Raw genomic sequence first — 55,933 nt, forward strand, 5'->3', positions numbered from 1 at the left:
CGGCAGGCGCACCTGTTCGACCTCTACGACTGCGCGCGGGCGGCCGAGAACCAGGTGTACCTCGTGTCGTCCAACCAGACGGGCGTGCTCGGCGGGCTGCGCTTCCTCGGGCAGGCGAAGGTCGTCGACCCGGCGGGCGAGATCATCGCGAAGACCTGGGCGAAGGGCGGGCTGGCGCTGGCCACGGCCGACGTGTCCGCCTCCGTCTCCCGTGCCCGGTGCACGATGAACCACCTCCGCGACCGCGCGGAGCACGCGTACCGGGTCTGATGCGCGTCGCCCTGCTGACCTACTCGACCCGCCCGCGCGGCGGGGTGGTGCACACCCTCGCGCTGGCGGAGGCGCTCGCGCGCGCGGGCCACGAGGTGACGGTGTGGACGCTGGCGCGCGGCGGCGACGCCTCCTTCTTCCGCGCGGTCGACCCGGCGGTGGAGGTGCGGGTGGTGCCGTTCGCGTCGGTCGACGGGGAGCCGGTGGGGGCGCGGATCGTGCGCTCGATCGACGCGATGGCCGCGGAGTTGCGGGGCGAGAAGGGGCTCGTGCACGCGCAGGACTGCATCTCGGCGAACGCGGCGCTCGCCGCGGGCCTCGCGCCGGTGCGGACGGTGCACCACCTCGACGACTTCACGACCCCGGAGCTGCGGGCCTGCCACGACCGCGCGGTGCGCCTGCCGCGCGCGCTGCTGTGCGTGTCGGCGGCGGTGGCCGGCGAGGTCCGGGCGGGCTGGGGCCGGGTGGCGACCGTGATCCCGAACGGCGTGGACGCGGCGCGGTTCGCGGCCGCCGCCTCCGACCCGCTGACCGCGGCGTGGCGCGACGAGCTCGGGCCGTACGTGCTGGCGCTCGGCGGGATCGAGCCGCGCAAGGGCAGCATCGAGCTGCTGGAGGCGTGGGCGCTGCTGCGGGCGCGCGGTCGCGACGTCTCGCTGGTGTTCGGCGGCGGCGAGACGCTCTTCGACTACCGCGACTACCGGGCGGAGTTCGACCGGCGGGCCCGTGAGCGGGAGGTCGCGCCGACGATCCTCGGGACGATCGCGGAGGAGCGCCTGGCCCCGCTGGTCGCCGGCGCCTCGGCCCTCGGCTTCGTGTCGGTCAAGGAGGGCTTCGGGCTCGCGGCGATGGAGGCGCTCGCCGCGGGGGTGCCGGTGGTGGCGCGGGAGCTGCCGGTGATCCGGGAGGTGTTCGGCGACGCGGTGCGGTACGGGAGCGATCCGGAGTCGTTCGCGGATGCGCTCGAGGAGGCGCTCGACGGCGGGGGCGGCTCCGCCGCGGGGCGGGAGCTGGCGTTCTCGCACTCGTGGGACGACGTCGCGGCGGCGCACGTGCGGCTCTACGAGGAGCTCCGCGCCGTCGAGAACTCAGGAGGGATCTCCCGGGGCGAGCCGGGACGCGCATGAAACGGCCGTTCTCCGAGAGGTCCTCCTTCGTTGTCGACGCGCGGGCTCCCGCGGCATGACACGCCGCTCGATCTCGCGCATCCTCTCCGGGCTCGCCGATGCCGACCCGGACCGCGTCGTCGTGATCGCCGACGAGGGCTCGCTGACCGCGGGCGAGCTCGACCGCGCCAGCAACCGCCTGGCCCGCGCCTACCGCGAGCTCGGGGTCGGCACCGACGACCTCGTCACGGTGTCGCTCCCCAACTCGCTCGACGCGATCATCGTCTGCGCCGCGATCTGGAAGGCGGGCGCGACTCCGCAGCCCGTGTCGACCGAGCTGTCGCCCGAGGAGCGCGCCGCGGTGGAGCAGGTGGCCGCGCCCGCGCTGGTGGTCGGCGCCGCCTCCGCGACGGTGCCGTGGCGCGCGGGCGACTGGCGCCCCGACGTCTCGGACGAGCCGCTCGAGGACCTCTGGGCGTCGTCGTGGAAGGCGCCCGCCTCCTCCGGCAGCACCGGGCGCCCGAAGGTCGTGCTCGCGAGCGGGCCCGCGCTGCTCGACCCGGAGGCGCCGGTCGCCGCGTTCCTGCCGCTCTCGGGCGTGCAGCTGGTCGCCGGTCCGCTGATGCACTCGGCCGCCTTCACCTACGCGTTCCGCGGGCTGATGACGGGGCAGACGCTCGTGGTCCTGCCGCGCTTCGACGAGCGGCGCGTGCTGGCGGCGATCGCGGAGCACCGGGTGACGTGGATGCTGCTGGTGCCGACCACGATGCGGCGGCTGCTGCGCGTCGATCGGTCCGGCGCCGACGTGTCCTCGCTCGAGGTCGTGCTGCACCTCGGCGCCCCGTGCCCGCCCGACGACAAGCGCGCGCTGATCGACTGGCTCGGGCCGTCGCGCGTGGTCGAGGTGTACGCGGGCAGCGAGTCGAACGGGCTCACGTTGATCCGCGGCGACGAGTGGCTCGCGCGCCCCGGCAGCGTGGGGCGGCCGATCGGAGGCACGACGCTGCGGATCCTGCGCGAGGACGGGACGGAGGCTCCGGTCGGCGAGACGGGGCGGATCTGGATGCACCGCGGGCCCGCCGCTTACCGGTACCTCGGGGGATCCTCGTCGCGGACCTCCGACGGCTGGGACACCCTCGGCGATGTCGGCCGCGTGGACGACGACGGGTACCTCTGGGTGCTCGACCGCGCCGACGACCTGATCCTGCGGGGCGGTGTGAACGTGTACCCGATCGAGGTCGAGCGGGTGCTGGAGGCGCATCCCCGTGTGCGCGGCGCGGTCGCGTTCGGGGTGCCCGACGACGACCTCGGGCGGGCGATCGAGGCGGTCGTCGATGTCGGGGACGCGGACGTCGATGCGGCTCGGCTGCTCGCGTGGGCGAACGGGCGGCTGGGGCGCGAGCGCCGCCTCCGGGCCCTGCGGCTGGTGCGGGAGCCGCTGCGGAACGACGCGGGCAAGGTGCGGCGGTCGTCGTTCGGCGCGGCGGGCGAGCGGGCGGAGGGGTCGGCGTCGGCAGCGCGGGCGGATGCGGCCGAGGGGGCCGCCGAATCGGAGCGGTGACCGGCGGGTCGGCGCGCCGGTGCGGTAGACACGTGCCCATGACCTCCGACGAGACTCCCGACGAACCGACTCCCGGCGCGCTGACGCCCCCCGAGCAGATCGACGCGCTGATCGCGAAGCACCCCGATTGGCGCGGAGAGCTGCTCGCCCAGGCGCGGCGCGTGATCCTCGCGGCCGATCCCGGCATCGTCGAGGAGTGGAAGTGGATGGGCGCGCCCGTGTGGGAGCTCGACGGGATCCTCGTGGTGGGCAACATCTTCGCGAAGAAGGTGAAGCTCGGATTCATGTACGGGGCGTCCCTCGAGGACCCGTCGGGCCTGTTCAACGGGGAGCTCGGCGGCAACCAGCGCCGCTCGGTCGAGTTCGCCGAGGGCGACGTGCTGCAGGAGGAGCCGCTCACCGCGCTCGTCCGCGCCGCGATCGAGCGCAACCGCGCCGCCCGCGCCGCCCGCCCGGTGCGCCCCGCCCGCCCGAAGAAGTAGACCCGCGCGGGGCGCCCGGCGCCACCTCCGGCTCGCGGAAACCCGTTCGGCTCGCTGAATCCGCGGATTCCGACGAGCCGACCGTGATCCTGCGAGCCGGACTTCACTGCCCCGGCGCCCCAGCGGCCCGCTGGTCGAGTAGCCCCGCCGTTGTCCGCGGGCTGCTCGATCAGCAGGGACCCGGGACGGATCTCCGCGCCGATGTCGATATCCGCCTCCGCCGTTCGACGCCAGAGTAGGAGGGCGCAGAGAGCGCCCACCGACCGGACGGAGAACCCCATGAAGTACATGCTGATCATGCGCGCGACCGACGCTGCCAAGGAGGCCTACGCGGCCATCCCCTTCGACGAGATCATCACGAAGATGGGCCAGTACAACGAGTCGATGATGAAGGCCGGCGTGCTGCTCGCGGGCGACGGCCTGGCCGACGACGTCGCGACCACCGGCTTCGTCGTCGACTTCGCCTCCGAGCCGCCCGCCGTCACCGACGGCCCCTACGGCGAGACGCACGAGCTGTTCAACGGCTTCTGGATCATCCAGGTCTCCTCGAAGGAGGAGGCGAAGGAGTGGGCGCTTCGCTGCCCGCTCGTCCCCGGCAACAAGCTCGAGGTGCGCCGCGTGACCGACGAGAGCGACTTCGCCGACTTCGCCGACAACGAGTTCGTGCAGAAGGAGGCGGGCTGGCGCGAGGAGCAGGCCGCCCGCGGCTGATGGACGACATCGGGGCGAGCGTCGCCGCCGTGTGGCGCATCGAGAGCGCGCGCATCGTGGCGACGCTCGCCAGGGCGACGAGCGACGTAGGTCAGGCCGAGGACCTCGCCCAGGAGGCGCTCCTCGAGGCGCTGCAGCAGTGGCCGGAGTCGGGGGTGCCGCGCAATCCCGGCGCCTGGCTGACGGCGGTCGCGAAGCGCCGCGCGATCGACGCCTGGCGCCGCCGGGCAGCGCTCGACGACCGCTACCGCCTCCTCGCCCGCGATCTCGAGGAGGAGGTCGACGACACCTGGCAGCCGATCGACGACGACGTGCTGCGGCTGGTGTTCACCGCCTGCCACCCGGTCCTGTCGCGGGAGGCGAGCATCGCCCTCACGCTGCGCCTCGTCGGCGGCCTCGGCACCGAGGTCATCGCGCGGATGTTCCTCGTCCCGGTCGCGACGGTGCAGCAGCGCATCGTCCGCGCCAAGAAGTCGCTCGCCGCGGCGGGCGTGCCGTTCGAGGTGCCGGAGCCGTCGGAGTGGAGGGCGAGGCTCGACGCGGTGCTGGGGGTCGTCTACCTGATCTTCACGGAGGGCTACGCCGCCACCTCGGGCGATCGCTGGCTGCGCACCGAGGTCGCGCACGAGGCGCTGCGGCTGGGGCGGGTGCTCGCCGGGCTGCTGCCGCGCGAGCCCGAGGTGCTGGGGCTCCTCGCCCTGATGGAGCTGCAGGCGTCGCGCTTCGCGGCGCGCACCGCGGCCGACGGCTCGCCCGTGCTGCTCGAGGATCAGGACCGCACCCGCTGGGACCGCGCGCAGATCTCTCGTGGCCGCGCGGCGCTCCTCCGTGCCGACCGGGTGGGGAGGGGTCGCGGCGCCTACGGACTGCAGGCCGCCATCGCCGAGTGCCACGCGGTCGCGCCGAGCGTGGCCGATACCGACTGGGAGCGGATCGTGCTGCTCTACGAGGTGCTCGGGCGGGTCGCGCCGAGCCCGGTCGTGGAGCTCAATCGCGCCGTGGCCGTCTCGATGGCGACCGGCCCCGCCTCCGCGCTGCTGATCGTCGACCGCCTCTCGTCGGAGGGGGCGCTGCGCGGCTCGCACCTGCTGCCGGGTGTGCGCGGCGAGCTGCTGCTGCGGCTCGGGCGGCGGGCGGAGGCGCGCGCCGAGTTCGCGACGGCCGCCGCGCTCGCCGGCAACGAGCGCACCCGCGCCCTGCTGGAGTCGCGCGCCTCATCGCTCTGACGCGCCGGCTCCGAGATGCCCCGAGACTCCAGGAGTTGTCGTACTCGGCGCCGAGTGCGACAACTTCTGGACAGTCGTTCCCCAGGCCTCGCCCGAGTCTCCAAGAGTTGTCGTACCGGCATGCCGAGTACGACGACTCCTGAGGAGTCGATGCGGCTACGCCTCCGTGACCACGCCGTCGGCGACGCGCCACTGGCGGGTGAGCTGCACCGTCTCGAGCATGCGCCGATCGTGGGTGACCAGCAGCAGCGTGCCCTCGTACGCCTCGAGCGCCTGCTCGAGCTGCTCGATCGCGGCCAGGTCGAGGTGGTTCGTCGGCTCGTCCAGCACCAGGAGGTTCGTGCCGCGCGCCTGCAGCAGCGCCAGTGCCGCCCGCGTCCGCTCGCCGGGCGACAGCTCGCCGACCCGCCGCGAGACGTGGTCGGCCTTCAGCCCGAACTTCGCCAGCAGGGTCCGCACCTCGGCGGTCGGCCACTCGGGTACCAGCGCCTCGAACGCGTCGGCGAGCGGCACATCGGAGGCGAGCATCGCGCGCGCCTGGTCGATCTCGCCGATCGCGACACTCGCGCCGAGCGACGCGCCACCCTCCTCGGGCGCCGAGCGCCCCAGCAGCAGCGAGAGCAGCGTCGACTTGCCGGCGCCGTTGGGCCCCGTGATGCCGATGCGGTCGCCCGCGTCGACCTGCAGCGACACCGGGCCGAGCGTGAACGACCCGCGCCGGGCGACGGCTCCGTTCAGCGTCGACACCACCGAGCTCGAGCGCGGCGCCGTGCCGATCGTGAAGGCGAGCTGCCACTCCTTGCGCGGCTCCTCCACCTCCTCGAGGCGCGCAATGCGGCTCTCCATCTGGCGCACCTTCTGACCCTGCTTCTCGCTCGACTCCATCGACGCCTTGCGCCGGATCTTGTCGTTGTCGGGCGACTTCTTCATGGCGTTGCGGACGCCCTGGCTCGACCACTCGCGCTGGGTGCGCGCCCGCGAGACGAGGTCGGCCTTCGTGTCGGCGAACTCCTCGTACTTCTCGCGGCGCTGCCGGCGCGCGGTCTCGCGCTCCTCGAGGTACGCCTCGTAGCCGCCTCCGTAGACCGCGTTCGTGCCCTGGGCGAGATCGAGCTCGAGCACCCGGGTCACACTGCGCGCCAGAAATTCGCGGTCGTGGCTGACGAGGACGACTCCGCCGCGCAGCCCCCGCACGAACGCCTCGAGCCGCTCGAGGCCGTCGAGGTCGAGGTCGTTGGTCGGCTCGTCGAGCAGCACGATGTCGAAGCGCGAGAGCAGCAGCGCAGCGAGGCCGACGCGGGCGGCCTGCCCGCCCGAGAGCGAGGTCATGGTCGAGGACGCCGAGACACCCGTCTCGCCGAGGGCGAGGCCCAGATCGGCGAGCACGACGGGCGTCCGCTCGTCGAGGTCGGCCGCACCGCTCGCGAGCCAGCGGTCGAGCGCGAGCGCGTAGCGGTCGGCGACGGCGCCGTCGGGGTCGGGATCCGCGAGGGCGGAGGCAGCGGTGTCGAGCTCCGCGGACGCCTCCGCGCAGCCGGTGCGACGGGCGATGTACCCGGCGACGGTCTCGCCGTCGCGGCGCTCGTGCTCCTGCGGCAGCCAGCCGACGAAGGCGTCGCCGGGCGCGAGCACGACGCTGCCCTCGAGCGGAGGGATCCCGCCAGCGAGGATGCGCAGGAGGGTCGACTTGCCGGCTCCGTTGGCGCCGACCACGCCGATCACGTCGCCCGGGGCGACCGTGAGATCGAGTCCGTCGAACAGGGTGCGGTGCGCATAGCCTCCGGAGAGGCCCTTGGCGACGAGAGTGGCAGACACCGCTCCAGGGTAGGCGGCGCGCCTCGCTAGACCGCCTGATTGCACGCGCGTCTAGGATGAGCGGATGAGCGAGACCACGGTCAGGAGCGGCGCCGGGTACTGGTATCCCGACGAGTCCTCCACGCGACGTGCCGTCGAGGTGCTGAGCGCGATGCGCACCTACCGGGTGTCGGAGGTCTCGATGCGCCGCCGCACGCGCGAGAAGATGGCGATGGGCGAGACCGACCTGATCGCGGTCCAGTTCCTGCTCCGCCAGCAGCGCACCGGGGTCCTCGTCAGCGCGAAGGACCTCGCCGCGCACCTCTCGATCTCGTCCGCGTCGACGACCGTGCTGATCGACAGGCTCGTCCGCAGCGGCCACCTCGTGCGCAGGCCCCACCCCACCGACCGCCGCGGGATCGTCGTCGAGGCGACGCCCGACAGCGATCAGGAGGTGCGCGCGACGCTCAAGCAGATGCACCACCGGATGCTCGAGATCGCCGAGGACCTCGATGCGCACGAGGCCGAGGTCGTCGTGAACTTCCTCCGCCGGATGAGCTCGGCCGTCGACGAGATCGACGCGGACGAGCCGGAGGACGGTCGGCCCGACCCAGAGAATTAGCTAGACAGGCTAGTAAAGAGGCTGACTAGAGATAGGCTCGTGTCATGGGCCAATTCCTCTACGGCACCCCGCCGGCCGTGATCGAGATCGAGGACCGGACCCTCGCCCACCTCCAGATCGTGATCTACGCGAAGTTCCGGCGCGACGAGCGCTTCAGCCTCACGCTCGACTCGATGCCCGAGGGAGCGCGGGGACGCCACTCGTTCTGGATGAACCCCAACATCGCCCTGCAGTTCCACTTCGCCGGCAGCCGTCAGCCGACCATCAACCCCACCTGGGTCGAGGCGCTGATGGACGCGGCGAACGGCGGCGGAGGTCTGCGCCTCCTGCCCGAACCGCACGCCTGAGGCTCAGGCCTGCGACACCCGCACCGTGTTGCCGGAGGGGTCGCGGAACGCGCAGTCGCGCGGGCCCCAGCTCTGCTCGATCGGCTCCTGCAGCACCTCGGCCCCGGAGGCGCGCACCGACTCGAAGGTCGCGTCGAGATCGCTCGCGCGGAAGACGAGCATCGGCAGCACCCCCTTCGTCAGGAGCTCCTGGAGGGCGTCGCCGTCGGCCTGCGAGCGCCCGGCGTGCGGGACCGAGAGGACCAGGCCGAGGCCCGGCTGCGACGCGCTGCCGAGGGTGACCCAGCGGAAGCCTCCGTTCGCGACGTCCATGACGACGTCGAGGCCGAGGGCGTCGCCGTAGAAGGCGATCGACTCGTCGACGTCGTTGACGGTGATGTTCACGTACTGCAGCTCGATGCTCATGGCGGCGACTGTATGCCGGGGGTCCCACGCGCCGCTTCTCCGATCCTGCTCGATGCGGAGCGGGTGCCGCGCCGTCCCGGTCGGGGCAGTCCTGCCCGCCGGTCGAGCAGCCGCCGCAGGCGGCGTATCGAGACCCCGTCCGTCAGCGGTCGAGGTCTGCAGAGCCGGCCTTCTGGCGCTGGTGGATCTCGATACGCCCTCTCCGAGGGCTACTCGATCAGCGGGCGGCGGCGGGCGCCGGCCGCAGCGGCCGGGTGCGGAAGCGCGCGATGCACGCGGGCATCGCCTCGACCGCGTCGTGCGGGCCGTCGCGGTACGCCGAGGGGGAGCGGCCCACGATCTCGGTGAAGCGCGAGCTGAACGAGCCGAGCGAGGTGCAGCCGACCGCCAGGCACGCCTCCGTCACGCTCGCCCCGTCACGCAGCAGGGCCATCGCCCGCTCGATGCGCCGGGTCATCAGGTAGCTGTAGGGAGTCTCGCCGTACGCCGCGCGGAAGCGGCGCGAGAAGTGCGACGGCGACATCAGGGCCCGCGCCGCCATCGTCGGCACGTCGAGCGGGCGGGCGTAGTCGCGGTCGATCAGGTCGCGGGCGCGGCGCAGGTGCGCGAGGTTCTCGAGCTCCTGCGGCATCACGCCTCCGACGATAGACCCGGGGGCCGATCTCCTAGGGTGGACGAGTGCGCCGGGGGTCGGCGCCGCGAGAGGCACGCCATGCGCACCAGAGCACTCGGAGGCGCCGCGGTCGCCCTCGCCGTCGTCGCGACAGTGGCCGGCTGCGCGGCTCCCGCGCCCGCTCCGACCGTGACGGTGACGGTCTTCGCCACCGCGACTCCCACTCCCGACCCGACGGTCACCGCCGCGCTGCCGCAGTCGACCGCGACCGTCTTCGTGCCCGTCCCCGAGGTGACCGTCACGATCACGCCGAACGCCGTGCCCGAGATCCCCGAGACCGCCTACGCGATCGACAACGGGGCGGTGCCCGGAGCGGCCGGCGAGCCGACGCGCGACGGTGCGGGGGACATCGTCGCCTACACCGTGGTCGAGGGCGACACGTTCTTCGATATCGCGCAGCGCTTCGGGATCCCCGTGCAGCAGCTGCTGAGGATGAACCCGACGATCGCCGGAGCCGGCACCGCCGTCTACATCGGCTCGGTCATCGACCTCGACGCGAGCACGCTCGGCTGAGCGGCGGGACTACTGCGACTTCGGCAGCAGGTGGAAGGCGAGACCGAGCGACGCCGAGATCATCAGGATTCCGCCGAAGAAGAGGAAGCCGGCGATGTCGGGCAGCAGGAACGAGTTGCCGAGCACGAGGATCCCGCCGAGGAACAGCACGAACGAGAGGACGACGCCCAGACCAGTCATGCCTTCATCGTACGGGGCTCACGGCAGCAGGAGGGTCTCGAGCTGGTGCGGCTCGGACACCAGCGCGATCGTGCCGACGGCCTCGACCGGCGAGCCGTAACCCCACTCGACCATGATCGTCGGGATCCCGTGCGCCGCGGCCCCGTGGACGTCGTGCTCGCGGTCGCCGACCATCACGGGCGAGGAGAGGTCGACGCCGAGCGCGCGGAGGCGGCGCAGGGCCTCCTCGACCACGTCGGCCTTCGCGCTGCGCACCTCGTCCTCGGAGGCGCCGCAGATCACCGTGAAGTACTGCGCCAGGCCGTAGTGCTCGAGGACGCGGGTGGCCGCCGACTCCGGCTTCGACGTCGCCAGCGAGAGCGGGATGCCCGCCTCGGCGATGCGCGCGAGGATCTCGGGGACCCTGGGGTAGACGCTCGAGTCGAAGAGGCCGCCCGCGTTGTAGCGGCGACGGTAGACGGCGAGCGCGTCCTGCGCCTCGTCGACGCTCATGCCGCCGAGCTCGCGGAAGGCGTCGAGGAGGGGCGGACCGACGTAGGCGAGCAGCTCGACGGGCAGCGGCACCGGGCGGCCGAGCTCGACGAAGGTGTCGACGAGGGTGCCCGTGATGCCGGGCGCCGAGTCGGTGATGGTGCCGTCGAGGTCGAAGAGGATGCACGACCAGGTCTTCGAGCCGATGCCGCCGTGTCCGGCAGGCGCGAGAGTGGTGTCGGACATGGCGGGCTCCTGACCTCGAGTGGCGCGGTGGCTCCGGCGCTGCCCCGCCGGGCCTGACACTCTACGGGCGAACGATGACGGGGAGGAGTCAGGAGTCGAGGGCGTCCTCGATGAAGGACCGGGTGATGACCTGGGCGATCGAGCCCGGATCGAGCTGGACGGCGACGAAGTCGGCGGTGCGGATGAGGGCGAAGGCCTCCCGCCCGGGCAGCACGAGCATCTGCACGCGCGGGTGCTGCTGGCGCGGGACCGCGGCGCGCACCTCGTCGGTCGAGGTGAACAGCGGCAGGACCTGCTCGCCGGTGGTCGTGGCGACGGTGCGCACGTGCGGGACTCCGCCCGGCTGCGATCCCGTGACGTCGACGACGAGCGAGCCGGCCAGGCAGGCCTCGAGCAGGCGCGTCACGCCCTCCCGGGTCGGCTCGGCGACCAGAGCCTCGAGCGCCTCTCGGGCAGGGGCGTTGCGGGCGGGGCCCGGCTTCAGGGGACGTGCGGGCGGCCCGCCTCTCGGAGTCATGACCTCACGCTATCGGGATCGCCTCTCTCGGTACCCGAGTGAGTGAGGTATTCGACGGTTGACGGTGATTTCCGAGAATCGGGCCTCGAGTGCGGCAATGGCGCGGATATCGAGCCCTCTCTTTGCGCCGAATGACGTCAGAGGATGCCGATAAGCGTGCCAGGAGGGAGAAGAAGGGGTAACGTCTTGTTCGGTTCGAAGAACGACAGAGTCGGATCCGCGCACGTCCGACACCATTCGGACCAGCGCACGGTTCCCTTCGCACGGGGTCCGATACGCAGGAGCCGATACCCATGGGTCCGGATGCACATCGCGCCTGAGAAAGACCTGGTCCGATACATACCGGACCGAGCAATACCGGACCGAACAACGCCGGACAGAACAACGCCGGACCTAACGACACTGGAGGAAAAAGTGGCTCAGAAGATCACGCTCGTCGACGATATCGATGGCACCCCGATCGATTCGGGAGAAGGCGGAACCGTCCGATTCAGCATCGACGGCGCCAACTACGAGATCGACCTCGGCCCCGACAACATCGCCGGTCTGCACTCGGCTCTCGAGAAGTTCGTCTCGAGCGCTCGCCGCGTCGGATCGCGCCCCGCCGCCGCCACCTCCGCGGCGACCGCGTCGAAGAGCGACCCCAAGCAGCTCAAGGCCATCCGCGAGTGGGCGAACGCCAACGGCCACCAGGTCTCCGACCGCGGACGCATCCCCGCCGAGGTCCAGGCCGCTTACCAGGCGGCGAACAAGTAAGCCGCACCACTGCTCGCAGAAGGCCCTCGCCGAGATCTCTCGCGGGGGCCTTCCGTGTGTCCGGTGCGGGCATTCTCTCGGGATGATCGACAGCGCAGGAATGGACCGCATCCGGTCCGCTCGTCGAGCAGCCCGACGGGGCCTATCGAGACCGGACACCGTCGGCAGGGGTGACCCTCGGACCTTGATGCGCGCGCTGCGCGGCCCATTCGATCCGCAGACAGGCGGGGTCGGAGCGGCAGTGTCCTCGGCGATTCACCACTCTCGCGGGAGTGGCCCGCTGATCGAGCAGCCGGCGGAGGCGGTGTATCGAGACGGCCTCTCGAGACAGATGCCTTTCCTGCCCGAGAAGTACCGCGCTCGCGTCAGAACAGGCGGGTGTGGGAGTCGTCGACGCCGCGCATCGCCTCGTAGTCGAGGACGACGCAGCGGATACCGCGGTCCTGCGCGAGAGTCCTGGCCTGCGGTTTGATCTCCTGCGCGGCGAAGACTCCGGTGACCGGTGAGAGGTGCGGATCCCGGTTCATGAGCTCGAGATAGCGGGTGAGCTGCTCGACGCCGTCGATCTCTCCGCGGCGCTTGATCTCGACGGCGACAGCGGCTCCCCGGGAGTCGCGGGCGAGGATGTCGACCGGCCCGATCGCGGTCATGTACTCGCGGCGGACGAGAGTGTGCCCCTCGCCCAGGAGGTCGATCTGCTCGGCGAGCAGGCGCTGCAGATGCGCCTCGACTCCGTCCTTCACGAGCCCGGGATCGACTCCCAGCTCGTGCGCCGAATCGTGCAGCACCTCGTGGATCGAGACGATCAGCGCGTCGCCCGTCTTCTTGTGCGCGACCGTCCACTGCTCGATCACGCCCGCCTCCTTCGCCGTCTCGTCGGGCTCGCCGGTGATCAGCGTGCACGGCGGGCTCATCCAGTTGAGCGGCTTGTAGGAGCCGCCGTCGGAGTGCACGAGGACGCTGCCGTCGGCCTTGACCAGCAGCAGGCGGGTGGCGAGGGGGAGGTGGGCGCTGAGGCGGCCGGAGTAGTCGACCGAGCAGCGCGCGATGACGAGACGCACCCGTCGAGGATAGACGCCGCGTCACTCCGGTCCGGGGCACGATCGGCGGCGGCCGATCGGAGGCGCGGGAGGCGCGCCGGCGAGGAAGGCGCGGAGGGCGATCGCGAACTCGGCCGGAGCCTCGACCCAGGGGTAGTGCCCGCACGCCTCGATGGCGGCGAGGCTCCCGCGGGGGAAGAGCGCGGCGAGCTCCGCGAGCGCGTCGAACCCGGCCAGGGCGTCGTCCTCACCGCCGACGACGACGACCGGGCAGGCGACCCGGGCGAGCGACCGGCGCAGCGCCTCCGCATCGATCGCGGCGGAGAAGGCCGCGAACGCGTCCGGGTACCACCGGGCGGCGCTCTCGTGGGCGCGGGCCCGCTCGTCCCAGCTCGACCAGCCGAGCGGCCCGATGCGACGGACGAGCGCGAGACGGCGGTGCGGATCCGGTTCGCACCCGAACGCGCTGGCCGCCTCGATCGCGTCGTCGAACCACTCCTCGTGCCGGTGCCGGTCGGCGAGAGCGAACCGGTCGTCTCCGTCGACTCCGAGCCACGCGGTCCCCGGAGCGATCAGCAGCAGGTGGGCGATGTGCTCGGGAAATCGCGCGGCGTAGACCAGCGCAGTGCGGCATCCGGTGGCGTGGGCCAGGAGATCGAGGGTGTCGACGGCGAGGTGGCGGCGCAGATCCTCGAGGTCGTCGGCGAGGTCGGCGAACGAGCGCGCGGGGACGCCGGCCGACCCTCCGACGCCGCGGGGGTGCAGGACGAGGACGCGTCGGGTCCCCGCGACGGGGGCGAAGCTCCCGAGGTAGTCGGGGTGGCGCCCGGGCCCGCCGGGGACGACGACGAGCGGCGGTCCGTCGGCCGCTCCGTGCTCGTCGATGTGGATCACGGCGCCGTCACGTGCCTCGAGTCTCACCCGGTCCTCCTCCGCTGCGCCTCGGAGCATATTCGCGGCGCGGCGGGGGCGGGCCGGGCGTTCGTGGGCTGGCGCGATCGCGTTCGGCCCGCCACAATCCCGGCCTCCTGCGAGTCGGACCGGACCCGTGGACCGGGCCGTGCCGGGTGATCCGGTGGGTCGGCGTCAGGCCATGCGGATGACGTTGCCGGTGACGCGGCGGCCGGCGGGGGAGACGAGGAAGGAGGCGAGGTCGCCGACCTCGTCGGGCCGGGCGACGTCGAAGAAGCGGTCGTCGGCGTCGACGGCGGAGCGCACGTCGTCGGTCACCCAGCCCGTGTCCGTGACGGGAGGGTGCAGCGCGTTGGCGGTGATCCCGAGCGGGCCGAGCTCGAGCGAGGCCGAGATCGTGTAGTCGACCAGGGCGGCCTTCGCGGCGCCGTACGAGACCTCGCCGGGGAAGCCCCGCTCGCCTCCGGACGTCAGCGAGACGATGCGGCCGCCGTGCGCCCCGCGGCGCTCGAAGCGCTCGGCGAACTCGGCGATCAGCAGCGCGCCGGCGCGGGCGTCGACCGAGAACTGGCGGTCGAAGGTCTCGGCGGTGACCCGGCGTTGGGGGCGTCCCATCCAGTCGGCGTCGCGGGCTCGGAAGGTGTCGATCAGGGAGCCGGTGGCGTTGTTGACGAGCACGTCGACCGGTCCGAGCGACTCCTCGGCGGCGTCGAAGAGCAGAGCGGCGGAGGCGGCGTCGCGCAGATCGGCGGACACCGCCCGTGCGCGACCGCCGGCCGCGCGGATCCGCTCGGCGACCCGCTCGCCGTCGGTCCGGTGGGCGAGGCGCTGGCGCTCGGGCTCGTACTCGGGGATCTCCTCGGCGAGGTGGGCCACGAGCACGGCGAGTCCGTCGGCGGCCAGGCGCTCGGCGATCGCGGCGCCGATGCCGTGGTTGGCGCCGGTGACCAGGGCGACGCGGCAGGCCTCGAGGCCCGGGCCGCTCACGCGGTCTCCCCGGCGCGGCGGCTGCGCGCGGCGGGCGAGGCCAGACCGGCCACGACGACGAGCGCGAGCACCAGGAACAGCGCGTTCAGGATGCCGAAGTGCTCGCCGAGGAAGCCGATCAGCGGCGGGCCGACGAGGAAGGCGACGTAGCCCAGCGTCGCGACGGCGCTGACCCGCGCGGCCGAGTGCGGGCCCTCGGCCGCCGCCGACATGCCGACCGGGAAGCCGAGCGAGCAGCCCAGGCCCCAGGCGACGGCTCCGACGATGACGAGGGCGTCGACCGGCGCGAGGATGAAGAGCAGGATGCCGACGACGGCGAGGACCGCGGAGCCGCGCAGCACGGGCACGCGGCCGAAGCGGTCGAGGACGGGGCCGCCGAGGACGCGGCCGACGGTCATCGCGCCGACGAAGACGCCGAACACGATGGCGGCGGTGGTCATGTCGGCGCCGTGGCCGTCGACCATCGCGAGGGTCATCCAGTCGTTGGCCGACCCCTCCGCGAACGCCATGCCGAGCATGATCAGGCCGATGAAGACGAGGCGGGTGTCGCGCCAGACGCCGATCGAGTCGGCGACCCGCTCGCGCACCGGGGCCTTGACGGTGCCGGCGGCGACGTCGGCGTCGCGGACCGGCACGAAGCGGATGGCGACGACCGCGGTCACCACGACGACGACCGCGATCACGACGAGGTGCACGGCGACCGGCACGGCGAGGGCGGAGGCGGCGGCGCCGAGGAGTGCGCCCGCCACGGTGCCGAGGCTGAAGAAGGCGTGGAACAGGGGCAGCAGGGTCTTGCCGAAGGCCGCCTCGTTCGCGGCGCCCTCGACGTTCATCATCACGTCGACCGCGCCGTTGCCGAAGCCGAGGAGCGCCATGCCGGCGAACGCGACCGGCAGCGCGCCGAGCGAGTCGGCGGCGACGCCGAGGATCGCGAGGCCGGAGGCGCAGATCGTGAGCCCGGCCACCATCCCGCGGCGCGCGCCGATCAGCGACATGATCGCGGTCGACAGGGTGAGGCCGACGATCGCGCCGATCGACATCGCGAGGATGAGCAGCCCGACACCGGCGGTCGACAGTTCGAGCTCGTCGCGGATGGCGGGCGTGCGCGAGACCCAGGTCGCGATGGAGACGCCGCTCAGCACGAAGATCGTGAAGACGGCGTTGCGCCAGGCGACGAGCTGAGGGCGGGTGAGGGCGGAGGTGGTGGTCATCACGGGATTCCTGGAGCGGGCCGGGCCCGGTGCCTCCGAGCCCCGCGAGACGGGACGACCCGGGATCGAATCGATTCGAGCGGGATCGGTCTAAGCTATCCAGAACCCCCGGGCCGGTCAAGGAGACACGGACCGCCCGCTTGCCGAGGAGGACCGTGGAGTCGAGCACTGTGGAGTCGCAGAAGCCCCGCCCCTCGCGGCCGACCCTCGCGCGGGTCGCGGCGCGCGCCGGGGTCTCGGCGTCGACCGCGTCGCTCGTGTTCAGCGGCGCCGGTCCCGTGTCGGCGGCCACCAAGGAGCGGGTGCTCGCCGCGGCGGCCGAGCTCGACTACGGCGGCCCCGACCCGCGCGCGCGCTCGCTCCGCAAGGGCAGCTCGGGCATCGTCGGCGTCGTCGTCGACGAGCGGCTGCTGCACGCGTTCCGCGACCCGATCAAGATCGCGATGCTCGACGGGATCGCCGACGTGCTCGGCGCGGCGGGCGCGGGCATCCTCCTGCTCACCGAGACGGAGGACGGCGCGGGTCTGCTCGCGACCGCGCCGGTGGACGCGATGATCCTGGTCGGCTGCAGCCCCTCGGTCGACGACTCGCTCGCGATCCTGCGGCGCCGCGGGGTCCCGGTCGTCGTCGTCGAGGGCTTCTCGGAGCTCGGCGCGGCCGTGGTCTCGCTCGACAACCGCGAGGCGAGCCGCGCACTCGCCGAGCACGTGCGCGAGCTGGGGCACGAGCGCGTCGCCTCCGTCGCCCTGCCGTTCGCGAAGGACCGGCGCCGCGGCCCGGTCCCGGACGACTGGCGCGCCAGCTCGAGCATCACCGCCGTGGACCGCCTCGCCGGCGTGCTCGACGTCTTCGCGGATGTCGAGGCGGTGGCCGCCGCGGCGAGCACGGTCGACGAGGGCGTCGCGGCGGGCCGGGCGCTGCTCGACGTCGCGGAGCCGCCGACCGCCGTGATCGCGCAGAGCGATCTGCTGGCCGCGGGGGTCATCCTCGCCGCCGAGCAGCTCGGGCTGCGGGTGCCGGAGGACGTGTCGGTGCTCGGATTCGACGGGGTGCAGGTGCCGGGCCTCGCGGCGGGCTACGACCTGACGACGATGGTGCAGCCGGCCGTCGACAAGGGGCGGGCCGCCGCGCGCGCGGTGGTGGCGCTGCTCGCGGGCGAGGCCGCCGACGAGGTCTGCTTCAGCGCGGTGTTCCACCGCGGGAACACGAGCGCGCCGCCGCGCTGACGGCGGACTGCTGCCGGCGCCTGTCGTGCGTGCTCGCTCCGACGTGTGGAGGTGCGGTCTGCAGGCGATGGTGCGGTGTGCAGGAGTCGACGCGGTTCTGACGTGGAGCATGCGACAGGATCGCCGGTTTCGCTGCGAGCTCCTGCAGATCGCACGAACTCCTGCGAACCGCACGTCGGCCTCCGGGAGGTGCGGTCTGCAGGTGATGGTGCGGTGTGCAGGAGTCGACGCGGTTTTGATGCGGAACGTGCGGCAGAATCGCCGGCTTCGCCGCGAGCTCCTGCAGATCGCACGTCCGCCACCGCGGGTCGGCGGACGCCGGAGCGCACGCAGTTGTCCACAGGTCTATCCACAGCCTGTTCGAAACTCTGTTCGAGGGGTCAGCGGAGCCAGACGTCGCTGCGCACGCGCAGGCCGAGGGTCAGTGCGCGGGCACCCAGATAGCCCAGGGCGAAGGCGATCCAGAGGGCCAGGAGGCGCCATTCCGCGGGTGCGGCGGGCGCGAGCAGGGCCAGCGGAGCGAAGATCGCGAGGTTCACGAGGCCGCTCAGGGCGAGGTAGCGCCCGTCGCCCGCCCCGATCAGGACGCCGTCGAGGACGAAGACGTAGCCGCCCAGCGGGGCCGTGAGTCCGACGACCGCGAGGGCCGCGGGCAGCAGGCGGAGCACCTCCGGGTCGCTCGAGAAGACGAACGGCAGGTAACCACACGAAGCGGTCACGACCGCCCCGAGCACGACTCCCGCACCGATTCCCCAGGTCACGCAGCGTTTCGTGACCGCGCGCGCCTCCGCTCGCGCCCCCGCGCCGAGGAGCCGGCCCAGCAGCGCCTGCGCGGCGATCGCCACCGCGTCGAGGGCGAAGGCGACCGTCGAGAAGACCGTCATCGCGACCTGGAACGCGCCGAGCTCCTCCGCCCCCAGTGCCGAGGCGACGGCGACCGCGAGCAGGATCGCCGCCCGCAGGCTCGCCGTGCGCAGCAGCATCCAGCCGCCCGAGCCGGCGGACGAGCGGAGCCCCGCGAGGTGGGGTCGCAGCGGAGCGCCGGCCCTCCGGGCGAGCCGGACGGCGACTCCCGCGTAGGCCGCGAACATCGCCCACTGCGCCACCACAGTCCCGAGCGCCGACCCGGTTATCCCCAGGCAGACGGGGTAGATCAGCACGGCGTTCAGGCCCGCGTTGAGCGCGAATCCGCCGGCCGCGATGACCAGCGGCGTGCGGGTGTCCTGGAAGCCGCGGAGGAGGCCGGTGAGGGCGAAGACGCCGAGCATCGCGGGGATCCCGGCCATGCTCACCGCCAGGTAGCGCACGCCGGCCTCGGCCACCTCCGGCTCGGCGCCGAACAGCCCGATGAGCACCGGGCTGAGGATCGCGCCGGCCACCGCGATCGCGGCGCCGAGGGCGAGGGCGAGCCAGCCGCCGTCGATCCCGGCGGCCACCGCGCGGCGCTCGTCGCCCTCGCCGAGCGCGCGGCCGACCCGGGGCGTCGTGCTGTAGGCGAGGAACACCATGAGCCCGACGATCGTCTGCAGGACCGCGCCGCCGAGTGCGAGGCCCGCGAGCGGCACCGCGCCGAGGTGCCCGACGAGGGCCGAGTCGGTGAGCAGGAACAGCGGCTCGGCGACCAGCGAGCCGAGCGCGGGCACGGCCAGTCGCAGGATGCTGCGGTCGAGGGTGCGGGTGCTCACCGCTCGACGCTAGCGGGCGCGGGCCCGTCGCCCGGCCATCGCGGGGACGCTCGGCTGCCGAGAGAGCCCCCGGCCGTCGAGGGAGCCTCCTGCTCCGGGCCGCCTCACCGGTCCGGGGTTCCCTCGGCGCGCGGAGCGACGGCGGCGAGCCACTGGCGCACGAGGGGAGTCAGCAGGCGCGGGTCCTCGTCGGGGGCGAGGGCGCGCACGGCCCGGTCGGGGGCGCGCCAGTCGAGGAGGGGGTCCTCGAGGGCGGGGGCGACGGAGTCGGCCCGCGCCGCGACTCCGCGGTGCAGGATCACCTCGACGCGGTCGCCGGGCCGCAGGCGCAGCGTCACCAGGTGCGCGCCGATCGCGTAGCTCGGCGCGTTCCACTTCACCGACTCGACGAGCCGGTCGTCGGCGGCGAGCACCGCCTCCCGAGCACGCTCGATCTGCTCGCGCCGCGGGTGCGCCATCGCGTCGACGTGTGCTGTCGCGGAGGCGTCGAGTCGCGTCATGCGGACACCGTCGCACACCGCGGTCGGCGTTAGCCCGCTGTTCGTCTCGGGCGGGGAGGTGCCTGCCTAACCTGGAGGCATGACGAGCGCCTCACTCCGACCCCTCTCGCGGTGGAGGACCGCGCTCGGGGCGGCCGTGCTCGTGCTGGCCTCGGCCGTGCTGCAGGCCCTCGCCGCCGTCGAGCGCTGGGTCGTCGCGGCCGACGGGTGGACGCGCGACGATCGCACCGTCGAGGACCACCTCTTCGACTACGCGTTCCCGGCCGATCCGTGGGAGAACGTCGGAGCCGCGGCCCAGCTCTACGGGATCGGCACGGTCCTGCTGGCGCTCGGAGTCCTCGCCACCGGTCGAGCGTTCACGCCGCCGGGCCGCGTCGGCGGACTTCTGGTGATCCTCGTCGCGGCGTCGTTCGGGCTCCTCGGCCTGCACGCCCTCGTCTCGGGCGTGATCGACGCGCCGTCGCCGCTGCAGAACGTCGGGGTCCAGCTGGTGCTGGGTCTCGCGTCGGCCGTCGCCCTCGTCGCGCTGGCGCTGATCTGGGCGACAGTGTCGTGGGCGGCGGCGGTGGCGGGGGTGCTCCTGCTCGGAGCGACGCTGCCGGGCTACCTGGTCGCGGCGTTCGCGATCGCTCCGATGGTCACGGGCTACCAGTCGTACGACACGACGCCGTGGACGGAGGCGGTGGTAGCCGCCTCGACGGCCGCCGCGGGACTGCTGCTCCTCGTCGCGGCGGGCGCCCGCGCCGTCCGCTGACCGCGAGCCGGCGCTGCGCTCGGCCCAGCGGTCAGGGGACGAGGCGGGGGACCAGGCGCACGAGCAGCACCATCGCGACGAGCTCGACGAGGGTCTGCGTCACCACGACCACAGGAACGAGCGACAGCGCCGGCGGCAGGGCCAGCGCGAGCGGGAGCACCACGAGGGAGTTGCGGGTCACTCCGCTGAAGAGCAGGGCCCGCCGCCCCGGGGTATCGAGGCGCGCGACCCGGCCCGCCGCGCCTCCGATCGCCGACATCACCACGACGAAGGCCGCGTAGACGAGCACCACCACGCCGAGCCGAGGGAGCGCGGCTCCCACCGCGCCCGCCTGCGACGCGACCACCGTGAGGAGCGTCGCCACCATCAGCGGCACCATCGCCGACTGCACCGCGCGCTCGATCCGCCGCCCCGCCGCCGAGCGCGCCGCGAGCGCCTGGAGAGCCGCCGCGGCGGCGAGCGGCAGGACGATGAGCAGCAGGAACGCCTCGGCGAACGGCCCGATGTCGACCGCGGCCACCGCCTCCGCGCCGAGGATCACGCGGAGGAGGACCGGCAGCAGCAGGATCTGCACGAGCATCAGCAGGGGTGCGGCCGCGAGCAGCCGGGCGGAGGCGCCACCCGCCAGACCGCTGAAGACGATCACGTAGTCGACGCACGGGGTCAGCAGCACCAGCAGCACGCCGAAGACCAGGGCCGGATCGCCGGCGACGAACCGCGAGAGGCCGAAGGCGACCGCCGGCACCACGACGAAGTTCACGATCAGCACTGCGCCGAGGAACCGACCGTCGCCGAAGGAGCGCAGCACCGAGAGGAACGGCACGCCGAGGAACGTCGCGAACAGCAGCAGCCCCAGCACCGGAGTGACGGCGACGTCGAGCCGCGAGGCTGCCGGCAGCAGGACCCCGGCGGCGAGACCTCCGGCGATCGCGCCGAGGTACCAGGCGACCTGGTGCCGCTCGAGCGAGGCGATGAGCTGCATCGCCCCATCCTCGCGGCTCCGGTGGTCCTGCCCGGCACCGAGGGAACCCCGGACCGTCGAGGGAGCCCCCGACTACTGGTCCCCTCGACGGTCCGGGGTTCCCCCGGGACGCGCGTCAGGTCGTCTTCACCGCGTTGTCCCCGTGGTTCCCGATCACCTCGTACGCCGTGCTGCCGACCGCGCGCACCGGCTTCGCGTTCATGTGCCCGGTCGCCCACTGGTTGCCCAGCACCGAGACGGCGCGCGCGTTCACGGCCTCGACGCAGTGCGTCCAGCCCGCTCCCGCGTCCTCGCAGGCGAAGATGTTCCCGGTGATGCTGAAGCCCACCGTGCGCGCCGTCGGCGAGACCCCGGTGATCGCGATCGCGGGGTACGTGTTCGCCGCGGCCTTGCCTCCGTTGCTGATCGCGTTGCCGACGATCTGGATCTGCGCCAGATCCTCCGTCAGCCACGGCGGCATCGTGTAGACGAGCGACTGCCGGCGCGCCCCCTCCATGATGTTGTTCGCGATCGTGATGCGGCGATTGCCCCGCAGCTCGATGTTGATCTGCGGCGAGCCGTCGAGGTGGTTGCCCAGGATGCGGATCGGCCCGCCCTCGATCGAGAGGTCGGCGTAGGAGGCGCCGATGTTGTTCTCGACGATCCAGGAGTCGATCATCCGGTAGCCGGTCCAGATGCCGGTGCCGGTGCACTGGTCGATGCTGCAGCGCTGGATGCGGTTGAGCAGCCCCAGGTCGCCGAAGGTGCCGTCGTTCAGGCGCATGCCGTAGTCGGTCCAGCCGTAGAGCTGCAGCGAGTCGAGCACTGTCTTGTCGAGGTGCGCCGAGATGCATGGCGAGCCGAGGTCGTTCGCGTCGAGGATGAGGTTGTCGAAGCGGCAGGCCGAGAAGGCGCCGGTGACCACGGGGGCGTCCGTGAGCGAGCGGATCCGCGTCGACAGCTCCCCGGCCCCGCGGAACGCGATGCTCGCGAGTCCGCTCGCGCGGCCGATCGAGCCGGCGATGCGGTAGATGCCGCGGGGGAAGTAGACGACGCCCCCGTAGGTCGCGAGAGCGGCGTCGATGGCCGCGTCGATGGCGGGCAGGTCGTCGGTGCTGCCGTCGCCGGTCGCGCCGTAGTCCTGCACGTTGTAGACGAGCTCGCCCTTGGCGACGGGGCGCTCGCCGGAGCCGGTGAGCACCGCCTCCGGGAGCTGCGCCAGGGGGACGACTCCGGAGGCGTCGAGACCCGCGACCCCGGAGGGCGCGGCGATCTCGGAGTGCAGGACGGGCGAGTCGGGATCGGTGGTGGCGAGGGTGGCGCCGAGGGGGGCGGCGAAGAGGCCGCGCCGCGAGAGCTCGGCGGCAGCGGCGGAGAGAAGGGGCATGCCTCACCATCGAGTCCCCGCCTGATCGGCACAGACCCTCGGAGAGGGGCGTTCCCGCTGCACAGATCCTCGATACCGGTATGCGGAGCGCCGCCGTCTAGCATGCCCCCATGCAGCGCACCCACGGGCTCCAGGCCCTCGACGTCGTGATCGCCGGGCTGCTCGGGGTCTTCGCACTCGGGCTGATCGCCAACTCGGTGCGCCTGCTGATCCTCACGCCTCCGCTCAGCTGGGCGTTCGTGGTCGCGTTCGGCGTGGCGGTGGCGCTCACGGCCGCCCTGCGGATCCCGCTCGGCCGTCGGTCCGGCATGCCCGTGATGGGGCTGACGGTGACGCTCCTCGTCGTCGTGCAGCCGGGCGCGGATCCGCTGCGACTGCTCGGAGTGTGGACGGCGGCGACGCTGGTCGCCCAGCTCGTGCAGACCCGCAGCGCACCGATCGCGGCGTACATCACGGGGCTCGGGGCGCTCGCCGCCGCCGCCTACCTGCACGTGTTCGATCTGCTGCGCGGCCCGATCGGCGCCCCGCTCGCGCTGCTCGTGTCGACCGTCGTCTTCGTCCTGATCGTCCTGCTCGTCGACGTCGTCCGCCAGCGCGGGCGCTGGGGGATCGACTGGGACCGCGGCGTCAGCGCGCTCCTGCCGCGCCGGGTCGCCCTGCTCGCGGCGCTGCTCTGGGCGCTCGGGACCGCCGTCTGGTTCCTCGACAGCGTCGTCGTCCCGGCGATGGCCGGCGATCCGGCGATCGAGCAGAGCCCGCTGCTGCTGCTCGTCGTGAGCGCCCTCGTGTTCAGCGTGGCGAAGCGGATCGAGGTGCGCCGGGTGCGCAGGCGGCTCGCCGGGGTGCTCGACGCCGCCCTCGAGCTGCCCTGGGGCGGGGTGGCGCAGGCCGAGGGCGCGCTCCTCGCCCACGCGCGCACCTCGATCGAGGCCGACCGCATCGAGGTGCGCGACGAACCGGCCACGGGCAGCGAGATCGGCTCGGTGATGCTCGTGCCCGGCGGGCGCACGCGCTACGTCGTCGCCTCGAAGCGGCTCAGCCCGGCCCCCTTCAGCACCGAGGACGAGCAGATCCTCGACGCCCTGGCGCACATGGGCACCGACACGCTCGGTGCGCGCAACGACGTGGAGTCGCTGCGCCGCTACGTCGACCGCGATCCGCTGACGGGGCTGCCCAACCAGCGCGCGTTCCAGTCGGCGCTCGCGACCTACAACCGCGACCGCCGGCCGTTCGAGGGCATCGCCGTGCTCTTCATGGACCTCGACGACTTCAAGGATCTGAACGACGGACGCGGTCACCACGTCGGCGACAAGATGCTCCGCCTCGTGGGGCAGCGCCTCGCCGCGGTCACGGCCGAGGGCGGATTCGCGGCGCGCGTCGGCGGCGACGAGTTCGTGCTGATCCTCCGCGGCCTGCGCTCGGCCGACGACGCCCGGAGGCGCGCGGAGTCGCTGGTCGAGACGGTCAGCGCCGCCGAGACGGTCGGGGGCGACACCCTGGCGCCGGTCGTCAGCGTCGGAGTCGCGTTCTCGGCGCGCGAGGAGGCGGATCCGTCGAGCATCGTGATCGAGGCCGACCGCAGCATGCTCGCGCTCAAGCGGGGGAGGGGCCGGGCCGGCCGCGAGCGCTCGAGCGCCATCGACGTCACCTCGGTCGTCGCCGATCCGGTGCGGGAGGCGGCGTCGCGTGCGGTCCGCGACCGCACCCTCGACGTCGCGTTCCAGCCGATCGTCGAGCTCGCGACCAACCGGATCTGGGCGTTCGAGGCGCTCGTGCGGCTCGAGGATCCGATCGTCGGGCGGGTCGACCCGGTGGATCTCATCGAGAAGGCCCGCGAGCTCGGCCTGCTCGACGACCTCACCGTGCAGGTCGTCGACACGGCGATGGCCGCGGCCGAGAGCTTCCGCGACACCGGCGTCGGCGTCGACTGCATGACCGTCAACGTCGATCTGGAGCAGCTGGCGCCCGAGCGCCTCGGCGACCATCTGGCCGGGATCGCTGCGCGGTTCCCCGGCGTGCGGCTCTGCATCGAGCTCAACGAGCGCACCCTCGACGCCGCGACGGACGCCCTGCGCCGGCACGCCCAGCGGCTGCGCGACAGGGGCGTGCTGATCGCGCTCGACGACTACGGTGCGCAGGGATCCTCGGCCATCTCGGTGGCGACCTTCCCGCTCGACATCGTGAAGCTCGACCGGGAGCTGATCACCGATCTCGCGACCGAGCACCGCAAGCGCGAGATCGTGCGGGCGCTGCAGTCGTACGCGGTGGCGACGGGGGTGCGCGTGATCGTCGAGGGGGCGGAGGACATGGCGACGATCACGCTGCTCCGCGAGCTCGGAGTCACGGATGTGCAGGGGTACGTCTTCGGCCGTCCTGACACTCGAACGGGGGCGGAGCATCGATTGCTGACGACCGGATCGGTCGCGGTGCACTCCCTAGACTGACGCGAGAACGGGGCGTCGGAGCCGATTCCACGGCTCGCGCCGAGGCCCGGGAAGGACCGTTCGACTCCATCCTCGAGCGCCGGCCGGCCGCGCTCCCGTATGCCGATCGGATCGTCGTTCATGTCCTCTCCTGCCCTGCACCGACGTGCTCTCGCCGCCGTCGCCGCCCCGGCGCTCTGCGCCGTCCTCGTCTTCGGCGCCGCGTCGAGCGCCTCCGCCGCCGACTTCGTCGACCCCGCCACCGGATCCGTCGTGCAGGCCTCGGCCAGCGCCGCGACCCTCACCGTGACCGCGGGCGCCGCGCTCGAGTACCTGACCCTCCCCGTCGCCGACGGCGTCACTCCGACCCGCGTGCTCGCCACGCTGGAGGCGCTGGAGCCGCTGACCGGCACGCTCACGGTCGTCGTCTCGGGCCGCACCGTGCAGACGGTCGACGCGGCCACCGCGACGAGCCTCGACCTCGCACTCCAGCCGGGCGACGTGGTCGACGGCGTCCTCGCGATCGGGTTCCAGCTGACCGGGGCGACCGGCTCGGCCGGCGCGCTCTGCGAGGTGCAGGGGCGCTCGATCACCGTCTCGGGGCTCGGGATCGTCAGCGACGGCGTCGCCGCGGCGCCCACCACCGTCGGCGACTTCTTCGGCGACTCCGTCACGGCCGTCTCGATCGAGGTGCCCGACGGCGCCGACGACGCGCTGCGCGCCGCGGGGCTCTCGGCCGCCGGCTCGCTGGCCGCGCGCTACTCCTCCGGGACCGCGATCACCGTCTCGGAGGAGAGCGACACCGCCGGCCGCCCCGAGCTCGACGGCGCGGCGGGCCGCATCGTGCGCTTCGAAGCGGCGGACGGCGACGTCGTCACGTCGATCAGCGACGAGAGCGGGACGCCCGTCCTGACCGTCAGCGGCGCCTCGGGCGACCTCGCCGCCGCCGGCGCCGCGCTCGGCAGCGAGTACCGCGGGCTCGCCTCCAGCGCGACCACGACCGGCCTCTCGCAGAAGGTGGTGCCGTCGAGCTCGCTCGAGCACACCCTCGCCGACTTCGGCGCCGACCGGATCGCCCTCGGCAGCACGGGCTCCGCGGCCAGCTACACGACCATCACGCAGTCCGCGTTCGGCGGTCCCGTCTCGGGCGTCGACCTCGAGCTGGTCGGCACGCACTCCGCGATCCCCGAGGGCGTCACGGCGACCGCCAACGTCTACTGGAACGACTTCCTGATCGGCTCGAGCGTCCTCGGCACCGACACCGCCGTCGACATGGAGCTGTCGGTCCCGACCGGCCAGCTCGGCTCCTCGAACGGGCTCTCCGTGCGCCTCTCGGCCGTGCGCGACAGCGACGGGCTCTGCATCGGCTCGGCCGACTCCGTGCCGATCGAGTTCTTCGTCGACGGAGCCTCCTCGACCGTCACCGGCGTCCGCGGCGAGTCGGCGGCACCCGGCTTCGGCCGCTTCCCGCAGGCCTTCGGCGGCGAGCTCGCCGTGGCGTTCGGCGAGTCGGCCACCGGCGCCGACGCGCTGCGCAGCGCGGGCGATCTGGTCGCCGCGCTGCAGCGGGTCGACCCCTCGCCCCTCGCGGTCTCGGTCGTCGGGCTCGACGACTTCGTCGACTCCGACCGCTCGGGCCTCGTCGTCGGAGCGGGCGCGGACGAGGCGGAGACGCTCAGGACGCCGCTGCGCCTCGCCGAGTTCACCGCCATCGACTCGTCGCGCCTGAGCTACGGAGTCGGCACCGAGGCGCCCTACGCGGCCCTCGAGGCCTTCACCACCGAGGGTCGCGACATCGTGCTGCTCGGCGGCTGGAGCCCCGACGGCGACGCGACCTCCTCCTCCGCACTGCAGGCCTCGATCGGCGCCTACGCGGCCGAGGAGGGCTGGACCTCCCTCTCGGGCAACCTCGCGGTGACCGGCGCGGAGGCCTCGGAGCCCGTGCAGATCGACAGCAACGAGATCACGCCGCAGGACGAGGTCAAGGACGACTACTCGTCGTACGCGATCTGGTTCGTCGTCGCGGTCGTGGTCATCGGCCTGCTGATCCTGCTCGGCTGGCTCGCCCGCCGGCGCCGGGCTCGCAAGGTCGCCGCCTACGTCGACGCCCAGGAGCGCGCGGCCGGAGAGCCCGACGCCGCGACGCCCGCCTCCGCGCCCCACGGCCAGCACGCGGCCGACCCCGCCCCGCCCGCACGCCCCGCCTCCTCCGACTGAGCACGCCGTGACCGCCACGATCGCCGCACCCACGACCGCGCCGCCCGCGGCCCGGGCGTGGTGGCTGCGCGCCTGGGATCGGCTCGGGGAGCCGGTCACCGGGCGGCAGGTGCCGGGCACGGTCGTCGTCCTGGTCGTCTCGCTGCTGGTCGGCTTCGCCGCGTGCCTGGTGACCACCTCCTCCGGCATCAACCTCGCGTACGCCGACACGCAGAGCCACCTCGCGATCTCGCGGCGCATCTTCGACTCGAAGGCGCCCGGCTTCACGCAGCTGGGCACGGTGTGGCTCCCCGTCCCGAGCCTCATCCTCATCCCGTTCGTGCAGTCGCTCTGGCTCTGGCACACCGGCTGGGCGGCGGGACTGCTGGGCATGATCTGCCTCGCGGGGACCGCGTGCGGTGTCTACCGGATCTCGGCGCGCGTGGGGCACCTCCGGGCCGGCCGCATCACCGCCGTGCTGCTGGTGCTCGCGAACCCCGGGGTGCTCTACGCGTTCTCGACCGCGATGACGGAGCCGGTGCTCATCGTCACGATGGTCGGCTGCTTCGCGGGGCTCGCGCACTGGGTCACCAGCCGCCGCACCCTGATGGCCGGCGAGATGATGGTCTTCTGCGGGCTGCCGGCCGCGGCCGCGACCCTCTCGCGCTACGAGGGCTGGGTGCTCGTGATCGGCGGCACCCTCGTCGTGCTGATCGTCGCCTGGCGCCGCAAGAAGTCGCTCTTCTACGCCATGAAGATGGCCTGCGCGTTCGGCATCCTGCCGCTGATCGCGATCGTCTGGTGGCTGGTCTACAACTTCACCGTCTACTCCAACCCGCTCGAGTTCATGAACGGGCAGTACTCGGCCGCCAACCTGCAGAAGGCGGTCGCCGACGCGGGACTGCTGGCCTACCAGGGCAACGCGGGGCTGTCGCTGTGGTCGTACAACTGGGCGGTGCTCGAGACCTCGGGGCTGCTGACGGTGGCCCTCGGCATCGCGGGCGCGCTCGTGCTCGCCTGGCGCCGCGGGATCTCGGACGACGCCCTCGTGATCTGGCTGATGATCGTCTCGTACGCGTTCTCGCTCCTGAGCCTCTACCTCGGCCAGACGCACATGAACAACGACCAGACCCTGCCGACGAACTGGTGGAACAACCGCTACGCGCTGTCGGTGCTGCCGTTCCTCGCGGTGATGGCGGCCGTCTTCGTCGACGCGCTGCGCAGGGTGCCGAGGGTCGGAGTCGGGGCGCTCGGCCTCGTGCTCGCGCTGCTCGGCGCGCAGACCGTCTGGTGGGCGCAGGACCTCGACCGCAACGCCGTCATCGCCGAGGCCACCGGCTACGTCGGCCTGAAGGAGGCGTCGGGGGCGACCGCCGCCGCGCGCTACCTCGGCGAGCACTACGACGGCGGGGGCGTCCTCATCGACGAGAGCGCCGCCGGCAACGCGCTGCTGCCCGAGATCGGCATCCCGCTGGCCGAGTACTACAACCGCTCGGCCGGCGAGCTCTTCGACGAGGCCCTCGCGGCCCCCTACACGCACGCGAAGTGGGTGTTCGTGACCACCGCCGACGCCCCCGAGCTGAGCGAGACCGGCGTCGCCGATCTCGTCTACGACGCGATCACCCGCGACTCCTCGTTCGACACCCGCTACCGCCCGGTGTTCCAGCAGGGCATCTACGTGATCTACGAGCGGCTCGGAGGCTGAGCATGGCGACGACGACGGCCCGCGTGGGCGAGATCCTCCTCGACCGCGGACTCATCAGCCAGGAGCAGCTCGACGAGGCGCTGCGGCGCCAGGCCCGCGAGGGCGGCCTGCTCGGCCGGCACCTCATCATCGACGGAGCGGTCACCCGCCGCGAGATGTACGCGGCGCTCGCCGAGCAGTGGGACGCGCCGATGGTCGACCTCGTCGAGGAGCCCCCGGAGGCGCAGACGCTCGCGCGCATCGGCCCGGTCACCCTCGTCGACGAGGGCTGGGTGCCGTGGCGCGTCCTCGACGACGGCACCGGCGTGATCGCCACCTCCGTGCCGCCGACCGAGGCGGTGCTGTCGCGGGCGCGCGAGCTGATGGGCGTCCCGCGCATCGCGGTGCGGACGACCACCGACTGGGACATCTTCATGGCGGTCGAGAACGCCTGCCGCGCCGCGCTGCTGTTCGGCGCCGCCGACGCGCTCGCCGTCGAGAGCGGCGACGAGTCGGCCAAGTCGGGGCTGCGGCGCTGGCAGGTCGTCACTCCGCTCGTGCTCGCGGCCGTCGTGGTCGCGGGGGTCGTGATCGCGCCGAGCGCCACCTTCGTGATCGTGCTCGCCGCGGCGAACCTCCTGTTCCTGATGAACATCGCCTTCAAGGCCCTGGCCGGCCTGCGCGCCCCGCTCAACAAGAGCTCGGTCACGGCGTGGGAGGAGGAGGTCGCGCTCGAGCGCGGCCGTCGCGGCCTCGCGGTGTCGCCCCCGCGCATGACCGACGACGAGCTGCCGATCTACACGATCCTCATCCCGGCCTACAAAGAGGCCAACATCATCAGCAAGCTGCTGGTCAACATCGGCGCGCTCGACTACCCCAAGGCCAAGCTCGAGGTGCTCGTGCTGCTCGAGGCCGACGACGACGAGACGATCGGCGCGGTGCGGCGCATGAGCCCGCCCGAGTACGTGCGCATGGTGATCGTGCCGCCCGGAGGCCCGCAGACCAAGCCGCGCGCCTGCAACTACGGCCTGAGCTTCGCCCGCGGCGAGTTCGTCGTCATCTACGACGCCGAGGACCGACCCGACCCCGACCAGCTGCGCAAGTGCGTCCGCCTGTTCCGCGAGGACGAGTTCGAGCGTCTGCACGTCGACCCCGAGCAGAAGCAGCTCGTGTGCCTGCAGGGCGCGCTGAGCTACTTCAACGCCGACTACAACGTCCTCACCCGGATGTTCGCGGTCGAGTACGCGCACTGGTTCGGCGCGATGCTGCCCGGCCTCGACCAGTCGCACCTGCCCATCCCGCTCGGCGGCACCTCCAACCACTTCGAGACGCGCGTGCTGCGCGAGCTCGGCGCCTGGGACCCGTACAACGTCACCGAGGACGCCGACCTCGGCCTGCGCGTGGCCGCGCACGGCTACCGCGTCGGCGTCGTCGACTCGAACACGTGGGAGGAGGCGTGCGCCGAGGTCCCCGCGTGGATCAAGCAGCGCACGCGCTGGATCAAGGGCTACATGATGACCGCGGGCGTGAACACGCGGCACCCCGTCCGCTGGTTCAAGGTCAACGGGATCCTCGGGACCCTGAGCCTCGTCGCGCTGATCATGGGGACGCCGGTGGCGTTCCTCCTGTACCCGCTGGTGCTGGGCTTCACGATCATCACCTACATCGGCGTGCAGTTCCTCGGGCTCGACATCCCCGAATGGCTGATCGTCGCGGGCACCACGAACATGCTGTTCTCGAACGCGCTGATGATCGTGGTGTCGGGGATCGCGGCGTGGAAGCGCTACAACTGGCGGGTCGCGGCCTTCGCCCTGCTGAACCCCGTCTACTGGGTGCTGCACTCGATCTCGGCCTGGCGCGCGGCCTGGCAGATCGTCTTCAGCCCGCACAAGTGGGAGAAGACCCCCCACGGCCTCACCGAGGACTACGAGGACTCGACGATCGCGGCGCCGGCGTAGGCGCTGCGCCCGCGTCAGCGGATGACGTCATGCTCTCGTTCTCGGTGGGGCGGGTCGATCCGTCACCGATGGTCGCCTTCTCGCGGGCGGACGCACCGTTCGTGACGGATCGGAGAGCAGGACGATCCCCTCGCCCTGCTCGGCGGCTGCTTCTCCGACGGCGACCAGCACGTCCGCGAGGTCCCTTCACTCTCCGGTGGCTACCGCACGGATCCACCCGCGATCCAGACGCCGTCCACGCCTGCAGAGCGGATCGATCCGTCACAGATGCACCGTGCGAACCACCACGCACGGTGCATCTTCGACGGATCGATCGGGACCGGCGCCGCGCAGCGCCCTAGATGTTGAGCTTGTTGAAGATCGGGGCCGGCAGCGCCTTGATGACGGTCATGATGACGCGCCACTTGACCGGGGCGTAGGCGACGGCGCGGCCGGAGGCGAGGGCAGCAGCGACGTCCTTCGCGACCGACTCGACGGAGGCGAGCGAGGCGCCGCTCTGCTTCATCGACGCGGTCATCGGCGTGTCCGTCGGGCCCGGCTTGACGAGCACGACCGACAGGCGCGAGCCGGCGAGGCGGTGCTGCAGACCCTGCGCGAAGCGCTCGACGAGGCCCTTCGCCGAGCCGTAGACGTAGTTGGTCTTGCGGCCGCGGTCGCCGGCGACCGAGCCGATGACGCCGATGGTGCCGGAGGTCAGCGCGTTCGCGTACGCCTCCATCCACAGCGCCACCGAGACGCCGGTGACCACGAGCACGTCGCGGGCGACGGCGAGGTCGGCCGACGCCTCCTCCTGGGTGGTCATCGCGCCGTGCGCGATCAGCACCGTGTCGGGGGCGCCGCCCTCGAGGGACGACTCGACGACGGAGGAGATCGCGGCGGGGTCGGTCAGGTCGACCGCCGACACCGACAGCGCCGCGGCGGGGAAGCGCACGCGCAGGTCGGTCGCGAGCTTCTCGAGGCGGGCCTGGTCGCGGCCGACGAGCAGCGCCGAGCGCGCGCCCGTGCCGAGCCAGAGGCGCAGCGTGTGCTCGGCGATGGCCGAGGTCGCTCCGACGACGACGATCTTCGAAGGGGTTCCAGTGGTCACGTCAGCTCCCGAGTACTCGGCGCGAGAAACCGGAGGAGATCCCCGGGTCGCGCTGGAGGGTGAATTCCGCGAGGCGCGGGTATCCGGCCTCGAACATCTCGCGCGACATGCGCGCGTCCTTGGCGGGGTAGAGGCGCCCGCCGACCGCCGTGACCAGCTCGTCGAGCCGCTCGAACAGCGGCAGCGCGGCCGGCGTGTTCGGGAAGTCGAGCGCGAAGCAGACACCCGGCGCGGGGAAGCTCAGCATCCCGGGCGACTCGAGCTCGCCGTACGTCTTGAGCACGCCCAGGAACGAGCCGGTGCCCGACGCCGCGATCAGCGCGAGCATCTCGCGCGTGACCTCGAGCGCCCCCTCCCACGGCACGGTGCTCTGGTACTGGTAGAAGCCGCGCGGGCCGTACATCGTGTTCCAGCCCTCGATCGCGTCGAGCGGGTAGAAGAACTGCTCGTAGTGCTGCACCGAGCGGCCGGCTCCGGTGGCCTTCAGCCGGTAGTAGGCGCGATTCAGCAGCGGCAGCGTCGCCCGGTTGACGACCGACAGCGGGAAGGGGAAGGGCACCCGGAGCGAGCCGGCCCGGGAGGAGGGCAGCTCGGGCGCCGCGGTCGAGTCGCCGCGCGAGTAGACGCCGCGGCGGCCGCCTCCGGTGGTCACGTCGATCCAGGCCACGGTGTGCTCGAACGAGTCCATCGACTCGTGCACGAGGTCGAAGTAGGAGTCGAGGGTCTGGAACGGGACGTCCTCGGTCACCAGCCACGGGCCCGGAACGCGCTTCAGCCTGAGCTCGACCTCGACGATCAGGCCGGTGAGCCCGAGGCCGCCGATGGTCGCCTCGAACAGCTCGACGTTCTCGGTCGGGGTGCAGCGCGACGACGAGCCGTCGCTCCGGACCAGCGTGAACGACACGACGTGGCGCCCGAGCGTGCCGGCCGAGGCGTGGTTCTTGCCGTGCACGTCGTTCGCGATCGCGCCGGCGAGCGTGACGTTCTTGGTGCCCGGGGTGACGGGCAGCATCCAGCCGCGGGGCGAGAACACCGCCTGCACGTCCTTGAGCAGCACGCCCGGCTCCGCCCGCAGCACGCCGGTCTCGTCGTCGAAGGCGAGCAGGCGGTCGAACCCGCTGAAGTCCCAGAGCACGCCGCCGCCGTTGAGCGCGACGTCGCCGTAGCTGCGGCCGACGCCGTAGGCGATGCCGCCGTCACCGCGCGCGAGCGCGTCCTGCGCCTGCTCGGCGCTCGTGATCGCGACGACGCGGTGCTGGTCGCGGGAGAGCAGACCCCAGGACGAGACGGCTGCGGTCATGCTGGCTCCTCACGCGGGCCCTGGAAGGTCACGTTCTTGTCGAGGTGGAACTTGGCGATGTAGCCGATGGCGAGTCCGATCACGGCGCCGGTGTAGCGGGCCGCGTCGGTGCCGAAGAGGTAGTCGAAGCCGAACTCGAAGCCCCAGAAGATCAGGGTGGTCACGCCGCTCATCACGCCGTAGAGGAAGAAGGTCTTCACTCCGTGCGCCGCGTTCATCGTCTCGTGCTTGAAGATGTAGCGCTTGTCGAGGACGTACTTGGCGATCACCCCCGTCAGGGTGCCCGCGAGGACGGCGACGATGGTCGCCCACTCGCCCGTCATCACGAGCTCGACGAGCATCTGGGTGCCCAGATTCACGGCGGTGGCCAGCGCGGCGAAGGCGATGTAGAGCACGGTGGTCCGCATGCGCCCTCTCCTGGTGCTGATCGTCGTTCGTCCGAGTGCCCGCGCCCGAGGAGGTCGCGACCAGTGGAGATTGTAGATTGAGCACCGCTCCCCGCGAGAATCCCATCGGCGCGCACTCAGCGTCCGCCCCCCCGACACCAGTAGAGGAAGACGCCGTGAGTACCGCTCGTGCCCTCGTCGCCGCCATGCGCCCCCGGCAGTGGCTCAAGAACGTCCTGGTCCTCGCTGCGCCGATCGCGTCCGCCCGGATCCTCGAGCCGGAGGTCCTGGTCGCCGCGATCGTGGCGGCGGTCGCCTTCAGCCTCGCCTCCTCCGGCGGCTACATGCTCAACGACCTGCTCGACATCGAGTCGGACCGGGCGCACCCCAAGAAGCGCTTCCGCGCGATCGCATCCGGCGCGCTGCCCGTGCGCGTCGCGTGGGTGGCCGCGTTCGTGCTGATGATCGTGCCTCCGCTGGTCACGTTCCTGGCCGGATTCACGTGGTTCGCCGCGACACTCGCCGCCTACCTGATCATGCAGATCTCGTACTGCATCTGGCTCAAGCACGAGCCGGTGATCGACATCCTGATCGTGGCGGGCGGATTCGTGCTGCGCGCGATCTCGGGCGCCGCGGTGGCCGACATCCCGCTCACGCAGTGGTTCCTGCTCGCGGTGTCGTCGGGCTCACTCTTCATGGTGGCGGGCAAGCGCTACTCCGAGAAGCTGCAGAGCGAGGGCAAGGAGGAGAGCCACACGCGCACGACGCTCAAGGTCTACACGGCGGGCTACCTGCGCTTCATCTGGTCGGTCGCGGCGTCGCTGACGATGATCTCCTACGCGCTCTGGGCGGTGTTCCTCAACGGCGACGACTCGCTGTGGTCGATGGCCTCGGTGGTGCCGTTCGGCGCGGCGCTGTTCCTGTACGCGCTCGACATCGAGCGGGGACGCGCGTCGGCGCCCGAGGAGATCGTGCTCGGCGACAGGAGGCTGCTGATCTGCGGCGCGCTCTGGGCGGCGCTGTTCGTGATCGCGATCCTCACGCGGCAGCCGATCGTCTGACGCCCGCGGGGCGGTGGTCGGCGCGCTCGGTGATGCCGTTGGCGCGAATCGACGGCAGGTGCTCGTGGCGTCTGTCAACCGCTGATCCGACAGGGCGCGCACTCGGTAGCGTCGTGGGACCTGGAACGCCGTAGGAGGCCCGAAACCTCCTCCCACCGCTGCGCGCTCTCGCGCCGCGGACCCCGACGAACGAGTCGAGCCGTCATGCCGCCCCTCAGCGAGGATCCGTCGCGCCCTGTCCTCCGAGCGCTGATCGCCGCCTTCACCGACCCGGGCGCCGTCGACCCCGGTCTCGCCGCGCAGGTGCTGGCCGACGCCCGCGAGCTGCTGCCGGAGGACGTCGAGTCGCCGCGGATGCCGACGCTGATGGTCCCGCGCTCGGCCGTGCTCGAGGTCCCGGACGGCTCGCCCGTTCCGCCGGCCGCGCTCTGATCCGACGCTCGACACAGAAGTCGACGCCCCCTGCGAGCACGGCACAGGGCGCCTGCAGTGGGCGCCATCGGGGCGGAGTCGTTCGGGTCGACTCCGCCCCGACCCTCACGTCGTGGTGCCGCGCCGCAGCCGCAGCCGCGTCTCCTCGAGATCGAGCATCGACTGCGCCTGGGCGAGGATGCGCTGCGGGTACGCGCGACGCGAGCGCGCGTCGAGCAGCGCCTCCCGCTCGGCGGTGACGACCGCGAGCCGCAGCGCGCGGTAGAGGCGGTGCGGAGTGTCGGCGGCGTCGCGCCGAGCGCCGCGGGACCGCTCCCACGCGGCCTCGGAGCGCAGGAACGACGTCTGCCGCACGCGCTCGAGGACGTCGGGGTCGACCTCGTCGACGCCCTCGACCACCTCGCCGGGAGTCTCGAGGATCGCGAGCCCCTTCTCGGTGATCTCGTCGAGCAGCCCCGCGAGCGCGCGCTGGTCCTCCGGCACGTCGACCCCGCGGATCCCCGTCGCCCTGATCAGCAGCGGCAGAGTGCTGCCCTGCACCAGCAGGGTCGCGACCGCCACGGTGAACGCGATCAGCACGAGCTGAGGGCGGTAGGGGATGTCCTCGGGGAGCGACTGGGCGGCGGCGAGCGTCACCACTCCGCGCATCCCCGACCAGCCGAGCACGAGCCCGCCGCGCCAGCCGATGTCGTTGCGGCTGAAGTGCTTGTAGTCGTTCTTCCTCAGCTCGAAGCGCTCGCGGGCCTTGCGCCGCTTCTCGCGGGGGAGCCGCACGCCTCCGGTCGACTCGAGCAGCTCCTTCTGCTGCCGCGCGCGGCGCTCGGCGCGCTGCGTCTGCCAGTGCTCGCCGAGCAGCACGGGCCCGACCCAGGCGAAGCGCACGACGATCAGCCCGAGGGTGGCGATCAGCCCGATGCCGACGGCGGCCGGGACGGTGAGCGCGGCGCTGTCGGCGTCCTGGATGAGGCTGCGGATCTCGAGCCCGATCAGCAGGAACACGCCGTTCTCGAGGAGGAACTGCACCGTGCGCCAGTTGATGCGGTCGTTCACCCTCGACTGCGCCGTGAAGGCGCGGGAGGAGGCGTGGCCGGTGTGCAGGCCCGCGACGACGACCGCGAGCACCCCCGAGGCGCCGAGGCCCTCGGCCGGGATGAACGCGACGAACGGCACGATGAACGAGATGACGGTGTTGAGCACCGGATCCTCGAGCCGCGAGCGCACGAAGACGGTCACGATGCTCGCCACGAGGCCGACGACGACCGCCATCACCACGGCGTAGAGGAAGTCGCCGACGGCCGCCCACGGAGTGGCCAGCGTGCCGGCGGCCGCGGCGAGGGCCGAGCGGAGGAGGACCAGCGCCGTCGCGTCGTTGATCAGCCCCTCGCCCTCGAGCAGCGTGAGCAGGCGCGGCGGGAGGCCGAGCCGACGGCCGACCGAGGTGGCGGCCACCGCATCCGGGGGGCTGATGATCGCGCCGACGGCGATCGCGAGGGGGAGGCCGAGCTCGGGGAGGAGGGCGAAGAGGAGGACGCCGACTCCGGCCGCCGAGATCACGACGAGGATCACCGAGAGCCCGGTGATGGTGGCGAGATTGCGGCGGAAGTCGATGAACGGGACGCTGATCGCCGCCGCGTAGAGCAGCGGGGGCAGCACGCCGTCGAGCACCCACTCGTGCGGGACGACCACCTCGGGCACTCCCGGGAGGAACGAGAGCCCGACGCCCGCGAGGACGAGGACGATGGGCGCCGCGACCCCGAGGCGCTTGGCGAAGACGGCGACGGCGACGAGGACCGAGACGGCGATGATCGCCGCGATGCCGAGCTCCATCAGTGCTGCGGGACGTGCGGACGGGGAATGCGGGGCATGGGCTCGTCTCCGGGGTCGGGCCCCGGGCGCGCGTGAGGGACGGCGTGCTCAGGGGACTCCGACGAGTCTGCGCGCCCCCGCCCCGGCCGGGCAGGGGGTTGTGCCGTGCGCGACATCGGCCGAGACGGGGGGCGTCGCGGTCGTCCCGGCTGATGTCGCGCGGCGACTACCGGCGGTCGAGGACCCGCACGAGGCCGACGAGCAGCGCGATGCCGCCGAGGACGGCGATCGTCAGTGCGGTCGCGCCGCCCTGGCCGAGGGCGACGGCCCTCTCGACGACGTCGGCGCGGAGCGAGGGGTCGGAGGCGACGAGCAGCAGGAGGAAGGAGAGGGCGGCGACGACGAGTCCCCAGACGATCGCGCCGGCGCGGATGCGGGGGCGGCGGGGGGTGGTGGTCTCGGCGGTCATCGTGCGGCCCCTGTCGGCTCGGTGGTGGTCGTGTCGGTGGTGGTGCCCGTGCCCGGATCTCCCTCGTCCGCCGGACTCGCGCCCGTCTCGTCGAAGACGCTGATCGATCCGCCGCCCTGCTCGATCCGCACGACGAACGGGACGGCGTCGGGATCGCCGAAGGTCTGCGTCCAGCGCCAGCGTCCGTCGTCGAAGCGCAGGTCCTGCGGTTCCTCCGACAGGTACTCCTCGCCCGAGACCCGGGTGATCCAGATGCTCGGGTCGGCCGACGACGACTCGACGCGGACCGCCGTCCCCTCCATCGCCGCGACCTGGATCGATCCCGCGCCCTGCCAGACGTCGAGGACCCCGCCGGCGACGTCGAAGTCGGGCGAGACCGAGACCTGCAGGTCGCCGGCCAGGACCGCGTAGTCGCCGGGGGCCGCGTTCGAGAGGCTGAAAGAGCCGACCGTGCCCAGCACCGCGCGGTCGGGAGGCAGCAGCGCCGCGGTCGCCGCGGTCAGCACCGTGACCAGCGACACCGCCACCAGCAGCACGGCGCGCCGGCGGAGGAGCCCGGCCAGCACGATCGCGAGCGCCAGCACCAGCGTGGCGGAGGCGAACCCCGCCACTGTCGCGGTCGACCCGGTCGCCGTCAGCGACACGAGCGATCCGACGAGCGCCGCCGCCCCGAGCGCGAGCAGTGTGGCGCTGAAGCGCAGACGCGGGTTCTCCGCCCGGCGCAGCCGCTGGCGCTCGAGGCGCGCGGCGGTGACCGCGGCGGCCCGGAGGCGCGCCTCCTCGGCCCGCTGCCGCGCGGTCTCGCGGGCGGTCGCCGCCTCCTGTGCCCGGAACGCCTCGCGCTCGGCCTTCCACTGCTCCTGGCGCTCGCGCCAGGCCGCGAGCTCCTCGGGTGCCTGGGGGCGAGCGTCCGTCGGGCGCTCGGGGTACGGGACGCTCTCGGGGCGTCTGTCGGTCGTCGCGGGGACCACCTCCGGAGGCTCGGTCGGCGCCGTGGAGCGGCCGGAGCGGCGCACGATCCAGAGGACGAGGCCGATGACCGCCGCGACGACGACCGCGGTCCAGAGCGCGCGGCCCGCGGAGGCGCCCCACGCCGTCGCTCCGGTGTACGCACCGCCGAGCGACCAGAAGCCCTGAGCGACCGGGAGCATCGACGCCAGCACCAGCACGCCGATGCCGGCGTGCACGCGGTCGACGTCGCCGCGGACGAGGCGCTCGACCGGCAGCGAGTCGTCCTCGTCGGGCAGGAGCAGCCAGGCCGCTGCGTAGAAGAGGAACGCGGGCCCGCCCAGGACGGCGACGACGACGAAGACACCGCGGACGATCAGCGGGTCGATGCCGAGGCGCTCGGCGATGCCGGAGCAGACGCCGCCGATCCAGCCGGGCCGGCGCGGGAGGTCGAGAGCGCGCAACCAGAGGAAGAAGCGGTTCTCCTTCGGCGGGGGCGCGCTCTCGGCGGAGGGGCCGGGGGCGGAGGGGCCGGGGGCCGAGGGGCCGGGGGCCGAGGGGCCGGGGGCCGAGGGGCCGGCCGACGAGGGGTCGGTGGTCGCCGTGCCGGGGCCCGCCTCGCCCGGATCGTCCCGTCCGCCGGTCGGCGGGGTCGTGCTCGCTGCTGTCATGGCTCGAGTGTCCCGCGGGCCGCGGACGCCGGGCCATCGGGGGAACCCCTGACCGGACCCTGACGCGACCCCCGCCCGCCGCGTGCGTCTGTTTGGATGCAGGGGTGAGCATCCCCCTCGTCCCGAGCGCCGCGGTCCGTCCGCCGCTGCGCCGACCGCGCCGCGCGGCGCTCGGGGGCGTGAGCGCGGGGCTGGCCGAGCACCTCGGCAGGAGCACGCGGTCGGTGCGGTTCCTGTTCGTGCTCGCGACCCTGCTCGGCGGGGGCGGCGCGCTCTTCTACCTGTGGCTGTGGGCGCTCGTGCCGCTCGCCGACTCCCCGGACGCGGGAGTGCGCCGGAGGGTCCCCGTCGCAGCGCTCCTCGCCGTCGGCGCAGGGGTCGCGGCGATCGCCGTCGTCGCAGCGCTCGGCGCGGGCGACGACGCCGAGGTGACCCGGGCGCTCGCCGCGGTCGCCGCTCTGGCCGGCGGCGCCGTGGGCTGGAGCCTCGGGCCCGACCGGGCCGACCCGTCGCGATCGGCACGCGCCTCCTCCGCCGTGCGACTCGCCTCCTGTGCGGTGCTCGTCGTCGCCGGAGCCGCTGTGCTCGCCGCGCGGCCGAGCGCCGTCAACGCCGTGCTCGCCGTCGGCGTGCTGCTGGTGGCCGCCGGAGTGCTCGCCGCGCCGCGCATCGTGACCCTCTGGACCGAGCTGATGGGCGAGCGCGCGGCGCGCGTGCGCGAGGAGCAGCGCGCCGAGATCGCCGCCCACCTGCACGACTCGGTGCTGCAGACGCTCGCGCTGATCCAGAACCGCGCGGGCGCCTCGACCGAGGTGGCCCGCATCGCCCGGGCGCAGGAGCGGGAGCTGCGCGACTGGCTGTTCGAGCGCGACGTGCCGGTCGCCAACGATCTCGCCGCCGAGATCCGCGCCATCGCCGCGGCCATCGAGCTCGACTACCCGGTGCAGCTCGAGGTCGTCGCGGTCGGGGCCTCCGTGCCGGGCGCCGCGTCGGTGCTCGCGGCGACCCGGGAGGCGATGCTCAACGCCGCGCGCCACGCGGGCGGCGAGGTGTCGGTGTACCTCGAGTGCACCGCCTCGGGGGTCGACGTCTTCGTCCGCGACCGCGGACCCGGAGTCGACCTCGGCGCGCTGCCCGGCGACCGCCTGGGCATCCGCGAGTCGATCATCGGGCGGATGGCGCGCGCCGGCGGGAGCGCGACCGTGCGCCCCGGAGCGGGCGGCACGGGCACCGAGGTGCACCTGCGGCTGCCGGCGGAGGCCGGGCGATGACGCGCGTGGTGCTGGTCGACGACCACTCGATCTTCCGCTCCGGTCTGCGCGCCGATCTGGCGCCCGAGCTCGAGGTGCTGGGCGAGGCGGCCGACGTCGACGCGGCGGTGGCACTCGTGGCGGCCGCGCGCCCCGACGTGGTGCTGCTCGATGTGCACCTGCCGGGCGGCGCGGGCGGAGGCGGCGCCGAGGTCCTGCGCAGGAGCGCCGGGCTCCTCGAGTCGGTGCGGTTCCTCGCGCTCAGCGTCTCGGACGCGGCGGAGGACGTCGTGGGCGTGATCCGCGCGGGGGCGCGCGGCTACATCACGAAGGCGAGCTCGGGGGCCGAGGTGAGCCGGGCAGTTCTCGCGGTCGCGGGAGGCGACGCGGTGTTCTCCCCGCGGCTGGCCGGCTTCGTGCTCGACGCGTTCGGCGCCCTCGCCGGCGAGCAGGCGGAGTCGGTGGACGAGCTCGACCGGCTGTCGGCGCGCGAGCGCGAGGTGATGCGGCTGATCGCGCGCGGCTACGCGTACAAGGAGGCGGCGGCCGAGCTGTACATCTCGGTCAAGACGGTGGAGTCGCACGTGTCGGCGGTGCTGAGGAAGCTGCAGCTGTCGTCGCGGTACGAGCTGACGGCCTGGGCGTCGGCGCGGCGCCTGCTCTGAGGTGCTCGTGCGGTGTGCGCACCCTCGCCTGCGGACGGTGCGCGGATCGCACGCGCCGGCTCAGGCCAGGGCGGCGGTGAGGGTCGCGACCGCCGAGTCGACGGAGCGCGCGGTCGCGGCGCGATCCTCCGACTCGGAGTCGTGCACGAAGGCCGTCACGCCGTGCCGGGCACCGCAGTAGCCGATCACCCCGCGCTCGATCTGGGTGCGGAACGACTCCGTGTACCCGTGCCGCGCGAACGACCGCTCGGAGGTGCCCGAGACCGGGAGCAGGTGGACCGTGAGGCGGTCCAGCCGCGGGACGACTCCGCCCGCCTCGTCGATGTCGAACGCCCAGCCGGCGACGAACACCCGGTCGATCCAGCCCTTCAGCAGCGCCGGCATCGACCACCAGTAGACGGGGAACACCAGGACGAGATGCTCGTGCGCGTCGATCCGCCGCTGCTCGGCGGCGATGTCGTCGGCGGGCGCACCCGCGCCCAGGTAGAGGCGCCGGTCCTCCAGCGTGAAGCGCGGATCGAAGCCCTCCTGAGCGAGGTGGGCGAGCGTGGCACCGGTCTGCTCACCGAGGCGACGGGCGGCGTGGTGCGTGAGCGACTCCGCGTCGGGGTGGGCGGTGACGACGAGGGTGCTCATGCGATCCAGTCTGCCGAGAGCCGCCTGCGAGGGTCCGGAGCCGCAGGGGGCCGACTCGGAACGCCGGGCGCCTCGAGTGCCGGGAGTCTCGGAGCGCCGGCTCCGCCTAGAACGACAGCAGCGGGAGGAACGGCAGCACGGCCAGCGCCGACAGCGTGCCGAGCACAGCGCCGGCGAGCAGGTCGGTCGGGAAGTGCATGCCGAGCGCCATCCGCGACAGCAGCATCGCGACGACGACCAGCACGGCGAGCGGCCAGACGGCCGGCACCATCACGGCGAACACGATCGCGGCCGCGGTGGTCGACGAGGCGTGCGAACTCGGGAAGCTGAGCTTGCTCGGCGCGGAGCCGCGCACCTCCACGCCCTCGCCCAGCGGACGCGGGCGGCGGACGATCCGCTTCAGCACGATCGACAGCCCGTGCGCGAGCACGATCGCGACGTCGCAGAGGGCCCAGGCCCAGAACCGCGACGGATCGAGGAAGGCGGCGATCACGCCGATGATCAGCCAGCCCGCGGCGTGCTCGCCGATGAGGCTGAGCCCGCGGGCGACGGGGAGGAGGGGGCGCGTCAGCGGCGCACGCTGCACGGCGACGATGGCCGCGGATTCGCGGCTTCGGAGGGTCGACATCGCGCTCAACCTAGCGCACTCGGGGGCGGCGGGAGATCGCCCCCGCCGCCCCCGGGATCACGCCTCCGGCCCGCCGTCCGCGTCGGCGGTGCGGCGGCGCGCGCCGATCCCGACCGCCGCGGCCCCTGCGGCGAGCAGCGCGGTCGCGCCGGCGATGAGGCCGGCGCTCTCGACGCCGGTCGAGGCGAGCCCGCCGCTGGTGCCGCCCGTGGGCAGTGGCACAGCCGTGCCCGTCGGAGTCGCGGTAGGGGCGACCGTGGGAGCCGTCGTGGGTGTCGCGGTCGGAGTCGCGGTCGGCGTCGGCGCGACGGTCGGTCCCGCGGTCGGGGTCGCGGTGGGCGTCGGCGCCGTGGTCGGTCCGGCCGTCGGCGCCGGGGTGGGCCCGACCACCTGCGACGCGGGCAGGATCTGCACGATCGTCGGACGCGGCGCCCTGACGGCTCCGGCGCTCAGCGCACCCACGGCGGCGAAGTCCGGGAAGTACGAGGTCGGCTCCTCGAAGGTGCCCTCCTCGCCCGGGTGCTGCACCGCGACGAACACGTGCTGGTCGAGGTCGTGCACGATGGGCCCGCAGGTCTCGGCGTCGCGCGGGACCGAGAGGAACTGCTCGACGTTGCCGCGGGTCGCGCCCTCGAGGGTCACCTTGAAGAGACCGTCGTTGTAGCCGATGCCGCTGGGGGCGCCGTCGGTCGAGATCCAGAGGTTCCCGACGGAGTCGAAGGCCAGGTTGTCGGGGCACGAGATCGGCGAGACCTTCTCGGCCGGGAAGCCCGAGAAGTAGACCGCGTCGCCCTGGGCGGCATCGCCGCACAGCATCAGCAGGTTCCAGGTGAAGGTGCGGCCGGTCTGGTCGCCGCCGTCCTCGATGATCTCGACGATGTGGCCGTCGCGGTTCTCGGTGCGCGGGTTGACCTCGGTGGGTCCCTCCCTGCCCTCGGTGCCGCGGTTGGAGTTGTTGGTGCAGGCCACGTAGATCCGGCCGCTGACCAGGCTCGGCTGCACGTCCTCGCAGCGGTCCATCTTGGTGGCTCCCGCGAGGTCGGCCGCGAGGCGGGTGTGCACGAGCACCTCCGCGACGCTCATGCCCGCGATCGCGGAGGCGCCGCCGACGACCAGCGGCAGCCACTCGCCGATGCCGTCGAAGCCGCCGTCCGAGGGGACCGCGCCGGTCCCGGTGATCTCGGCCACGGGCGAGTCGCCGGTGAAGCGCGCGACGAACAGGTCGCCCTCCTCGAGCAGCGTCTTGTTGTGGGCCCGGTCGCCCTCGATGTAGCGCTTGGCCGAGACGAACTTGTAGAGGTAGTCGAAGCGCTCGTCGTCGCCCTGGTAGGCGACCACGCGGCCGTCGGGAGCGACGATGACGTTCGCGCCCTCGTGCTTCAGGCGGCCGAGCGCCGTGTGCTTCTTCGGCGTCGACTCCGGCTCGAAGGGGTCGAACTCGACGATCCAGCCGAAGCGGTTCGGCTCGTTCTCGTAGCCCGCGGTGCGGGCGTCGAAGCGGGGGTCGTCCAGCTCCCAGAGACGGGCGGTCTCGGCGTCGGCCAGGCCGTAGCGCTTCTCGGCGTCACTGGTCGCGGTGGCGCGGAAGTAGCCGTTGAAGTTCTCCTCGCCCGAGAGGATCGTGCCCCACGGCGTCGTGCCGCCGGAGCAGTTGCCGAGCGTGCCGAGCACGCTGCGTCCGGAGGGGTCGGCGACGGTCTTCAGCAGGTCGGAGCCGGCGGCGGCGCCGGTCACCTCGTAGGGCGTGTTGATGAGGTAGCGGCGGTTGTGCTCGCCTCCGCGCACGTACGACCAGGGGCGGTCGACGGCGGTGCGCACCAGCTCGACGACGCTGAGGCCGTGGGCGGCGCGGCCGACGGCGCGCACGCGCTCGGGCTCCGACTCGAGCTGCGCGGCCGGGAACATGATGCTCTCGTTCGTGTACTCGTGGTTGACGACGAGCAGCGCGCGCAGGCGCTTCGTGCCGGGGATCTCGACGATGTCGGTGTAGTCGTTGTTGTAGCCGAACTGCGCGGCCTGCGCCGCCTCCGTCTGGTCCTCGATGTCGAAGGCGGGGCTGTCGGCGAAGAGAGGGTCGCCCCAGCGGATGATCGGCTGCCAGGCGAAGCCCTCGGGGACCGTGAACTCGTCGACCGTGTAGGGCACCGGGGCGATCGGAGTGAAGGCGAGCGGGGATGCGGTGCCGGCGACGGCCGCCTCCGCCGTGGGGGCGCCGCCCGCCGAGGCGACGGCCACGGTGACCGCGCCGGCGAGGCCCAGGCCCAGTGCGCTCCGGCGCGAGATCTGCGACGAGACGATGTCGCGGAAGTAGCTGTTGTGCGAGGTGTTGCAGGTCGCGCTCGAGCACGCGTTGGCGCACTTGAGGGCGCAGGTGACGGGGCTGCGCTTACCGCGCACGTGCCCCGCCATCGGGAGGAGGAGCGGTCGACGGGCGGTGTCTGACATGGGGGTCCTTCGGTCGCAGGCAGGAGGTGCGATCGAGTCGATCAGGGCGAGGGGACATCGGTACCGCCGAACGGAGGCCCCGTCCTGAACGGATCATGAACGTTCTCACAAGAAGGTGAGGCCCGCCTCACCTCGAACGCCGCGCCTCCAGGACCGGCCCGATGTTGCCCGCGATCCACTCGACGACGGGCAGCAGCCGTTCGGCGAGCTCGGCGCCGAGCGGCGTGAGGCGGTAGTCGACCCGCGGCGGGATGGTCGCGTGCGCCTCGCGGTGCACGAAGCCGTCGTCCTCGAGCGTGCGGAGCGTCTGCGCCAGCATCTTCTCGCTGATGCCGCCGATCCGCCGCCGCAGCTCGCCCCAGCGCAGGCTCCGCTCGGCCAGGGCGGCGAGCACCAGCACGCCCCACTTGCTCGTGACGTGCCCGAAGATCTCGCGGCTCGGGCAGTCGGCGGAGTAGACGTCGCCCTGCATCAGGGCGTTCTCGACGATGGTCATAAAGCTACTAACGAAATAGTGGGTACTGCATTCCGGGAAGTTCTCCGCGCGCACCCCGGTTCACCCCCAGTGCGGCCCCGACGCCGCCCAGAACGGAAGGACCACCCCCATGACCCTCGTCGTCACCGGAGCCACCGGACACCTCGGCCGCCTCGCGGTCGAGCACCTGCTCGCCCGCGGCACCGCCGCCTCCGACATCCTCGCCACCGGCCGCGACGCCGCCAGGCTCGAGGCGCTCGCCGCCGACCTGGGCGTGCGCACCGCCGTGGCCGACTTCGAGGACCCGGCGTCGCTCGACGCGGCCTTCTCGGGTGCCGAGGCCGTGCTGCTCGTCTCGGGCTCCGAGGTCGGCAAGCGCGTCTCGCAGCACACCGCCGCGATCGAGGCCGCCGCCCGCGCCGGCGCGCGCCTCGTCTACACGAGCGCCCCGAGGGCGACGACGAGCCCGCTGATCCTCGCGCCCGAGCACAAGGCCACGGAGGAGGCGATCGCGGCCGCGGGGATCCCCGCCGTGATCCTCCGCAACGGCTGGTACAACGAGAACTACGCGCAGACCGTGGCCGAGCTCGCCTCGACCGGCACGACCCTCTCGAGCGCCGGCGAGGGCCGCGTCTCGAGCGCCGCCCGCACCGACTACGCGGAGGCGGCGGCCGTCGCCCTCGCCGACCCCTCGCTCGTCGGCACCGTGCACGAGCTCTCGGGCGACACGGCCTGGACCTTCGACGAGCTCGCGGCCCTGGTCGCCGAGGTCGCCGGGCGCGAGGCGTCCATCACGCACGTCGACTCCGCCGAGCACGCGCGGATCCTCACCGGGGCGGGCGTCCCCGAGGGCGGAGTCGGCTTCGTCGTCGGCCTCGACGCGAACATCGCCGACGGCCTGCTCGGCGAGACCGACGGCTCGCTCGCCCGCCTGATCGGCCACCCGACGACCCCGATCCGCGCCTTCGTCGAGCAGGAGCTCGCGGCGCGCTGACGCGTCCGCAGGCCGGACGCACCTCCGGCTCGCAGAAACCCGTTCGGCTCGCGGAATCCCCCCGTTCCTGCGAGCCGATCGCGGTTCTGCGAGCCGGAGGTGCATGGTCGGCACGCGCGCACCGCCCGGCTGTCGGACCCCCGACGTAGGCTGTCCGCCATGACCTCGACGACGCCCCGCTCCGGTATCGAACTCTCCGAACTCGACCCGGCGACGCGCCCGCAGGACGACCTCTACCGGCACGTCAACGGCCTGTGGATCGACCGCACCGAGATCCCGAGCGACAAGGCGCGCTACGGCTCGTTCCACCTCCTGCAGGAGGAGGCCGAGAAGGCCGTCCGCGACATCGTCGTCGAGGCGCAGACCGCGCACCACGGCACCGAGGAGCGCATGTTCGGCGACCTCTACGCCTCCTTCATGGACGAGGCCCGCGCCGAGGAGCTCGGCGCGACTCCGATCGCCGACGACCTCGCGGCCGTGCAGCGCATCGACTCGATCGCGGGCCTGCTCGCCACGGTCGGCGGCCTCGAGCGCTCGGGAGTCCCCGGGCTCTTCGGCCTCTTCGTCGACAACGACCCGGGCAGCCCCGAGCGCTACCTCGTCTTCGTCAACCAGGGCGGCCTCGGCCTGCCGGACGAGAGCTACTACCGCGAGTCCGAGTTCGCCTCGGTGCGCGAGGCCTACCTGCCCTTCGTCGGGCGCATGCTCGAGCTCGCCGGCATCGACGCCGCGGAGGGCCGCGCGAAGCGGATCGTCGAGCTCGAGACCGACATCGCCGCCGTGCACTGGGACAAGGTGCGCAGCCGCGACAGCCAGGCCACCTACAACCTCCGCAGCTGGGCCGAGGTCGAGGAGCTGGCCGCCGGCGTCGACCTCGGGGTCTGGCTGACCGCGATGGGCGCTCCGGAGGGGGCGCTCGCCGAGGTCGTCGTCCGCCAGCCGAGCTTCCTCCAGGGTCTCGCCGGCCTGCTGACCGACGACCGCCTCCCCGCGTGGCGCGACTGGCTCAGCTGGCAGGTGATCCGCGGCGCGGCCGCCTACCTCTCGAGCGACTTCGTCGACGCCAACTTCGACTTCTACGGCCGCACCCTCACCGGCACCCCGCAGAAGCGCGAGCGCTGGAAGCGCGGCGTCTCGCTCGTCGAGGGCTCGCTCGGCGAGGCGGTCGGCCGCATCTACGTCGCACGCCACTTCCCCGAGAGCGCCAAGACGGCCATGGACGGCCTGGTCGCGAACCTCATCGAGGCCTACCGCCGCTCGATCGTCGACCTCGACTGGATGGGCGCCGAGACCCGGGAGCGCGCGCTCGAGAAGCTCGCGAAGTTCACGCCGAAGATCGGCTACCCGGTCCGCTGGCGCGACTACTCCGCCCTCTCGATCGACCCGGCCGACCTCGTCGGCAACGCCCGCCGCGTGGCCGCGTTCGAGTTCGACCGCGAGCTCGGCAAGATCGGCCGCCCGCTCGACCGCGACGAGTGGTTCATGACGCCGCAGACGATCAACGCGTACTACAACCCGGGCTTCAACGAGATCGTGTTCCCCGCCGCGATCCTGCAGTTCCCGTTCTTCGACGAGGGCCGCGACTCCGCCGCCAACTACGGGGCGATCGGAGCCGTCATCGGCCACGAGATCGGCCACGGCTTCGACGACCAGGGCTCGCGCTTCGACGGCGACGGCCGGCTGACCGACTGGTGGACGGCCGACGACCGCGCCGCCTTCGAGGAGCGCACCGGCGCGCTGATCGCGCAGTACGACGCGCTCGCGCCCGCCACGACCCCCGGGCACCACGTCAACGGCGCCCTGACGATCGGCGAGAACATCGGCGACCTGGGCGGTCTGAGCATCGCGTGGAAGGCCTACCTGCTCTCGCTCGAGGGCAAGGAGCCCCCCGTGATCGACGGCCTGACCGGCGCTCAGCGCTTCTTCCTGTCGTGGGCGCAGGCCTGGCAGCAGAAGTCCCGCGACGAGGAGACGATCCGCCTCCTCGCCATCGATCCGCACGCTCCGGCCGAGTTCCGCTGCAACCAGATCGTCCGCAACATCGACGACTTCTACGCTACTTTTGACGTCACCGAAGGCGACTCCCTCTGGCTCTCCCCGAGCGAGCGCGTCGTCATCTGGTAGTCACCGGCGACTGCCGTCCCGCACCGCGGACGAGGAACCCCGGGCATCGAGAGCCGACCGATGCCGAGGGGCTCGTCCGTTCATCGCGCGCCGCCCCTGACGCGTCGACGGACCACGGTCCACCCCTCCGCACGACCCGCATCATCGACCCGTAGAGGGGCCGTACCCGTGGTGATCCCCACCCACGACACCCGCCGCGAGAACCGTCGCGCCCGCCGGGGGCGCCACAAGGGCACGCACGAGCACGACAACTTCCAGAGCGGGTTCGACGCGCTCGGCCGCCTCGCGATCGACGGAGTCGTGGTCTCGGCCCGCGCGGTCGACCTCGCGACCGGCCGCACCCTGTTCGCCGTCGACGACTCCGTCTCGATGCCCACGGCGGGCGTCGGAACGGTGCTGCTGCTGATCGAGGTCGCGGCGCGGCTCGCGAACGATCCGCAGGAGAACCTGCGCCTCGTCGACCGCACCGCGATCGACGCGGTGGCCGACGCGGGCCTCTGGCAGCACCTCCAGATCCCGTCCATGCCGGTCGCCGATCTGGCGGCGTTCGTGGGGGCGACGAACGACAACCTCGCGACCAACGTCCTCCTCCGCCGGGTCGGCCTCGACGCCGTGCGCGAGCGCGCCGAGTCGCTCGGCCTCTCGCGGACGGCGCTGCTCGACGTGGTGCGCGACGAGCGCGGCCCCGACGACGCCCCGCAGCTCTCGATCGGCTCGGCGCGCGAGCTGACGTGGCTGCTGGCGACGCTCGCCAACGGCGAGGTGGTCGACGCGGCCGTCAGCTCGCGGGTGATCGGCTGGCTCTCGCTGAACAGCGACCTGTCGATGGTCGCCTCGGCGTTCGGACTCGACCCGCAGTCGCACCGGAAGCCCGACCACGGGGTGCTGCTCGTCAACACCACCGGCACCGACGCCGGTGTCCGCGCCGAGGTCGGCGTGCTGCGCGGCCCGCGGGCCGGTGTGTCGTACGCGGTCGTGACGCAGTTCGACGACACGAACCTGCACTACCGCCTCGCCGTGCTCGAGGGCATGCGGACTCTGGGCACGGACCTGCTGGAGTACGTGCACTGAGGCCGCCGGGCGCGACCTCCGGCTCGCGGGATCCGGTTCGGCTCGTGGGATCCGACGGTTCTGGCGAGCCGGAGGTGTTTCTGCGAGCTGGACGCGGCGCGGTGCGATGTTCGGCTCGCGGGATCCGGTTCGGCTCGTGGGATCCGGCGGTTCTGGCGAGCCGGAGGTGTTTCTGCGAGCCAAGCCGGCGCGGTGCGATGTTCGGCTCGCGGGATCCGGTTCGGCTCGTGGGATCCGGCGGTTCTGGCGAGCCGAACGTGTTTCTGCGAGCCGAACGTGTTTCTGCGAGCCGGACGTGTGGGCTCGGTTCGGTCCTGCGAGCCGAACGGGGGCTCGCGAGCCGGGCGTCGGATCCGCCGGCGGCGGGCGGCGCCGCGTCAAGGGCGTGACCCCGGCCGGAGGCTCGACCTAGGCTGCCGACAGCGGCGCCGCCTCCCCGGTGGGCCGCGGAGAGGCGACCATGAGCAGCTTCGGATTCGACGCCCCCGAGGACGTCACCGACACGACCCGGCCCGACGGCGACTCCCTGCCCGTCCCGCCGGAGGACCCGGCGCAGATCGACGACGGCGAGTCGGCCGGCGAGGGCGCGGACGCGCGTCTCGCGGGTGAGGGCGATGACGACCCCGAGGAGATGCCCGCCGTTCCCTCGCCGAGCTGACCGGCGGCCGCGTCCGCCGACAGGGCGCGGCGGCGCGGAGCCCGGCCGTTCCTCAGGCCGGCGGCGGCTCTCTCAGGTCTTTCCCAGCCCTGGCATACTGACGGCATGACCATGCCGCCGCCCCCTGCCCCGCCCGCTCCCGAGCCGAACGACGCGCCGCTGCCGGCGTACGGGACGCCTCCGGCTCCGGCGCGGAGCGGGCTCGCGATCACGGCGCTGATCCTGGGCATCACCTCCGTCGTGATCGCCGTCCTGCCGTTCGTGTTCGGGCTGGCGTTCCCGATCGCGATCGCCGGAGTCGTCGTCGGCATCATCGCGCTGGTGCGCCGGAAGCCCCCGCGCGCCTTCTCGATCACGGGGCTCGTGCTCAGCGCGGTCGGCTTCGTGATCGCGGTCGTCGTCGTGATCGTCGCCGTCGTGCAGCTCGCGAGCGCCCTCGACGAGCTCGACGGCACCGGCTTCTCGGAGTCGTCGGAGACCGCGGCGCCGCTGCCGCTCGACGAGGAGACGACCGAGGAGGAGCCTCCCGCGGCGGACGATCTGACGCTCGGCTTCGGCGAGACCCTCACCTACACCGACGGCGTGAGCCTCTCGGTGACCGCGCCGACGGAGTTCGCGCCCACCGAGTACGCGTCCGGCGCCGACCAGGCGGTGAACGTGGTCTTCACCTTCACGATCGAGAACGGCTCCGACCAGAACCTCGACCCGTACACCTACGCCGCGGTCAGCTCGGGCGGGGTGGAGGCGTCGCGCATCTTCGACATCGACAACGCCGTGGGCGACATCAGCACCGGGCCCTCGACGGTGATCCTGCCCGGCGGGTCGGTGACGTGGCAGGAGGCGTACTCGCTCACGGACCCGGCGAGCATCGTGCTGCAGCTGAGCCCGAGCTTCGACTACCAGGAAGCGATCTTCACGAACACGCAGTAGTCCGCGATCGCGCGGGAGGGGCGGTGGCCGGTCGCGACCACCGCCCCTCCTGCGTTCCGGGGCTCAGGCGCGGAAGGCGCCGCGGTAGCGCGCCGCCGGGTGCCGCGGGTTCACCCGCGCCGATCCGGTCAGGCGCTCGCGCAGGCCGCCCGGCTCGTAGTGCGAGCGCGCCAGTCCGCGCGAGCGCAGCACCGGCATCACGTGGTCGACGAAGTCCGTGTAGGTGTCGGGCAGCGTCCAGTGCGCGAGGTTGATCCCGTCGACTCCGGCATCGCGCAGCTCGGACAGCTCGTCGGCGATCTGCTCGGGCGTGCCGACGACCCGCGGGTGCCTGCGGACGGCGAGGCGGCCGAGATCGGCGACGGTCGCGTCGCGATCGGGCAGCAGCCGGATCATCGACTCGAGCGTGCTGCGATTGCCGTTCGTGGTGATGTCGCGGAGCTTCGTCTCGGGCGGGAAGGGGCGCCCGTCGGCCTGGTCGACGCTCATCCCGGCGTGCAGCAGGTGGGCGTCGATGCTCGTGTGCGCGTCGATCTCGGCCTCGCGCTCGCGGGCCTCGCGCTCGGTGCTGCCCACGATCACCGAGAGCGGGGCGAAGAACAGCACGTCGTCGGCGTCGCGGCCCGCGGCCACCGTCAGCGCGCGGGTCGAGGCGATCAGCTCGCGGGTCTGCTCGGTCGTGGATCCGCCGACGAACTGCGCCTCGGCGTGACGTGCGGCGAAGGCGCGGCCCGCGGGGGACGAGCCGGCCTGGAAGAGGTACGGCGTCCGCTGCGGCGACGGAGCAGAGAGGTGCGGGCCCTCGACGCGGTAGTGCTCGCCGACGTGGTCGATCCGGTGGACGGAGCCCGGGTCCGAGAAGGCGCCGGACTTGTCGCGCGTGGAGGCGTCGTCGTCCCAGGAGCCCTCCCAGAGCTTGTAGACGACGTCGAGGTACTCCTCGGCCTGCTCGTAGCGCGCGTCGTGCTCGGTCAGGCGGCCGAGACCGAAGTTGCGGGCGGCGTTCTCCTGGTAGCTGGTGACGATGTTCCAGGCGACGCGGCCCTTCGACAGGTGGTCGAGCGTCGACATCCGCCGGGCGAACTCGAACGGGTGCGCCTGGAGGATCGAGCTGGTCATCGCGAGCCCGAGGTGCTCGGTCGAGCCGATCAGGGCGGCGAGCAGCACCGACGGGTCGTTGTTGGGGAGCTGGAGCCCCTCGCGCGCATTGACCTCGAGCGAGGAGCCGACCGCGCCGTAGGTGCCGACGACGTCGGCGAAGAAGAGGGCGTCGAACACGCCGCGCTCGAGGGTCTGCGCGACCTCGACCCAGAACGAGAGGTCCTCGAACGACTCGTGCCGCGCTCGGGCCTGCCGCCACTGACCGTGGTGGATGTGCGAGGGCGTGTTCATCACGAACGCGTTGAAGCGGAGCGGTCGGGTCATGCGGGGGCCTCCTGCATCGAGTCTGCGGGCGCCGCGAGCGTCTGCCGGAAGTCGGTCTCTGGCTCGGTGCCGTTCAGCAGGTACGCGCCGATCGCCGCCTGGCGGAAGACGGCGGGGTTGTGGGAGGCGATGGTGCGGGCATTGCGCCAGTGCCGGTCGAGGCCCGACTCGGTCAGCACCGCGGAGGCGCCGCCCACCTCGAACAGGCGCGAGGTCACCGCCACGATGTCGGCCACCGCGATCTGCTGCGCCTCGAACTGGCGGATCTGCACGCGCACGTAGTCGGCCGTCCGCTCGGCCTCGTCCGCGTGCCGGCGCTCGCGCACCGCGGCGTAGTCGCGCGCGACGTCGTGCACGAGGGCCTCGACCGCGGCGACCCGGCTCGCGAGCTCGCCGACGACGGACTGCACCCGCGGATCCTCGCGCGGCAGGCTCTCGCCCGGGACGCCGAAGGAGCGGGAGCGCCCGCGCACGAAGCGCAGCGTGTCCTCGAGCGCGGCCCGGCCGATGCCCGCCATCGTCGCCTGCAGCAGCAGGTGCAGCAGGAGCCGGAAGTCGAGCGTGTACCAGTCGGGCTCGGCCGTGACGCGGTAGACGTTCTCGTCGCCGAGCGGCACGTCGTCGAAGATCGTGGTGCCGCTGGCGGTGAGGCGCTGGCCGAAGCCGGTCCAGTCGTCGAGCACCTGCACGCCGGGAGCCGCGGTCGGCACGACGGCCCCGTAGCGCTCTCCGGAGGCGTCGAGCGCGCCGGTCCACGTGTAGTCGGCGTACAGCGTGCCGGTCGTGTAGAACTTGCGGCCCGTGAGCCGCCACTCGCCGTCGACGCGGGCGAGCCGCGCCTCCGTCGTGGTGGAGCCGCCCTTCTCCGCCTGCGAGTTCGCGAACAGCGCGCCCGCGCCCGCCCGGCGCAGCCACTCCTCGTCGCGCTCGGTGCCGCCGACGAGGAAGCGCTCGACGAGCCCGAAGTGGCCGCGCAGCGCCTGCGGGAGGTTCGGATCGGCCGCGCCGAGCTCGACCAGGAGCATGAACAGCTCGGGGAGCGTCGCTCCCGCTCCACCGAGCGCGACCGGCACGCGCAGTGCGGTGAAGCCGGAGGCGACGAGCGCCGCGATCTCGGGGTGCAGCAGCCGCCGCTCCTGCTCGCGCTCGCGCGACTCGACGCCGACCTCGGCGATCACGGCGCGGAAGCGGGCGAGATCGGACGCGGAGAGGCTCATCGTGCCGCCTCCGCCGCCGAGAACGCCCCGCGGTAGCGGCGGGCGGGGTGCTCCTCGGGCAGCTGGTCGCGGCCGAAGAGCTTCTGCCGCAGGGTGCCGGGCGTGTACTCGCGCTGGGCGAGCCCGCGCTCCTGCAGCACCGGGATCACGTGGTCGACGAACTCCTCGAAGCTGCCCGGGAGGATCCAGTTCATGACGTTGATGCCGTCGATGCCCGCCTCCTGCCACTCGGCGAGGCGGTCGGCGATCTGCTCGGGCGTGCCGACGATCCGCCCGCGCAGCTTGGCCGCGAGGGTCGCCAGATCGCGGACCCGCGGATCGGGATCGGGCGAGAGCTCGCGCATCCACTGCAGGTGGCTGACGTTGGTGCCGGTCGAGAGCTCGGAGAGCGGAGTGTCGGGGTCGAGCGCCTCGCCGGTCCTCGGGTCGAAGGCGAGGTTGCTGTGCAGCAGGAAGCCGTCGCTCGAGAGGTACTCGTCGAGCTCGGCGGCCTTCCTCTGCGCCGCCTCCTCGGTGTCTCCCGTGACGAAGGCGAGGCCGAGGAAGAAGGCGAGATCGCCCGGATCGCGACCGGTCGCCGAGACCTTCGCGCGGGTCTGCTCGATCAGGGTGCGGGTCCTGTCGAGACCGGAGGTGAGGACGAACTGCCCCTCGGCGTGGCGGGCCGCGAAGGCGCTGCCGGCGGGGGAGGAGCCGGCCTGGAAGATCACGGGGGTGCGCTGGGGTGACGGCGGGCTCTGGTGCGGGCCGGCCACGCGGTAGCGCGGGCCCTCGTGGTCGATGCGGTGGATCCCGGTCGCGTCGGCGAAGACCGCGTCCTGCGGGTGGCCGATCGCCTTGTCGCGCACCAGCGCGTCGTCGTCCCACGAGCCCTCCCAGAGCTTGTAGACGACCTCGAGGTACTCCTCGGCCCAGCGGTAGCGCTCGTCGTGCTCCTCGAGGCCGTCGGCGCCGAAGTTGCGGGCGGCGCTCTCCTGCGCGCTGGTCACCACGTTCCAGCCGACGCGGCCGCCCGAGAGGTGGTCGAGCGTCGACACGCGGCGGGCGAACTCGAACGGGTGCGCCTGCAGCACCGAGGAGGTGAAGACGAGGCCGAGGTGCTCGGTCACGGCGGCCAGGGCGCCGAGGAGCACGGAGGGGTCGTTGCTCGGGAACTGCAGGCCCTCGCGGGCGTTGACGGTGTAGTCGCCGCGGGCCGGGCCGTAGAGACCGAGGACGTCGGCGAAGAAGATCGCGTCGAAGCGGCCGCGCTCGAGGGTGCGGGCGAGATCGGTCCAGAGGGCGAGCGACGTGAACTCGTGCTGGCGCGCCTCGGGATGACGCCACAGCCCGTGCTGGATGTGCGAGGCGGTGTTCATCACGAAGGCCGAGAAGCGCAGCGGCTTCCTCGGTGCGTCGGCGGTCATCGCGGCTCCTCTGGATGGTCGGACTGGATCGTGCTCGGGATGGTGGGACCGACCTCCGACAGCAGGCGCCGCCCCGGCACGGCTGCGAGCAGCTCGCGCACGTAGTCGGTGCGCGGCGCCGCGAGGACGTCGCGGGAGGCGCCCTGCTCCACGACGCGGCCGGCGCGCAGCACGACCACCTCGTGGGCGAGCCGGCGGACCGTCGACAGGTCGTGCGAGATGAAGAGGTACGAGACTCCGTAGTCGCGCTGGATCGTCTCGATCAGCTGCAGCACGCGCTCCTGCGTGATGACGTCGAGGGCGCTGAGCGCCTCGTCGAGCACCACGAGCGAGCTGCGCGGAGCGAGCGCGCGGGCGATCGCGACGCGCTGCCGCTGGCCGCCCGAGAGCTCGCCGGGCCTCTTGTCGATCGCGCCGTCGGGCAGCGACACCGCCGCGAGCAGCTCCTCCACGCGCGCGCGGCGCTCGCGGGCGGGTGTCGTCGCCGGCAGCGGCTCGGCGATGATCCGGCCGACGCTCCAGCGCGGATCGAGCGCCGAGTCGGGGTTCTGGTAGACGAGCTGCACCGTGCGCCAGAGGTCGAGCCGATCGCGCCCCGAGACCGCGGTGACGTCGCGGCCGCCGACGCTGATCGATCCTGCAGTGGGGTCGAGGAGCCGGAGGATCATCCGCGCCGTCGTCGACTTGCCCGACCCCGACTCGCCGACCAGCGCCAGCGTCCGCCCCTCGCCGAGCGAGAACGACACGTCGTCGACCGCCGCGATGGGCTCCGATCCGCGCCGGGCGGCGAACGTCTTCGAGAGCCCCGCCACCTCGAGCACCGGCGCGGTCGGCGCGGAGGTGGCGGGCGGCGGCGCCGACTGGGTCGCCCGGGCGTGCGCGATCAGCTCGCGGGTGTAGTCGACGGCGGGGGAGTCCACGATCCGCTCGACCGGCGCGTCCTCGAGGAGCCGCCCGCGCTGCAGCACGAGGGCGCGCGAGGCGTGGTCGGTGGCGAGGGCCAGATCGTGGGTGACGAAGAGCACGCTGGTGCCGTGGTCGGCGG

Annotated in this window: 52 protein-coding genes and 1 pseudogene (2 of these 53 only partly in view); 25 read left to right on the plus strand and 28 right to left on the minus strand. The window is 72.9% G+C overall.

Features of this window, described 5'->3' with window-relative positions:
• The 6 genes from GSU68_RS00270 to GSU68_RS00295 form a co-directional block, all read left to right on the plus strand.
• On the plus strand, window positions 1-270 hold the final stretch of the coding sequence (locus GSU68_RS00270) for a carbon-nitrogen hydrolase family protein (RefSeq protein ID WP_159905140.1). Its footprint begins 570 nt before the window's first position; only the last 270 of its 840 coding nucleotides appear in the window; the start codon falls outside the window, past its left edge; its stop codon occupies window positions 268-270.
• Entirely contained in the window at window positions 270-1,397 is a 1,128-nt protein-coding gene (locus GSU68_RS00275) for an MSMEG_0565 family glycosyltransferase (RefSeq protein ID WP_159905141.1), read from the plus strand. Before GSU68_RS00270 ends, GSU68_RS00275 begins: the two co-directional genes overlap by 1 nt.
• A 55-nt stretch (window positions 1,398-1,452) precedes the next feature.
• Entirely contained in the window at window positions 1,453-2,937 is a 1,485-nt protein-coding gene (locus GSU68_RS00280) for an AMP-binding protein (protein WP_159905142.1), read from the plus strand.
• Window positions 2,938-2,975: 38 nt separating this feature from the next.
• Window positions 2,976-3,419 carry a DUF1801 domain-containing protein gene (locus GSU68_RS00285; protein WP_159905143.1) on the plus strand — a complete coding sequence of 148 codons (444 nt, stop codon included), beginning with the start codon at window positions 2,976-2,978 and terminating at the stop codon, window positions 3,417-3,419.
• A 279-nt stretch (window positions 3,420-3,698) separates the two neighbouring features.
• Window positions 3,699-4,130, plus strand: coding sequence for a YciI family protein (locus tag GSU68_RS00290; protein WP_159905144.1), 432 nt, complete (start codon window positions 3,699-3,701; stop codon window positions 4,128-4,130).
• Window positions 4,130-5,356, plus strand: coding sequence for an RNA polymerase sigma factor (locus GSU68_RS00295; RefSeq protein WP_159905145.1), 1,227 nt, complete (start codon window positions 4,130-4,132; stop codon window positions 5,354-5,356). Before GSU68_RS00290 ends, GSU68_RS00295 begins: the two co-directional genes overlap by 1 nt.
• A gap of 156 nt (window positions 5,357-5,512) precedes the next feature.
• Here the strand turns inward: GSU68_RS00295 and GSU68_RS00300 are convergent, their stop codons facing one another.
• A complete protein-coding gene (locus GSU68_RS00300) occupies window positions 5,513-7,171 on the minus strand; it encodes an ABC-F family ATP-binding cassette domain-containing protein (RefSeq protein WP_159905146.1) in 1,659 nt (552 codons plus the stop codon).
• A gap of 64 nt (window positions 7,172-7,235) precedes the next feature.
• On the opposite strand from GSU68_RS00300, the gene GSU68_RS00305 reads away from it, so the two are divergent.
• Both GSU68_RS00305 and GSU68_RS00310 read left to right on the plus strand, forming a co-directional pair.
• Complete coding sequence (locus GSU68_RS00305) at window positions 7,236-7,772, plus strand: MarR family transcriptional regulator (RefSeq protein ID WP_159905147.1); 537 nt, start codon at window positions 7,236-7,238, stop codon at window positions 7,770-7,772.
• 44 nt (window positions 7,773-7,816) lie between these two features.
• A complete protein-coding gene (locus tag GSU68_RS00310) occupies window positions 7,817-8,119 on the plus strand; it encodes an ATP-dependent DNA ligase (RefSeq protein ID WP_159905148.1) in 303 nt (100 codons plus the stop codon).
• A 3-nt stretch (window positions 8,120-8,122) separates the two neighbouring features.
• Here GSU68_RS00310 and GSU68_RS00315 read toward each other — a convergent pair whose 3' ends face one another.
• Window positions 8,123-8,524 carry a VOC family protein gene (locus GSU68_RS00315; protein WP_159905149.1) on the minus strand — a complete coding sequence of 134 codons (402 nt, stop codon included), beginning with the start codon at window positions 8,522-8,524 and terminating at the stop codon, window positions 8,123-8,125.
• Between the two features lie 217 nt (window positions 8,525-8,741).
• Window positions 8,742-9,158 (minus strand): helix-turn-helix transcriptional regulator, encoded by a 417-nt coding sequence (locus GSU68_RS00320; RefSeq protein ID WP_159905150.1) that lies wholly within the window; start codon window positions 9,156-9,158, stop codon window positions 8,742-8,744.
• 78 nt (window positions 9,159-9,236) lie between these two features.
• On the opposite strand from GSU68_RS00320, the gene GSU68_RS00325 reads away from it, so the two are divergent.
• Window positions 9,237-9,710 carry a LysM domain-containing protein gene (locus GSU68_RS00325; protein ID WP_159905151.1) on the plus strand — a complete coding sequence of 158 codons (474 nt, stop codon included), beginning with the start codon at window positions 9,237-9,239 and terminating at the stop codon, window positions 9,708-9,710.
• A gap of 9 nt (window positions 9,711-9,719) precedes the next feature.
• Here the strand turns inward: GSU68_RS00325 and GSU68_RS00330 are convergent, their stop codons facing one another.
• The 3 genes from GSU68_RS00330 to GSU68_RS00340 all read right to left on the minus strand — a co-directional run bounded on the left by GSU68_RS00330 (window position 9,720) and on the right by GSU68_RS00340 (window position 11,124).
• Window positions 9,720-9,890, minus strand: a complete 171-nt coding sequence (locus GSU68_RS00330; RefSeq protein ID WP_159905152.1) for a hypothetical protein — start codon at window positions 9,888-9,890, stop codon at window positions 9,720-9,722.
• A gap of 18 nt (window positions 9,891-9,908) precedes the next feature.
• Window positions 9,909-10,607: an HAD hydrolase-like protein gene (locus GSU68_RS00335; RefSeq protein ID WP_159905153.1), complete on the minus strand. Its 699-nt coding sequence runs from the start codon at window positions 10,605-10,607 to the stop codon at window positions 9,909-9,911.
• 88 nt (window positions 10,608-10,695) lie between these two features.
• Window positions 10,696-11,124 (minus strand): SseB family protein, encoded by a 429-nt coding sequence (locus GSU68_RS00340; protein WP_159905154.1) that lies wholly within the window; start codon window positions 11,122-11,124, stop codon window positions 10,696-10,698.
• Between the two features lie 414 nt (window positions 11,125-11,538).
• Here GSU68_RS00340 and GSU68_RS00345 point away from each other — a divergent pair, with 414 nt between their 5' ends.
• Complete coding sequence (locus GSU68_RS00345) at window positions 11,539-11,880, plus strand: Lsr2 family protein (RefSeq protein WP_159905155.1); 342 nt, start codon at window positions 11,539-11,541, stop codon at window positions 11,878-11,880.
• Window positions 11,881-12,245: 365 nt separating this feature from the next.
• Here the strand turns inward: GSU68_RS00345 and nucS are convergent, their stop codons facing one another.
• From nucS to GSU68_RS00365, 4 genes are all read right to left on the minus strand, one after another.
• Window positions 12,246-12,941, minus strand: a complete 696-nt coding sequence (nucS, locus tag GSU68_RS00350; protein ID WP_159905156.1) for an endonuclease NucS — start codon at window positions 12,939-12,941, stop codon at window positions 12,246-12,248.
• A gap of 21 nt (window positions 12,942-12,962) precedes the next feature.
• Window positions 12,963-13,841, minus strand: coding sequence for an alpha/beta hydrolase (locus GSU68_RS00355; RefSeq protein WP_159905157.1), 879 nt, complete (start codon window positions 13,839-13,841; stop codon window positions 12,963-12,965).
• Between the two features lie 165 nt (window positions 13,842-14,006).
• A complete protein-coding gene (locus GSU68_RS00360) occupies window positions 14,007-14,819 on the minus strand; it encodes an SDR family NAD(P)-dependent oxidoreductase (RefSeq protein ID WP_159905158.1) in 813 nt (270 codons plus the stop codon).
• Window positions 14,816-16,030 carry an MFS transporter gene (locus GSU68_RS00365; protein ID WP_159905159.1) on the minus strand — a complete coding sequence of 405 codons (1,215 nt, stop codon included), beginning with the start codon at window positions 16,028-16,030 and terminating at the stop codon, window positions 14,816-14,818. Before GSU68_RS00365 ends, GSU68_RS00360 begins: the two co-directional genes overlap by 4 nt.
• A gap of 155 nt (window positions 16,031-16,185) precedes the next feature.
• Here GSU68_RS00365 and GSU68_RS00370 point away from each other — a divergent pair, with 155 nt between their 5' ends.
• Window positions 16,186-17,256: a substrate-binding domain-containing protein gene (locus GSU68_RS00370; RefSeq protein ID WP_244259345.1), complete on the plus strand. Its 1,071-nt coding sequence runs from the start codon at window positions 16,186-16,188 to the stop codon at window positions 17,254-17,256.
• A 380-nt stretch (window positions 17,257-17,636) separates the two neighbouring features.
• Here GSU68_RS00370 and GSU68_RS00375 read toward each other — a convergent pair whose 3' ends face one another.
• Window positions 17,637-18,941 (minus strand): MATE family efflux transporter, encoded by a 1,305-nt coding sequence (locus GSU68_RS00375; RefSeq protein WP_244259346.1) that lies wholly within the window; start codon window positions 18,939-18,941, stop codon window positions 17,637-17,639.
• A gap of 104 nt (window positions 18,942-19,045) precedes the next feature.
• Window positions 19,046-19,441: a DUF1801 domain-containing protein gene (locus GSU68_RS00380; protein WP_159905160.1), complete on the minus strand. Its 396-nt coding sequence runs from the start codon at window positions 19,439-19,441 to the stop codon at window positions 19,046-19,048.
• 79 nt (window positions 19,442-19,520) lie between these two features.
• On the opposite strand from GSU68_RS00380, the gene GSU68_RS00385 reads away from it, so the two are divergent.
• Window positions 19,521-20,195: a hypothetical protein gene (locus GSU68_RS00385; RefSeq protein ID WP_159905161.1), complete on the plus strand. Its 675-nt coding sequence runs from the start codon at window positions 19,521-19,523 to the stop codon at window positions 20,193-20,195.
• A gap of 31 nt (window positions 20,196-20,226) precedes the next feature.
• On the opposite strand, the gene GSU68_RS00390 is transcribed toward GSU68_RS00385, so the two are convergent.
• Window positions 20,227-21,177 carry a bile acid:sodium symporter gene (locus GSU68_RS00390; protein ID WP_159905162.1) on the minus strand — a complete coding sequence of 317 codons (951 nt, stop codon included), beginning with the start codon at window positions 21,175-21,177 and terminating at the stop codon, window positions 20,227-20,229.
• 115 nt (window positions 21,178-21,292) lie between these two features.
• Window positions 21,293-22,543 (minus strand): glycosyl hydrolase family 28-related protein, encoded by a 1,251-nt coding sequence (locus tag GSU68_RS00395; protein WP_159905163.1) that lies wholly within the window; start codon window positions 22,541-22,543, stop codon window positions 21,293-21,295.
• A gap of 110 nt (window positions 22,544-22,653) precedes the next feature.
• Here GSU68_RS00395 and GSU68_RS00400 point away from each other — a divergent pair, with 110 nt between their 5' ends.
• The 4 genes from GSU68_RS00400 (at window position 22,654) to GSU68_RS00415 (ending at window position 30,804) form a co-directional block, all read left to right on the plus strand.
• The gene (locus tag GSU68_RS00400; protein WP_159905164.1) at window positions 22,654-24,987 is read left to right on the plus strand and encodes a bifunctional diguanylate cyclase/phosphodiesterase; all 2,334 of its coding nucleotides are present in this window, start codon (window positions 22,654-22,656) and stop codon (window positions 24,985-24,987) included.
• A gap of 120 nt (window positions 24,988-25,107) precedes the next feature.
• Complete coding sequence (locus GSU68_RS00405) at window positions 25,108-27,183, plus strand: hypothetical protein (protein ID WP_159905165.1); 2,076 nt, start codon at window positions 25,108-25,110, stop codon at window positions 27,181-27,183.
• Between the two features lie 7 nt (window positions 27,184-27,190).
• A complete protein-coding gene (locus GSU68_RS00410; RefSeq protein ID WP_159905166.1) occupies window positions 27,191-28,867 on the plus strand; it encodes a hypothetical protein in 1,677 nt (558 codons plus the stop codon).
• 2 nt (window positions 28,868-28,869) lie between these two features.
• The gene (locus GSU68_RS00415) at window positions 28,870-30,804 is read left to right on the plus strand and encodes a glycosyltransferase (RefSeq protein ID WP_159905167.1); all 1,935 of its coding nucleotides are present in this window, start codon (window positions 28,870-28,872) and stop codon (window positions 30,802-30,804) included.
• 337 nt (window positions 30,805-31,141) lie between these two features.
• On the opposite strand, the gene GSU68_RS00420 is transcribed toward GSU68_RS00415, so the two are convergent.
• From GSU68_RS00420 to GSU68_RS00430, 3 genes are read right to left on the minus strand one after another with little or no spacing between them, the layout of a single operon-like run.
• Window positions 31,142-31,891, minus strand: coding sequence for an SDR family NAD(P)-dependent oxidoreductase (locus GSU68_RS00420; protein WP_159905168.1), 750 nt, complete (start codon window positions 31,889-31,891; stop codon window positions 31,142-31,144).
• Between the two features lies 1 nt (window position 31,892).
• Complete coding sequence (locus GSU68_RS00425; RefSeq protein WP_159905169.1) at window positions 31,893-33,191, minus strand: FAD-binding oxidoreductase; 1,299 nt, start codon at window positions 33,189-33,191, stop codon at window positions 31,893-31,895.
• Window positions 33,188-33,598: a GtrA family protein gene (locus GSU68_RS00430; protein ID WP_159905170.1), complete on the minus strand. Its 411-nt coding sequence runs from the start codon at window positions 33,596-33,598 to the stop codon at window positions 33,188-33,190. The genes GSU68_RS00425 and GSU68_RS00430 overlap by 4 nt, the downstream gene beginning before the upstream one ends.
• 155 nt (window positions 33,599-33,753) lie before the next feature.
• Here GSU68_RS00430 and GSU68_RS00435 point away from each other — a divergent pair, with 155 nt between their 5' ends.
• Complete coding sequence (locus GSU68_RS00435) at window positions 33,754-34,638, plus strand: decaprenyl-phosphate phosphoribosyltransferase (RefSeq protein WP_159905171.1); 885 nt, start codon at window positions 33,754-33,756, stop codon at window positions 34,636-34,638.
• A 204-nt stretch (window positions 34,639-34,842) separates the two neighbouring features.
• Complete coding sequence (locus GSU68_RS00440; protein ID WP_159905172.1) at window positions 34,843-35,070, plus strand: hypothetical protein; 228 nt, start codon at window positions 34,843-34,845, stop codon at window positions 35,068-35,070.
• A gap of 105 nt (window positions 35,071-35,175) precedes the next feature.
• On the opposite strand, the gene GSU68_RS00445 is transcribed toward GSU68_RS00440, so the two are convergent.
• The 3 genes from GSU68_RS00445 to GSU68_RS00455 all read right to left on the minus strand — a co-directional run bounded on the left by GSU68_RS00445 (window position 35,176) and on the right by GSU68_RS00455 (window position 38,964).
• Complete coding sequence (locus GSU68_RS00445; RefSeq protein WP_159905173.1) at window positions 35,176-36,897, minus strand: sodium:proton antiporter; 1,722 nt, start codon at window positions 36,895-36,897, stop codon at window positions 35,176-35,178.
• A 205-nt stretch (window positions 36,898-37,102) separates the two neighbouring features.
• Window positions 37,103-37,345, minus strand: a complete 243-nt coding sequence (locus GSU68_RS00450; protein WP_159905174.1) for a hypothetical protein — start codon at window positions 37,343-37,345, stop codon at window positions 37,103-37,105.
• Complete coding sequence (locus GSU68_RS00455; protein WP_159905175.1) at window positions 37,342-38,964, minus strand: PspC domain-containing protein; 1,623 nt, start codon at window positions 38,962-38,964, stop codon at window positions 37,342-37,344. Before GSU68_RS00455 ends, GSU68_RS00450 begins: the two co-directional genes overlap by 4 nt.
• Window positions 38,965-39,068: 104 nt before the next feature.
• Here GSU68_RS00455 and GSU68_RS00460 point away from each other — a divergent pair, with 104 nt between their 5' ends.
• Window positions 39,069-40,235, plus strand: coding sequence for an ATP-binding protein (locus GSU68_RS00460; RefSeq protein WP_159905176.1), 1,167 nt, complete (start codon window positions 39,069-39,071; stop codon window positions 40,233-40,235).
• On the plus strand, window positions 40,232-40,879 hold the full coding sequence (locus GSU68_RS00465) for a response regulator transcription factor (protein ID WP_159905177.1): 648 nt from the start codon (window positions 40,232-40,234) through the stop codon (window positions 40,877-40,879). Before GSU68_RS00460 ends, GSU68_RS00465 begins: the two co-directional genes overlap by 4 nt.
• Before the next feature lie 60 nt (window positions 40,880-40,939).
• Here GSU68_RS00465 and GSU68_RS00470 read toward each other — a convergent pair whose 3' ends face one another.
• The 4 genes and pseudogenes from GSU68_RS00470 to GSU68_RS00485 form a co-directional block, all read right to left on the minus strand.
• Complete coding sequence (locus GSU68_RS00470) at window positions 40,940-41,515, minus strand: NAD(P)H-dependent oxidoreductase (protein ID WP_159905178.1); 576 nt, start codon at window positions 41,513-41,515, stop codon at window positions 40,940-40,942.
• Between the two features lie 106 nt (window positions 41,516-41,621).
• A complete protein-coding gene (locus tag GSU68_RS00475) occupies window positions 41,622-42,143 on the minus strand; it encodes a phosphatase PAP2 family protein (protein ID WP_159905179.1) in 522 nt (173 codons plus the stop codon).
• 405 nt (window positions 42,144-42,548) lie between these two features.
• A pseudogene (locus GSU68_RS00480) lies at window positions 42,549-44,588 on the minus strand (PhoX family phosphatase); the annotation flags it as partial.
• A gap of 127 nt (window positions 44,589-44,715) precedes the next feature.
• Window positions 44,716-45,084: a helix-turn-helix domain-containing protein gene (locus GSU68_RS00485; protein WP_208544622.1), complete on the minus strand. Its 369-nt coding sequence runs from the start codon at window positions 45,082-45,084 to the stop codon at window positions 44,716-44,718.
• Window positions 45,085-45,193: 109 nt separating this feature from the next.
• Here GSU68_RS00485 and GSU68_RS00490 point away from each other — a divergent pair, with 109 nt between their 5' ends.
• The 5 genes from GSU68_RS00490 (at window position 45,194) to GSU68_RS00510 (ending at window position 50,840) form a co-directional block, all read left to right on the plus strand.
• Complete coding sequence (locus tag GSU68_RS00490; protein WP_159905181.1) at window positions 45,194-46,057, plus strand: NmrA family NAD(P)-binding protein; 864 nt, start codon at window positions 45,194-45,196, stop codon at window positions 46,055-46,057.
• A 159-nt stretch (window positions 46,058-46,216) separates the two neighbouring features.
• Complete coding sequence (locus GSU68_RS00495; protein ID WP_159905182.1) at window positions 46,217-48,181, plus strand: M13-type metalloendopeptidase; 1,965 nt, start codon at window positions 46,217-46,219, stop codon at window positions 48,179-48,181.
• Between the two features lie 168 nt (window positions 48,182-48,349).
• A complete protein-coding gene (locus GSU68_RS00500; protein WP_244259347.1) occupies window positions 48,350-49,252 on the plus strand; it encodes a serine hydrolase in 903 nt (300 codons plus the stop codon).
• A 460-nt stretch (window positions 49,253-49,712) separates the two neighbouring features.
• Entirely contained in the window at window positions 49,713-49,910 is a 198-nt protein-coding gene (locus GSU68_RS00505; protein ID WP_159905184.1) for a hypothetical protein, read from the plus strand.
• Between the two features lie 105 nt (window positions 49,911-50,015).
• The gene (locus GSU68_RS00510) at window positions 50,016-50,840 is read left to right on the plus strand and encodes a DUF4190 domain-containing protein (protein WP_159905185.1); all 825 of its coding nucleotides are present in this window, start codon (window positions 50,016-50,018) and stop codon (window positions 50,838-50,840) included.
• A 63-nt stretch (window positions 50,841-50,903) separates the two neighbouring features.
• Here the strand turns inward: GSU68_RS00510 and GSU68_RS00515 are convergent, their stop codons facing one another.
• The 4 genes in view from GSU68_RS00515 to GSU68_RS00530 are tightly spaced (each overlapping or abutting the next) and all read right to left on the minus strand, a layout consistent with a single transcriptional unit that may run on beyond the window.
• Window positions 50,904-52,265, minus strand: coding sequence for an NtaA/DmoA family FMN-dependent monooxygenase (locus GSU68_RS00515; RefSeq protein WP_159905186.1), 1,362 nt, complete (start codon window positions 52,263-52,265; stop codon window positions 50,904-50,906).
• Window positions 52,262-53,482: an acyl-CoA dehydrogenase family protein gene (locus GSU68_RS00520; RefSeq protein WP_159905187.1), complete on the minus strand. Its 1,221-nt coding sequence runs from the start codon at window positions 53,480-53,482 to the stop codon at window positions 52,262-52,264. The genes GSU68_RS00515 and GSU68_RS00520 overlap by 4 nt, the downstream gene beginning before the upstream one ends.
• Entirely contained in the window at window positions 53,479-54,888 is a 1,410-nt protein-coding gene (locus tag GSU68_RS00525) for an LLM class flavin-dependent oxidoreductase (RefSeq protein WP_159905188.1), read from the minus strand. Before GSU68_RS00525 ends, GSU68_RS00520 begins: the two co-directional genes overlap by 4 nt.
• On the minus strand, window positions 54,885-55,933 hold the 3' portion of the coding sequence (locus GSU68_RS00530; RefSeq protein ID WP_159905189.1) for an ABC transporter ATP-binding protein. It continues 610 nt past the right edge of the window; only the last 1,049 of its 1,659 coding nucleotides appear in the window; the start codon falls outside the window, past its right edge — the gene reads right to left on this strand; its stop codon occupies window positions 54,885-54,887. The genes GSU68_RS00525 and GSU68_RS00530 overlap by 4 nt, the downstream gene beginning before the upstream one ends.

The sequence above is a fragment of the Rathayibacter sp. VKM Ac-2759 genome (genome assembly GCF_009834225.1).
Taxonomy (GTDB): domain Bacteria; phylum Actinomycetota; class Actinomycetes; order Actinomycetales; family Microbacteriaceae; genus Rathayibacter.

Excerpts from the sequence above, each read along its gene's own strand:
- GSU68_RS00275 (WP_159905141.1), top strand. The coding sequence starts at position 270 with ATGCGCGTCGCCCTGCTGACCTACTCGACCCGCCCGCGCGGCGGGGTG.
- GSU68_RS00280 (WP_159905142.1), top strand. The coding sequence starts at position 1,453 with ATGACACGCCGCTCGATCTCGCGCATCCTCTCCGGGCTCGCCGATGCC.
- GSU68_RS00285 (WP_159905143.1), top strand. The coding sequence starts at position 2,976 with ATGACCTCCGACGAGACTCCCGACGAACCGACTCCCGGCGCGCTGACG.
- GSU68_RS00290 (WP_159905144.1), top strand. The coding sequence starts at position 3,699 with ATGAAGTACATGCTGATCATGCGCGCGACCGACGCTGCCAAGGAGGCC.
- GSU68_RS00295 (WP_159905145.1), top strand. The coding sequence starts at position 4,130 with ATGGACGACATCGGGGCGAGCGTCGCCGCCGTGTGGCGCATCGAGAGC.
- GSU68_RS00305 (WP_159905147.1), top strand. The coding sequence starts at position 7,236 with ATGAGCGAGACCACGGTCAGGAGCGGCGCCGGGTACTGGTATCCCGAC.
- GSU68_RS00310 (WP_159905148.1), top strand. The coding sequence starts at position 7,817 with ATGGGCCAATTCCTCTACGGCACCCCGCCGGCCGTGATCGAGATCGAG.
- GSU68_RS00315 (WP_159905149.1), bottom strand. The coding sequence starts at position 8,524 with ATGAGCATCGAGCTGCAGTACGTGAACATCACCGTCAACGACGTCGAC.
- GSU68_RS00325 (WP_159905151.1), top strand. The coding sequence starts at position 9,237 with ATGCGCACCAGAGCACTCGGAGGCGCCGCGGTCGCCCTCGCCGTCGTC.
- GSU68_RS00330 (WP_159905152.1), bottom strand. The coding sequence starts at position 9,890 with ATGACTGGTCTGGGCGTCGTCCTCTCGTTCGTGCTGTTCCTCGGCGGG.
- GSU68_RS00335 (WP_159905153.1), bottom strand. The coding sequence starts at position 10,607 with ATGTCCGACACCACTCTCGCGCCTGCCGGACACGGCGGCATCGGCTCG.
- GSU68_RS00340 (WP_159905154.1), bottom strand. The coding sequence starts at position 11,124 with ATGACTCCGAGAGGCGGGCCGCCCGCACGTCCCCTGAAGCCGGGCCCC.
- GSU68_RS00365 (WP_159905159.1), bottom strand. The coding sequence starts at position 16,030 with ATGACCACCACCTCCGCCCTCACCCGCCCTCAGCTCGTCGCCTGGCGC.
- GSU68_RS00380 (WP_159905160.1), bottom strand. The coding sequence starts at position 19,441 with ATGACGCGACTCGACGCCTCCGCGACAGCACACGTCGACGCGATGGCG.
- GSU68_RS00385 (WP_159905161.1), top strand. The coding sequence starts at position 19,521 with ATGACGAGCGCCTCACTCCGACCCCTCTCGCGGTGGAGGACCGCGCTC.
- GSU68_RS00390 (WP_159905162.1), bottom strand. The coding sequence starts at position 21,177 with ATGCAGCTCATCGCCTCGCTCGAGCGGCACCAGGTCGCCTGGTACCTC.
- GSU68_RS00395 (WP_159905163.1), bottom strand. The coding sequence starts at position 22,543 with ATGCCCCTTCTCTCCGCCGCTGCCGCCGAGCTCTCGCGGCGCGGCCTC.
- GSU68_RS00400 (WP_159905164.1), top strand. The coding sequence starts at position 22,654 with ATGCAGCGCACCCACGGGCTCCAGGCCCTCGACGTCGTGATCGCCGGG.
- GSU68_RS00405 (WP_159905165.1), top strand. The coding sequence starts at position 25,108 with ATGTCCTCTCCTGCCCTGCACCGACGTGCTCTCGCCGCCGTCGCCGCC.
- GSU68_RS00415 (WP_159905167.1), top strand. The coding sequence starts at position 28,870 with ATGGCGACGACGACGGCCCGCGTGGGCGAGATCCTCCTCGACCGCGGA.
- GSU68_RS00425 (WP_159905169.1), bottom strand. The coding sequence starts at position 33,191 with ATGACCGCAGCCGTCTCGTCCTGGGGTCTGCTCTCCCGCGACCAGCAC.
- GSU68_RS00430 (WP_159905170.1), bottom strand. The coding sequence starts at position 33,598 with ATGCGGACCACCGTGCTCTACATCGCCTTCGCCGCGCTGGCCACCGCC.
- GSU68_RS00440 (WP_159905172.1), top strand. The coding sequence starts at position 34,843 with ATGCCGCCCCTCAGCGAGGATCCGTCGCGCCCTGTCCTCCGAGCGCTG.
- GSU68_RS00445 (WP_159905173.1), bottom strand. The coding sequence starts at position 36,897 with ATGGAGCTCGGCATCGCGGCGATCATCGCCGTCTCGGTCCTCGTCGCC.
- GSU68_RS00450 (WP_159905174.1), bottom strand. The coding sequence starts at position 37,345 with ATGACCGCCGAGACCACCACCCCCCGCCGCCCCCGCATCCGCGCCGGC.
- GSU68_RS00455 (WP_159905175.1), bottom strand. The coding sequence starts at position 38,964 with ATGACAGCAGCGAGCACGACCCCGCCGACCGGCGGACGGGACGATCCG.
- GSU68_RS00465 (WP_159905177.1), top strand. The coding sequence starts at position 40,232 with ATGACGCGCGTGGTGCTGGTCGACGACCACTCGATCTTCCGCTCCGGT.
- GSU68_RS00470 (WP_159905178.1), bottom strand. The coding sequence starts at position 41,515 with ATGAGCACCCTCGTCGTCACCGCCCACCCCGACGCGGAGTCGCTCACG.
- GSU68_RS00475 (WP_159905179.1), bottom strand. The coding sequence starts at position 42,143 with ATGTCGACCCTCCGAAGCCGCGAATCCGCGGCCATCGTCGCCGTGCAG.
- GSU68_RS00485 (WP_208544622.1), bottom strand. The coding sequence starts at position 45,084 with ATGACCATCGTCGAGAACGCCCTGATGCAGGGCGACGTCTACTCCGCC.
- GSU68_RS00490 (WP_159905181.1), top strand. The coding sequence starts at position 45,194 with ATGACCCTCGTCGTCACCGGAGCCACCGGACACCTCGGCCGCCTCGCG.
- GSU68_RS00495 (WP_159905182.1), top strand. The coding sequence starts at position 46,217 with ATGACCTCGACGACGCCCCGCTCCGGTATCGAACTCTCCGAACTCGAC.
- GSU68_RS00505 (WP_159905184.1), top strand. The coding sequence starts at position 49,713 with ATGAGCAGCTTCGGATTCGACGCCCCCGAGGACGTCACCGACACGACC.
- GSU68_RS00510 (WP_159905185.1), top strand. The coding sequence starts at position 50,016 with ATGACCATGCCGCCGCCCCCTGCCCCGCCCGCTCCCGAGCCGAACGAC.
- GSU68_RS00515 (WP_159905186.1), bottom strand. The coding sequence starts at position 52,265 with ATGACCCGACCGCTCCGCTTCAACGCGTTCGTGATGAACACGCCCTCG.
- GSU68_RS00520 (WP_159905187.1), bottom strand. The coding sequence starts at position 53,482 with ATGAGCCTCTCCGCGTCCGATCTCGCCCGCTTCCGCGCCGTGATCGCC.
- GSU68_RS00525 (WP_159905188.1), bottom strand. The coding sequence starts at position 54,888 with ATGACCGCCGACGCACCGAGGAAGCCGCTGCGCTTCTCGGCCTTCGTG.